Origin of the sequence: Burkholderia sp. BCC1638, assembly GCF_902833195.1 — a bacterium.
Lineage (GTDB): Bacteria > Pseudomonadota > Gammaproteobacteria > Burkholderiales > Burkholderiaceae > Burkholderia > Burkholderia diffusa.
This window is the reverse complement of record NZ_CADFEC010000002.1, coordinates 1-56,655: the sequence shown is the minus strand read 5'-3', so window position 1 is coordinate 56,655 and position 56,655 is coordinate 1. Positions and strand designations below refer to the sequence as shown.

At 66.5% G+C, this 56,655-nt stretch carries 52 protein-coding genes and 1 tRNA gene (1 of these 53 only partly in view); 23 read left to right on the top strand and 30 right to left on the bottom strand.

The window, feature by feature from the left end; translation table 11 throughout:
• The 6 genes from HWX22_RS02070 to nagE all read left to right on the top strand — a co-directional run.
• Positions 1-445: the 3' end of an error-prone DNA polymerase gene (locus HWX22_RS02070; protein WP_175914971.1), read on the top strand. The gene continues 2,771 nt to the left of window position 1, outside the view; only the last 445 of its 3,216 coding nucleotides appear in the window; its start codon lies beyond the left edge, outside the window; it ends in the stop codon at positions 443-445.
• A 320-nt stretch (positions 446-765) separates the two neighbouring features.
• The gene (locus HWX22_RS02065) at positions 766-1,500 is read left to right on the top strand and encodes a GntR family transcriptional regulator (protein ID WP_175914970.1); all 735 of its coding nucleotides are present in this window, start codon (positions 766-768) and stop codon (positions 1,498-1,500) included.
• Positions 1,501-1,607: 107 nt separating this feature from the next.
• Complete coding sequence (nagA, locus tag HWX22_RS02060; RefSeq protein ID WP_175914969.1) at positions 1,608-2,711, top strand: N-acetylglucosamine-6-phosphate deacetylase; 1,104 nt, start codon at positions 1,608-1,610, stop codon at positions 2,709-2,711.
• On the top strand, positions 2,704-3,711 hold the full coding sequence (locus HWX22_RS02055) for an SIS domain-containing protein (protein ID WP_059526163.1): 1,008 nt from the start codon (positions 2,704-2,706) through the stop codon (positions 3,709-3,711). Before nagA ends, HWX22_RS02055 begins: the two co-directional genes overlap by 8 nt.
• A gap of 15 nt (positions 3,712-3,726) precedes the next feature.
• Positions 3,727-6,309 carry a phosphoenolpyruvate--protein phosphotransferase gene (gene ptsP / locus HWX22_RS02050; protein WP_175914968.1) on the top strand — a complete coding sequence of 861 codons (2,583 nt, stop codon included), beginning with the start codon at positions 3,727-3,729 and terminating at the stop codon, positions 6,307-6,309.
• Between the two features lie 86 nt (positions 6,310-6,395).
• Positions 6,396-8,159, top strand: coding sequence for an N-acetylglucosamine-specific PTS transporter subunit IIBC (gene nagE, locus HWX22_RS02045; protein ID WP_175914967.1), 1,764 nt, complete (start codon positions 6,396-6,398; stop codon positions 8,157-8,159).
• A 203-nt stretch (positions 8,160-8,362) separates the two neighbouring features.
• On the opposite strand, the gene HWX22_RS02040 is transcribed toward nagE, so the two are convergent.
• The 6 genes from HWX22_RS02040 to rpoH form a co-directional block, all read right to left on the bottom strand.
• On the bottom strand, positions 8,363-10,846 hold the full coding sequence (locus tag HWX22_RS02040) for a family 20 glycosylhydrolase (protein ID WP_175914966.1): 2,484 nt from the start codon (positions 10,844-10,846) through the stop codon (positions 8,363-8,365).
• Between the two features lie 561 nt (positions 10,847-11,407).
• Positions 11,408-11,530 carry a cytochrome bd-I oxidase subunit CydX gene (gene cydX / locus HWX22_RS02035; protein WP_059526148.1) on the bottom strand — a complete coding sequence of 41 codons (123 nt, stop codon included), beginning with the start codon at positions 11,528-11,530 and terminating at the stop codon, positions 11,408-11,410.
• 54 nt (positions 11,531-11,584) lie between these two features.
• Positions 11,585-12,721 (bottom strand): cytochrome d ubiquinol oxidase subunit II, encoded by a 1,137-nt coding sequence (gene cydB / locus HWX22_RS02030; RefSeq protein WP_175909327.1) that lies wholly within the window; start codon positions 12,719-12,721, stop codon positions 11,585-11,587.
• A gap of 31 nt (positions 12,722-12,752) precedes the next feature.
• Complete coding sequence (locus tag HWX22_RS02025) at positions 12,753-14,333, bottom strand: cytochrome ubiquinol oxidase subunit I (protein ID WP_059819811.1); 1,581 nt, start codon at positions 14,331-14,333, stop codon at positions 12,753-12,755.
• Positions 14,323-14,601: a cytochrome oxidase putative small subunit CydP gene (gene cydP / locus HWX22_RS02020; protein WP_059526138.1), complete on the bottom strand. Its 279-nt coding sequence runs from the start codon at positions 14,599-14,601 to the stop codon at positions 14,323-14,325. The genes HWX22_RS02025 and cydP overlap by 11 nt, the downstream gene beginning before the upstream one ends.
• Positions 14,602-14,929: 328 nt before the next feature.
• Entirely contained in the window at positions 14,930-15,865 is a 936-nt protein-coding gene (gene rpoH / locus HWX22_RS02015) for an RNA polymerase sigma factor RpoH (RefSeq protein ID WP_059691452.1), read from the bottom strand.
• Positions 15,866-16,226: 361 nt separating this feature from the next.
• Here rpoH and HWX22_RS02010 point away from each other — a divergent pair, with 361 nt between their 5' ends.
• On the top strand, positions 16,227-16,796 hold the full coding sequence (locus HWX22_RS02010; RefSeq protein ID WP_175914965.1) for an acyloxyacyl hydrolase: 570 nt from the start codon (positions 16,227-16,229) through the stop codon (positions 16,794-16,796).
• Between the two features lie 45 nt (positions 16,797-16,841).
• Positions 16,842-17,225, top strand: coding sequence for a nuclear transport factor 2 family protein (locus tag HWX22_RS02005; protein WP_059526129.1), 384 nt, complete (start codon positions 16,842-16,844; stop codon positions 17,223-17,225).
• A 143-nt stretch (positions 17,226-17,368) separates the two neighbouring features.
• Here the strand turns inward: HWX22_RS02005 and leuA are convergent, their stop codons facing one another.
• The gene (gene leuA, locus HWX22_RS02000) at positions 17,369-19,015 is read right to left on the bottom strand and encodes a 2-isopropylmalate synthase (protein WP_175914964.1); all 1,647 of its coding nucleotides are present in this window, start codon (positions 19,013-19,015) and stop codon (positions 17,369-17,371) included.
• Between the two features lie 394 nt (positions 19,016-19,409).
• Positions 19,410-20,384 (bottom strand): DNA-binding protein YbiB, encoded by a 975-nt coding sequence (gene ybiB, locus HWX22_RS01995; RefSeq protein ID WP_175914963.1) that lies wholly within the window; start codon positions 20,382-20,384, stop codon positions 19,410-19,412.
• 181 nt (positions 20,385-20,565) lie between these two features.
• Between ybiB and maiA the strand changes: the two genes are divergently transcribed.
• The gene (gene maiA / locus HWX22_RS01990; protein WP_175914962.1) at positions 20,566-21,210 is read left to right on the top strand and encodes a maleylacetoacetate isomerase; all 645 of its coding nucleotides are present in this window, start codon (positions 20,566-20,568) and stop codon (positions 21,208-21,210) included.
• 92 nt (positions 21,211-21,302) lie between these two features.
• Here maiA and ftsY read toward each other — a convergent pair whose 3' ends face one another.
• A complete protein-coding gene (gene ftsY / locus HWX22_RS01985; RefSeq protein WP_059526120.1) occupies positions 21,303-22,463 on the bottom strand; it encodes a signal recognition particle-docking protein FtsY in 1,161 nt (386 codons plus the stop codon).
• 202 nt (positions 22,464-22,665) lie between these two features.
• On the opposite strand from ftsY, the gene rsmD reads away from it, so the two are divergent.
• From rsmD to HWX22_RS01970, 3 genes are all read left to right on the top strand, one after another.
• Complete coding sequence (gene rsmD / locus HWX22_RS01980) at positions 22,666-23,280, top strand: 16S rRNA (guanine(966)-N(2))-methyltransferase RsmD (protein WP_175914961.1); 615 nt, start codon at positions 22,666-22,668, stop codon at positions 23,278-23,280.
• Between the two features lie 111 nt (positions 23,281-23,391).
• The gene (gene coaD / locus HWX22_RS01975) at positions 23,392-23,889 is read left to right on the top strand and encodes a pantetheine-phosphate adenylyltransferase (protein ID WP_006398238.1); all 498 of its coding nucleotides are present in this window, start codon (positions 23,392-23,394) and stop codon (positions 23,887-23,889) included.
• Between the two features lie 59 nt (positions 23,890-23,948).
• On the top strand, positions 23,949-24,215 hold the full coding sequence (locus HWX22_RS01970) for a YfhL family 4Fe-4S dicluster ferredoxin (protein ID WP_175914960.1): 267 nt from the start codon (positions 23,949-23,951) through the stop codon (positions 24,213-24,215).
• A gap of 64 nt (positions 24,216-24,279) precedes the next feature.
• On the opposite strand, the gene hisC is transcribed toward HWX22_RS01970, so the two are convergent.
• From hisC to HWX22_RS01930, 8 genes are all read right to left on the bottom strand, one after another.
• Positions 24,280-25,347 carry a histidinol-phosphate transaminase gene (gene hisC / locus HWX22_RS01965; RefSeq protein ID WP_175914959.1) on the bottom strand — a complete coding sequence of 356 codons (1,068 nt, stop codon included), beginning with the start codon at positions 25,345-25,347 and terminating at the stop codon, positions 24,280-24,282.
• A 129-nt stretch (positions 25,348-25,476) separates the two neighbouring features.
• On the bottom strand, positions 25,477-26,076 hold the full coding sequence (gene pth / locus HWX22_RS01960) for an aminoacyl-tRNA hydrolase (protein ID WP_059526108.1): 600 nt from the start codon (positions 26,074-26,076) through the stop codon (positions 25,477-25,479).
• 120 nt (positions 26,077-26,196) lie between these two features.
• The gene (locus HWX22_RS01955; protein WP_059819993.1) at positions 26,197-26,805 is read right to left on the bottom strand and encodes a 50S ribosomal protein L25/general stress protein Ctc; all 609 of its coding nucleotides are present in this window, start codon (positions 26,803-26,805) and stop codon (positions 26,197-26,199) included.
• A 162-nt stretch (positions 26,806-26,967) separates the two neighbouring features.
• Entirely contained in the window at positions 26,968-27,930 is a 963-nt protein-coding gene (locus tag HWX22_RS01950; protein WP_059526106.1) for a ribose-phosphate pyrophosphokinase, read from the bottom strand.
• A 44-nt stretch (positions 27,931-27,974) separates the two neighbouring features.
• A tRNA-Gln gene (locus HWX22_RS01945) sits at positions 27,975-28,051 on the bottom strand.
• A 53-nt stretch (positions 28,052-28,104) separates the two neighbouring features.
• Complete coding sequence (ispE, locus tag HWX22_RS01940) at positions 28,105-28,986, bottom strand: 4-(cytidine 5'-diphospho)-2-C-methyl-D-erythritol kinase (RefSeq protein ID WP_175909349.1); 882 nt, start codon at positions 28,984-28,986, stop codon at positions 28,105-28,107.
• Between the two features lie 27 nt (positions 28,987-29,013).
• Positions 29,014-29,634, bottom strand: coding sequence for a lipoprotein insertase outer membrane protein LolB (gene lolB / locus HWX22_RS01935; RefSeq protein ID WP_175915045.1), 621 nt, complete (start codon positions 29,632-29,634; stop codon positions 29,014-29,016).
• Complete coding sequence (locus tag HWX22_RS01930; RefSeq protein WP_059691460.1) at positions 29,634-31,457, bottom strand: tetratricopeptide repeat protein; 1,824 nt, start codon at positions 31,455-31,457, stop codon at positions 29,634-29,636. Before HWX22_RS01930 ends, lolB begins: the two co-directional genes overlap by 1 nt.
• A gap of 86 nt (positions 31,458-31,543) precedes the next feature.
• Between HWX22_RS01930 and mutM the strand changes: the two genes are divergently transcribed.
• Both mutM and mutY read left to right on the top strand, forming a co-directional pair.
• Positions 31,544-32,371, top strand: a complete 828-nt coding sequence (mutM, locus tag HWX22_RS01925) for a bifunctional DNA-formamidopyrimidine glycosylase/DNA-(apurinic or apyrimidinic site) lyase (protein WP_059526099.1) — start codon at positions 31,544-31,546, stop codon at positions 32,369-32,371.
• A gap of 37 nt (positions 32,372-32,408) precedes the next feature.
• Complete coding sequence (mutY, locus tag HWX22_RS01920; RefSeq protein WP_175909352.1) at positions 32,409-33,515, top strand: A/G-specific adenine glycosylase; 1,107 nt, start codon at positions 32,409-32,411, stop codon at positions 33,513-33,515.
• Between the two features lie 120 nt (positions 33,516-33,635).
• Here mutY and HWX22_RS01915 read toward each other — a convergent pair whose 3' ends face one another.
• The 11 genes from HWX22_RS01915 to kdsD form a co-directional block, all read right to left on the bottom strand.
• A complete protein-coding gene (locus HWX22_RS01915; RefSeq protein ID WP_059526095.1) occupies positions 33,636-34,271 on the bottom strand; it encodes an LON peptidase substrate-binding domain-containing protein in 636 nt (211 codons plus the stop codon).
• A gap of 26 nt (positions 34,272-34,297) precedes the next feature.
• Positions 34,298-35,206, bottom strand: coding sequence for an RNase adapter RapZ (gene rapZ / locus HWX22_RS01910; RefSeq protein ID WP_059526093.1), 909 nt, complete (start codon positions 35,204-35,206; stop codon positions 34,298-34,300).
• 77 nt (positions 35,207-35,283) lie between these two features.
• The gene (gene hprK, locus HWX22_RS01905; RefSeq protein WP_011353227.1) at positions 35,284-36,252 is read right to left on the bottom strand and encodes an HPr(Ser) kinase/phosphatase; all 969 of its coding nucleotides are present in this window, start codon (positions 36,250-36,252) and stop codon (positions 35,284-35,286) included.
• Positions 36,253-36,371: 119 nt separating this feature from the next.
• Entirely contained in the window at positions 36,372-36,911 is a 540-nt protein-coding gene (locus tag HWX22_RS01900) for a PTS sugar transporter subunit IIA (protein WP_059526091.1), read from the bottom strand.
• 169 nt (positions 36,912-37,080) lie between these two features.
• Positions 37,081-37,440, bottom strand: a complete 360-nt coding sequence (raiA, locus tag HWX22_RS01895; RefSeq protein ID WP_006477786.1) for a ribosome-associated translation inhibitor RaiA — start codon at positions 37,438-37,440, stop codon at positions 37,081-37,083.
• Positions 37,441-37,599: 159 nt separating this feature from the next.
• Entirely contained in the window at positions 37,600-39,105 is a 1,506-nt protein-coding gene (locus HWX22_RS01890) for an RNA polymerase factor sigma-54 (protein ID WP_059819799.1), read from the bottom strand.
• A 167-nt stretch (positions 39,106-39,272) separates the two neighbouring features.
• Positions 39,273-40,049, bottom strand: a complete 777-nt coding sequence (gene lptB, locus HWX22_RS01885; RefSeq protein WP_021162599.1) for an LPS export ABC transporter ATP-binding protein — start codon at positions 40,047-40,049, stop codon at positions 39,273-39,275.
• The gene (gene lptA / locus HWX22_RS01880; protein WP_059464489.1) at positions 40,046-40,711 is read right to left on the bottom strand and encodes a lipopolysaccharide transport periplasmic protein LptA; all 666 of its coding nucleotides are present in this window, start codon (positions 40,709-40,711) and stop codon (positions 40,046-40,048) included. Before lptA ends, lptB begins: the two co-directional genes overlap by 4 nt.
• 20 nt (positions 40,712-40,731) lie before the next feature.
• Positions 40,732-41,346, bottom strand: coding sequence for an LPS export ABC transporter periplasmic protein LptC (gene lptC / locus HWX22_RS01875; protein WP_059451451.1), 615 nt, complete (start codon positions 41,344-41,346; stop codon positions 40,732-40,734).
• A 3-nt stretch (positions 41,347-41,349) separates the two neighbouring features.
• Entirely contained in the window at positions 41,350-41,886 is a 537-nt protein-coding gene (locus HWX22_RS01870) for an HAD family hydrolase (protein WP_059526086.1), read from the bottom strand.
• Entirely contained in the window at positions 41,886-42,869 is a 984-nt protein-coding gene (gene kdsD / locus HWX22_RS01865; protein WP_059526084.1) for an arabinose 5-phosphate isomerase KdsD, read from the bottom strand. The genes HWX22_RS01870 and kdsD overlap by 1 nt, the downstream gene beginning before the upstream one ends.
• Positions 42,870-42,994: 125 nt before the next feature.
• Here kdsD and HWX22_RS01860 point away from each other — a divergent pair, with 125 nt between their 5' ends.
• The 5 genes from HWX22_RS01860 (at position 42,995) to purU (ending at position 48,130) form a co-directional block, all read left to right on the top strand.
• Complete coding sequence (locus HWX22_RS01860) at positions 42,995-45,001, top strand: monovalent cation:proton antiporter family protein (RefSeq protein WP_059819992.1); 2,007 nt, start codon at positions 42,995-42,997, stop codon at positions 44,999-45,001.
• A gap of 78 nt (positions 45,002-45,079) precedes the next feature.
• The gene (locus tag HWX22_RS01855; protein ID WP_014896022.1) at positions 45,080-45,646 is read left to right on the top strand and encodes an adenine phosphoribosyltransferase; all 567 of its coding nucleotides are present in this window, start codon (positions 45,080-45,082) and stop codon (positions 45,644-45,646) included.
• A gap of 34 nt (positions 45,647-45,680) precedes the next feature.
• Complete coding sequence (locus HWX22_RS01850; protein WP_059819797.1) at positions 45,681-46,295, top strand: LysE family translocator; 615 nt, start codon at positions 45,681-45,683, stop codon at positions 46,293-46,295.
• Positions 46,296-46,299: 4 nt separating this feature from the next.
• On the top strand, positions 46,300-47,157 hold the full coding sequence (locus HWX22_RS01845) for a DUF4743 domain-containing protein (protein WP_175909354.1): 858 nt from the start codon (positions 46,300-46,302) through the stop codon (positions 47,155-47,157).
• An 88-nt stretch (positions 47,158-47,245) separates the two neighbouring features.
• On the top strand, positions 47,246-48,130 hold the full coding sequence (gene purU / locus HWX22_RS01840) for a formyltetrahydrofolate deformylase (protein ID WP_059526077.1): 885 nt from the start codon (positions 47,246-47,248) through the stop codon (positions 48,128-48,130).
• A gap of 123 nt (positions 48,131-48,253) precedes the next feature.
• Here purU and HWX22_RS01835 read toward each other — a convergent pair whose 3' ends face one another.
• On the bottom strand, positions 48,254-49,336 hold the full coding sequence (locus HWX22_RS01835) for an AI-2E family transporter (RefSeq protein ID WP_175914958.1): 1,083 nt from the start codon (positions 49,334-49,336) through the stop codon (positions 48,254-48,256).
• 255 nt (positions 49,337-49,591) lie between these two features.
• The gene (uvrA, locus tag HWX22_RS01830) at positions 49,592-52,477 is read right to left on the bottom strand and encodes an excinuclease ABC subunit UvrA (protein WP_059526073.1); all 2,886 of its coding nucleotides are present in this window, start codon (positions 52,475-52,477) and stop codon (positions 49,592-49,594) included.
• Positions 52,478-52,753: 276 nt separating this feature from the next.
• Here uvrA and HWX22_RS01825 point away from each other — a divergent pair, with 276 nt between their 5' ends.
• The 4 genes from HWX22_RS01825 (at position 52,754) to HWX22_RS01810 (ending at position 56,553) form a co-directional block, all read left to right on the top strand.
• The gene (locus HWX22_RS01825) at positions 52,754-53,941 is read left to right on the top strand and encodes an MFS transporter (RefSeq protein ID WP_059451442.1); all 1,188 of its coding nucleotides are present in this window, start codon (positions 52,754-52,756) and stop codon (positions 53,939-53,941) included.
• Positions 53,942-54,044: 103 nt separating this feature from the next.
• Entirely contained in the window at positions 54,045-54,605 is a 561-nt protein-coding gene (locus HWX22_RS01820) for a single-stranded DNA-binding protein (protein WP_059819793.1), read from the top strand.
• 261 nt (positions 54,606-54,866) lie between these two features.
• Positions 54,867-55,967, top strand: coding sequence for a tyrosine-type recombinase/integrase (locus tag HWX22_RS01815; RefSeq protein WP_175914957.1), 1,101 nt, complete (start codon positions 54,867-54,869; stop codon positions 55,965-55,967).
• Positions 55,960-56,553: a hypothetical protein gene (locus HWX22_RS01810; protein WP_175914956.1), complete on the top strand. Its 594-nt coding sequence runs from the start codon at positions 55,960-55,962 to the stop codon at positions 56,551-56,553. The genes HWX22_RS01815 and HWX22_RS01810 overlap by 8 nt, the downstream gene beginning before the upstream one ends.
• Positions 56,554-56,655: the final 102 nt, after the last annotated feature.

Genomic DNA, 56,655 nt, shown 5'->3' with positions numbered 1-56,655 from the left:
GGAGCAGCCGGTGCTCGGCGCGCCGTCGGAAGCCGACGACATCCTCGCCGACTATCACACCACCGGCCTCACGCTGAACCGCCACCCGGTCGCGCTGCTGCGGCCCGCGTTGCGCGCGCAGCGGCTGTCGTCCGCGGCCGAGTTGCGCGACCGTCCCGACGGCCGGCTCGCGCGTGCGTGCGGGCTCGTGATCGCGCGGCAGATGCCGGGCACCGCGAAGGGCGTGATGTTCATGACGCTCGAGGACGAGACGGGCTGCGTGAACGTGATCGTGCGGCCCGAGCTGCTCGCGCGGCAGCGCCGCGAAACGCTCGATTCGCGACTGCTCGCGGCGTCGGGCGTGTGGCAGGTCGTCAGCGACGTGAGGCACCTCGTCGCGCAGCATTTCGAGGATCTGACGCCGCTGCTCGGCGGCCTGCGCACGTCGAGCCGCGAGTTCCACTGACGCTGTGCGCCGGCATGCCGCCCGCGCGCCGCCGCCGGATGCATACCAGTCGGTCGAACTGGTTCTATTCCGGTATCGTTTTCGGCTTCCCAAGCCTGGCAAATCCGGCCCGGGAACTGTCCCCTTGCATACCAATCCGGGTAAATCCTTATCTCGCATCGCATTGTAAACAAAGGCTTTCCGGCAACTAAAACGCTTGCCGGGCAAGGCTCCCGGCGATTTTCGCGTCGCTAATACCAGTTCGTTGACTGGTATTATGGTGGTTATATAATGCGTTCACTTTCGACGGTCAGAGATCGTCGTCCGACACCCGGAGGCACATGGAAACCGGCTGGTCCGAACTGGCGCCCGATCCCCTCGACGACACGCCGCTGTATCTGCAGCTCGCCCGCAACCTGGCGAGCGCGATTCACGCCGGCGCGTGGCGGGCCGGCGAGGCGCTGCCGTCGGAGCGGCTGCTGTCGGGGTCGGTCGGTGTGTCGCGGATCACGGCCCGTCGTGCGCTCGCGCTGCTGGTCGAGCAGGGGCTGATCAAGCGGGCGCGCGGGGCGGGCAGCTTCATCACGCCGCGCGTTGCCGATCCGCTGTCGCGTCTCGTCGGCTTCACCGCGAAGATGCGGCAGCGCGGTTTCGTGCCCGATTCGGTGTGGCTGTCGCGCACGCTGCGCACCGCGAGGCGCGACGAGATCACGCGTCTCGGCCTCGCGCCCGGCGCGACGGTCGCGCGGCTCGAGCGGCTGCGCCGCGCGGACGGCATCGTGATGGCCGTCGAGCATTCGACGTTGCCGGCCGCGGTGGTGCCCGATCCGCAGGCGCTCGGCGCGTCGCTGTACGAATACCTCGACGCACGCGGGATGACCGTCGTGCGCGCGCTGCAGCACTTTCGCGCGGCGAACGCGACGCACGAGATCGCGAAGTGGATGTCGGTGAAGCCGGGCTCGGCCCTGCTCGTGATCACGCGCATCGGCTACGGTGTCGACCAGCGCGCGATCGAAGTGTCCGAAACGTATTGCCGCGACGACTATTACGACTTCGTCGCCGAACTGAAACGCTGACGCGCGAGACTGCCCGTGCGCCACGCGCGGCGGAGCGCAACGAAGCACAACGGATTTGCAAATCGCGACGCGGATGTCCGCGTCACCAGATCATCAAGAGAAACGTCATGCTGACTGGAAACATCCTCACCCCCGACGGCTGGATTCTCGGCTCGCTCGACAGCGAGAACGGCCGCATCACCACGCTCGACGGCACGCCCGCCGATCCCGCGAAGAACGACGCGCCGTACATCCTGCCCGGCTTCATCGACCTGCACGTGCACGGCGGCGGCGGCGCCGACGTGATGGAAGGCGGCGACGCGATCGAGACGATCGCGCGCACGCATGCGCAGTTCGGCACAACGAGCCTGCTCGCGACGACGATGACCGCGCCGCGCGACGAACTGATGCAGGTCGTCGCGAATCTCGGCACCGTCGCGCGCACCCGCACGCCCGGCGGCGCGCGCGTGCTCGGCGTGCATCTCGAAGGGCCGTACATCAACCCCGGCAAGCTCGGCGCGCAGCCGGACGCGGCCGTGTCGGCCGTGCTCGACGAAGTGCTGAAGTACCTGTCGATCGCGCCGATCCGGGTCGTCACGCTCGCGCCGGAAATCGCCGGTCACATCGAGATCATCGGCGAGATGGCCGCGCGCGGCGTGCGCGTGCAGCTCGGCCACTCGCTCGCGACCTACGACGACGCCGTCGCCGCGCTCAAGCACGGCGCATGCGGCTTCACGCACCTGTTCAACGCGATGTCGCCGCTGCATCACCGCAACCCGGGCCTCGTCGGCGCCGCACTCGCGCATGCCGAATACGCGGAAATCATCCCCGACCTGCTGCACGTGCATCCGGGCGCGATTCGTGCGGCCCTGCGCGCGATCCCGCGCCTGTACGTCGTGACCGACAGCACGTCCGCCACCGGCATGCCCGACGGCGAATACCGGCTCGGCAGCCAGCACGTGACCAAGTGCCTCGGCGGCGTGCGGCTCGCCGACGGCACGCTCGCCGGCAGCACGCTGACGATGGACCAGGCGCTGCGCAACCTCGTGTCGCTCGGCCTGCCGATCGCCGACGTGTCGAACCGGATGTCGCGCTATGCGGCCGACTACCTCGGCGTCGCCGATCGCGGCCGCCTCGAGCGCGGCGCATGGGCCGACCTCGTCGTGTTCGATCGCGACCTGAACCTCACCGCGACCTACGTCGAAGGAGAATCGATTGTCGAATATGCTTAAGGAAGCGCGCGAGTCCGCCCAGGTCGTCGCCGCGCAACTCGCCGACACCACGCGCGTCGAAGCGCTCGCCGGCCAACTCCTCGATCACCCGCCGGCCGTCGCGCTGACGGTCGCGCGCGGCAGCTCCGATCACGCCGCCAGCTATTTCGCGAGCCTGACGATGAGCCGCCTCGGCGTGCCCGTCGCGTCGCTGCCGATGTCGGTCGCGACGCTGCAGCAGGCGCCGCTGAAGGTGCAGGACCAGCTCGCGCTCGCATTCTCCCAGTCGGGCAAGAGCCCCGACCTCGTCAACACGATGGCCGCGCTGCGCGAAGCCGGCGCGCGCACCGTCGCCGCCGTCAACGTGCTGCCGTCGCCGCTCGCCGACGCGTGCGAGCATCAGCTGCCGCTGCTGGCCGGCCCCGAACTGTCGGTCGCCGCGACCAAGAGCTACATCGCGATGCTGTCGCTGTCCGCGCAGATCGTCGCGTACTGGCAGCGCGACGCCGCGCTGATCACGGCACTGCGCGGCCTGCCCGACGTGCTCGCGCAGGCGGGCCGGCTCGACTGGTCGCCGGCCGTCGCCGCGCTCGCGGGCATCGAGCGGATGATCGTGATCGGCCGCGGCCTCGGTCTTGCGATCGCGCAGGAAGCCGCGCTGAAACTGAAGGAAACCTCCGGCATCCAGGCCGAGGCGTTCTCGAGCGCCGAAGTCCGTCACGGCCCGATGGAGCTGATCGACCGCGACTATCCGCTGCTCGTGTTCGCGCCGCCGGGCCCGGAGCAGGCCGGGCTGCTGCAGCTCGCGCAGGACATGCGCGCGCGCGGCGCGGCCGTGCTGCTCGCGGCGCCCGCCGGCACGCCCGGCGCGACCTTGCCGCTCGCGCAGTCCGCCCATTCGGCGCTCGACCCGATCGCCGCCATTCTTTCGTTCTACGTGATGGCGGCGGATCTCGCCGTCGCGCGCGGCCGCAATCCCGACACGCCGCGCCACCTGAACAAAGTCACCGAAACGCACTGATAGCCGAGACAGCCGATGAGACGCGCCGAGGAGTCCCAGTTGAAGAGTTCCACCCATGATCAGATCGTCCTGCTTGCCCCGCTGACCGGGCCGATCGTCGCGCTGGCCGACGTGCCCGATCCGGTGTTCTCCGGCGGGATGTTCGGCGACGGCATCGGCATCGATCCGCTCGCGGGCCGGCTCGTCGCGCCGTGCGCCGGCATCGTGTCGCATCTCGCGCGCACCGGCCATGCGGTGACGATCACGACGCCGCAGGGCGCGGAAGTGCTGCTGCACATCGGCATCGACACCGTCGAGCTGAACGGGCAGGGCTTCACCGCGCGCGTCGAAGCCGGCGCGCGTGTGGCGGCGGGCGATCTGCTGATCGAGTTCGACCAGGACGCGGTCGCGCGCAGCGCGCATTCGCTGGTCTCGGTGATCGCGATCGCGAACTCCGACGCGTTCGACGTGGTCGAGCGCGCGAGCGGTTTCGCGACGGCCGGCGAGACGCCGCTGCTGACATTGCGCGGCAAGGGCGAAGCCGCCGCGCAGGCGGCGCAGGCCGGCGCGGCGGCGATGAACGAAGTGCGCCGCGCGGTCGTGCTGACGCAGCCCGGCGGCCTGCATGCGCGCCCGGCCGCGCGGGCGCGCGAAGCCGCGCGCGGGCTCGACGCACACGTCGACGTGCTTTTCGACGGCCGCAAGGCGCCGATCGCAAGCGTGGTCGGCCTGCTCGGCCTCGGCGCCGGCGAAGGCGCGACGATCGAACTGGTCGGCCGCGGTGCGCACGCGCGGGAAGCCGTCGAAGCGGTCGAGCGTGAGTTGCTGCGCGAAGCGCACGGCGAGGTCGAGGAACGGCCGGCGCGGCTCAAGTCGCCCGCACCGCAGCCGATCGTGCGCAACACCGGCGCAACACTCGATCCGAACACGCTCGCGGGCGTGTGCGCGGCGCCCGGCATCGCGGTCGGCACGCTGGTGCGTCTCGACGATGCGGACATCGTGCCGCCCGAACAGGCGACCGGCACGCCCGCGTCGGAAAGCCGCCGGCTCGATCAGGCGCTGACGGCGGTCGACGCCGAACTCGACGAAACGGTGCGCAACGCATCGGCGCGCGGCGCGGTCGGCGAGGCGGGAATCTTCGCGGTGCATCGCGTGCTGCTCGAGGACCCGACGCTGGTCGACGCGGCGCGCGACCAGATCAGCCTCGGCAAGAGCGCGGGCTTCGCGTGGCGCGCAACGATCCGCGCGCAGATCGACACGCTGTCGAAGCTCGACGACGCGCTGCTCGCCGAGCGCGCGGCGGACCTCCGCGACATCGAGAAGCGCGTGCTGCGCGCGCTCGGCCACACGAGCGGCGCGACGCGCACGCTGCCCGACGAGGCCGTGCTCGCCGCCGAGGAATTCACGCCGTCGGACCTGTCGTCGCTCGATCGCCAGCGCGTGACCGCGCTCGTGATGGCGCGCGGCGGCGCGACGTCGCATGCGGCGATCATCGCGCGCCAGCTCGGCATTCCGGCGCTCGTCGCGGTCGGCGACGCGCTGTACGCGATTCCGGACGGCACGCAGGTCGTCGTCGATGCGAGCGCGGGCCGTCTCGAACACGCACCGACCGCGCTCGACGTCGAACGCGCACGCCACGAACGCCAGCGCCTGGACGGCGTGCGCGAAGCGAACAGGCAACAGGCCGGCGCTGCCGCCGCGACCATCGACGGCCGCGCCATCGAGGTCGCCGCGAACATCGCGACGCTCGACGACGCGAACACCGCGGTCGACAACGGCGCGGACGCGGTCGGTCTGTTGCGCACCGAGCTGATGTTCATCCATCGCCAGGCCGCGCCGAGCGTCGTCGAGCACCAGCAGAGCTACCAGTCGATCGTCGACGCGCTGCAGGGCCGCACCGCGATCATCCGCACGCTCGACGTCGGCGCCGACAAGGAAGTCGACTACCTGACGCTGCCGCCCGAACCGAACCCGGCGCTCGGCCTGCGCGGCATTCGCCTCGCGCAGGTGCGCCCCGATCTGCTCGACGATCAGCTGCAGGGCCTGCTCGCGGTGAAGCCGTTCGGCGCGGTGCGGATCCTGCTGCCGATGGTGACGGATGCGGGCGAGCTCGTGCGGCTGCGCAAGCGTATCGACGAATTCGCGCGTGCGCAGGGCCGTACCGAGCCGATCGAGGTCGGCGTGATGATCGAGGTGCCGTCGGCGGCACTGCTCGCCGACCAGCTCGCGCAGCACGCGGATTTCCTGTCGATCGGCACCAACGACCTGACGCAGTACACGCTCGCGATGGACCGCTGCCAGGCCGATCTGGCCGCGCAGTCCGACGGCCTGCATCCGGCCGTGCTGCGCCTGATCGACATCGCGGTGCGCGGCGCGGCGAAGCACGGCAAGTGGGTCGGCGTGTGCGGCGCGCTCGGCGGCGATCCGCTCGCGGTGCCGATCCTCGTCGGCCTCGGCGTGACCGAACTGTCGGTCGACCCGGTGTCGGTGCCGGGCATCAAGGCGCGCGTGCGCCGTCTCGATTACCAGCTGTGTCGCCAGCGTGCGCAGGATCTGCTCGCACTCGACTCGGCACAGGCGGTAAGGGCAGCAAGCCGCGAGGTCTGGCCGCTCGACTGAACGTCGACGGCGGGCGCGCGAGCGTTTCACCACGCAAGCAATTAGGTCAACGACGATTAATGACGAGACATGGATTGGAGGACTGAATGGACGGGAATCCGTTTCTGAAGATACAGGGCCTGGGTCGAGCGCTGATGCTGCCGATCGCGGTGTTGCCGGTCGCCGGCATCCTGCTGCGGCTCGGACAGCCGGACGTGTTCAACATCAAGATGATCGCCGACGCCGGCGGCGCGATCTTCGACAACCTGCCGCTGCTGTTCGCGATCGGCGTGGCGGTCGGTTTCGCGAAGGACAACAACGGCGTGGCGGCGCTCGCGGGCGCGATCGGTTACCTGATCGAAACCGCGATCATGAAGGATATCGATCCCAAGCTGAACATGGGCGTGCTGTCCGGGATCATCGCGGGCGTGGTCGCGGGCTTGCTGTACAACCGCTACAAGGACATCAAGCTGCCGGACTACCTCGCGTTCTTCGGCGGCAAGCGGTTCGTGCCGATCATCACGGGGCTGGTGTGCGTGGTGCTCGGCATCGCGTTCGGGTACGTGTGGCAGCCGATCCAGCATGCGATCGACGCGGCAGGCCAGTGGCTGACGACGGCGGGCGCGATCGGTGCGTTCGTGTTCGGCTTCCTGAACCGCCTGTTGCTCGTCACGGGCCTGCACCACATCATCAACTCGCTCGCGTGGTTCGTGTTCGGCAACTTCACGCCGCCGGCCGGCGGCGAGCTCGTGCACGGCGACCTGCACCGCTTCTTCGCGGGCGATCCGACCGCGGGCACCTTCATGGCCGGCTTCTTCCCGATCATGATGTTCGGCCTGCCGGCCGCGTGTCTCGCGATGCTGCATGAAGCGCCGAAGGAGCGCCGCGCGATGGTCGGCGGCCTGCTGTTCTCGATGGCGCTTACGTCGTTCCTGACCGGGGTGACCGAGCCGATCGAGTTCAGCTTCATGTTCCTTGCACCGGTGCTGTACGTGATCCACGCGGTGCTCACGGGGCTGTCGCTCGCGGTCTGCCAGATCCTCGGCGTGAAGCTCGGCTTCACGTTCTCGGCCGGCGCGATCGACTACGTGCTGAACTACGGGCTGTCGACGAAGGGCTGGATCGCGGTGCCGCTCGGTATCGCATACGGCGTCGCGTATTACGGACTGTTCCGCTTCTTCATCCGCAAGTTCAACATGGCGACGCCGGGCCGCGAGCCGGCCTCGGCCGATGCGGCGGCCGAGTCGTACGCATCGGGCGGCTTCGTCGCGCCGGCAGCCGGCGCCGCCGCGGCAGCACCGCGTGCGCAGCGCTACATCGCCGCGCTCGGCGGTGCAGGCAACCTGACGGTCGTCGACGCATGCACGACGCGCCTGCGCCTGACCGTCGTCGATCCGGAGAAGGTGTCGGAGCCGGAACTGAAGTCGATCGGCGCGCGCGGCGTGCTCAAGCGCGGCGGCAACAGCGTGCAGGTGATCATTGGGCCTGAGGCCGACATCATTGCCGACGAGATGCGCTCGGCGATCGGCAGCGGTGCGACCGGCGCCGCTGAGACGGCCACGGCCGCTGCGGCTCAGCCGGTGACGGGCGCGGCCGCCGGTCCGCTCGATCCCGATCCGCTGCGCTGGCTCGCGGTGTTCGGCGGGGCGACCAACGTCGCTTCGCTCGACGCGATCGCGACCACGCGCCTGCGCGTCGTCGTGCGTGACGCGTCCGCGGTCGATCGCGATCGACTCGGCGCGCTCGACGTGGCATGGGTGTCGCCGGACACGTTCCACATCGTCTGCGGCAACGCGGCGGCACGCTACGCGGAACAGCTCGGCGCGCGCTTGACGTCGACGGGCGGCGGCGCGGCACCGCAACCGGCCTGATCCGGCACGATGCGATGAGGTGGGCCCGATCCGCGTGGCGGGTTCGGGCCGCCGGTCGGTAAAACGAAAACGGCTTGCGATACGTCGCAAGCCGTTTTGCTTTGGCGGGGCGTGGGCGCGATGCAATCGTCCGCATCGCGCACCGCTTGCGCGGATCAATCGCGCAACCGTTCAACCGCTCAGTTGTTCAACCGCTCAATCGTTCACGGGTTCGTCAGCGTGAAGGTCGGCTTCCGGTAGCCGATGCCGGCCCGGTCGAGCTTCGGCAATTCGCGCTGCGTGAGCAGCGTCGCGAAGCCAGCCCAGTCGCGCTGTAGCGCGGCCAGGTCGACGTGATGCGTGTCGCCGCGCTTGAAGCGCACGCCGGCCGCATACGGCAGCTCCCAGTCGGCCCGGTGCCACGCGCGTTCGGCGAGCGCGAGCAGCCGCGGATAGGCCATGTATTCGAGGAACGTGTCGTTGCGCATCACCTCGCCCCACGCCTGCCCCTGCATGCCTTCGATGCGCGGCGCGGGGCCGGTGCCCGTCACCTCGAACGCGTTGCCGTCACGATCGCCCATCACTTCGGCGTTCTGCGGCAGGTTCTCGGGCGCGAACGAGAACACCTTGTACTCGTCCGTCGCGTGCGAGCCCCAGTAATAGCCGCGCTCGCGCGGGTTGAGCGTATACGGGAAGTCGAAGTACAGGTAGTCGGGCAGCGCGAGCACCGTCAGGTAACCCTTGCCGCTCAGGTCGCGTGCGCTGTCCGACGCGCCCCAGAAGATCGTGTCCCACAGCGACACCATCACGTGGCGCGTGCTGAAGTCCTGCGGCCCGTTCGCATGCTTGATGCCGTCCTGCCACGCGGCCATCGTGTCGATCCCGTTCGCGTCGACCGCCGCGCTCACCTGTTTCGCGAATCGCGTCGGCAGCTCGTCGATCGACTTGATCTCGCCGCGCTGGAGCAGCGCCGTGCACGCGGGCGAACGCGCCCACGGCTTGTCCTGCGCGGCGACATCGATGCGCCCCTTGTTCGGATCGGTGCCGTTCAGCGGCTGGAAGCCCCCGCCGAGGAAGATGTTCTTCGCCTCGTCGCCGCCGTAGTGCCAGGTGTGCAGCGGCGCTTGCGCGTCCGCATGCATCGCCGCGATCTCGCGGATCACCTTCGACGCGAAATTGAGCGCGCCCGGCACGCACGGATTCAGGTCGCTGCGCCGATCGTAGAACTGCACCGTCGTCAGGTTCGTCGTGTCCTGCGGATCGAGCAACCGGTACGCGTTCGCTTCCTGCTCGCGGCCGGTCGCGTGCAGCCGCCGGTAGCGCGCCTCCATCGTTACGACGGCCGCGCGCGCATGCGCGGGCATGTCGATCTCGGGGATGATCCTGACGAAGCGGGCAGCCGCGTAGCGCACGAGCGCCACGTAGTCGTCGCGCGTCAGGTAGCCGCCGCCCGAGCGGTTGTCGGGGCCCGAGCCGAGTTGCGGCAGCAGGCAGCGCGTCTCGCTCGGGTCGTGACAGCGGCGCGAGCCGATGTCGGTCAGCTCCGGCAGGCCAGGAATCTCGATGCGCCAGCCTTCGTCGTCGGACAGATGCAGGTGCAGGCGGTTGAGCTTGTATGCGCTCATCTGGTCGATCAGGCGGCGCAGCGTTGCCGGGTGCTTGAAGTTGCGCGCGAGGTCGACGTGCATCCCGCGATGCGTGAAGCGCGGTGCATCCTCGACGAGCATCGCCGGGATCGGGCCGCCGCCGGCGGGCGCGAGCGAGTAGAGCGTCTGCACGCCGTAGTAGAGGCCCGCGCGATCGTAGCCTTCGATCAGCACGCCGCGCGGCCCGATCGCGAGCCGGTAGCCGCCCGGCACCGCAATGTCGGCCGGCAGCCGGCGCGGTGCGACGGCACCGTGGACCGGGACGCGCGCTCCGTCGAGCCCGAGTGTCGTCGCACGTTCGCGCAGCGCCGCGATTTGCCCATCCGGCAGGTCCGGCAGCGCGAACTCGACGCCGCGCAGGTCGAGCGTGCCGGGCAGCGGCTGTTCGCGTTTCACGCTCGGCAGTGCGCGGCTCGCGTCAGGCCGTGCCGCCACGGGCGGCGCGTTGCCGGTCGAATTGTTTTGCGCGTCGGCCGGCAGCGATTCGACATAGCGGAGCTCGTCGTCGGTGTCGTTGTAGCGGAGCACGGCGGGCGGTGCGCCGTCGACGACGACATACGGGCGCGGAATCACGTCGCTGTAGCGCAGCAGCCAGTATTCGGCGACGAACGGCAGTTCGATGCGTTCGCCGGGCGCGAGCCGCATCGAGCCCGGCTGCGGCGTCAGCTCGTACAGGTCGCCGGTGAGCCGCCGCAGCGCGAAGCCCGGACGATCGATCCGCAGCAGCCGCCGGATGCTGTGCAGGTACAGCTTCCAGCCGCCGTCGGCGATCGTCTGGTGGCCGCGGTTCTGCAGGATCAGGCGGCCGGTCGCGCAGGCCGCGCCGTCGGCGCCGAGATCGGCGCACGGCACGCCGGCCGCGGCCGCGTGGTTGTTGTCGACGGCGACGCGCAGCGCGAGGCCGTTCGACAGAAGCGTCGCGAGACTGGCCGCTTGCGCGGCCGGTTGTGCGATGCCGGTAGCCGCGACGGCGGCGGTCGGCGTCGGCTGCGCGCCGATGGCGACAGGCGGCAGCGCCGCGATCAACAGCGCGGCAACGAAGGATGGCAAGGTGTGCTTCATTCGAACTCCTGAGAAAAAAGTGGGCGTGGCGGCGTCGTTGGGGGGCGACGTCGCCGCGATCGGGTCTTTCAATGGAGCTGCGGGAGATACCCGCGCACGGGGCGATGCGGCCGCACCGCGCGCATTCGGCACGCGGGGGCGTGCGTTACGGAACGGGAGGCGGGCACCCGTGCCGATCGGATCCGCGGGGTGGCGGATGCGTGCTCATTGGCGGCGCACGGCAATCGCCGCGGCAACGATGCGACCGCGGCGGAGTGGGTTCGACCGGCCGCGCACGATCGCAACGGCGGCCGCTGCCGCATACGCATGGCAACTCGGCGCGCGGGCGCGCGCCAGACACGGGATTCGCATGTCTCCCCCACCAGATGGATTCGGCCTGTCGGCGGCCGTGTCCAAAGATCTTATGAAACCTTTGATTGGTATTCAAGTGGTATCAATCTGGCGCTAAATTGGCATCGAGGAATCGCGGGGCCGCCGATGGTACGGACGAAAAAAAACCTCGCGTGACGCGAGGTTCGTTCCGGGCGGGAGGGGCGGTGCGAGCCGCCTTCCCGCGTGCGATCAGCCGCGGCGTGCGCGCACCGGCGCTTCCTGCGGCTTCTGCCGCGCTTCGAGCCACATCGCGTTGACGATGCCGAACGACAGCGCGACGCCGATACCGAGAATCCAGCTGAAATACCACATGATCCGACTCCTTGCGAAACGGTGGGCGAGGGCGCGTGGGCGCCCCGGCCAGGTTCAATACATCGAGTGCTTGTTCTCTTCGAGCGACTGATGCGTGACCTTGCCGCGCATCACGCGGTACACCCAGCTCGTGTAGAGCAGGATGATCGGCAGGAACACGATCACCGCGAACAGCATCACCTGCAGCGTCATGTGGCTCGACGTCGAATCCCACACGGTCAGGCTGCTGCGCGGGTCGAGCGACGACGGCATGATGAACGGGAACATCGAGAAGCCTGCGGTCAGGATCACGCCGGTGATCATCAGGCCGGTGCAGAAGAACGCCGTCTTTTCCTGCTTCGAGCCGGCGAGCAGCAGCGCGAGCAGGCCGCCCGCGATCCCGACGACGGGTGCCGCGATCATCCACGGATACTCGCCGTAATTCGCGAGCCACAGGCCCGAGCCGGCGGCGACGTCCTTGAGCAGCGGGTTCGCGACCGTGTCGGTCGGCGCGGCGTGCGTGATGTGGAAGCCGCCGATGGTCGATGCGATCAGCACGCCGGCCAGCACGAACAGCACGACCGCGAGGAGCGCCGACACGCGCAGCGCGATCGACGCGCGGCGTGCGATCACGCCGTCGGTCTTCATCTTGATGAACGCGGCGCCGTGCGCGACGAGCATCGTGAGGCTGACGAGCCCACAGAGCAGCGCGAACGGGTTCAGCAACGCCCAGAAGCCGCCGTAGTAGGTCACGCGCAGGTCGCTGTCGAACTTGAACGGCACGCCCTGCAGCAGGTTGCCGAACGCGACGCCGAACACGAGCGCCGGCACGAAGCCGCCGACGAACAGGCCCCAGTCCCACCCGGCGCGCCAACGCGGGTCGGGCCGCTTGCTGCGATAGTCGAAGCCGACCGGCCGGAAGAACAGCGCGAACAGCACGAGCAGCATCGCGAAGTAGAAGCCGGAGAACGACGCGGCATAGACAAGTGGCCAGGCGGCGAACATCGCGCCGCCGGCCGTGATCAGCCACACCTGGTTGCCTTCCCACGTCGCGCCGACCGTGTTGACGATGATGCGGCGTTCCTCGTCGGTCTTGCCGAGGAACGGCAGCAGCGCGGTCGCGCCCATGTCGAAGCCGTCGGTGACGGCGAAGCCGATCAGCAGCACGCCGACGAGCAGCCACCAGATCAGCTTGAGAGTTGCATAGTCCATAGCGATTCCTTGTTCGGTTTCAGGTGCGCGCTCAGGCCGACGCGTGCTCGCCGGCGGCCGCCAGCTCGTGGTGATAGCGGCCGGTATGCAGCGAGGACGGGCCGAGACGCGCGTACTTGAACATCAGCTTGATCTCGATGACGAACAGTGCCGTGTAGAACGCGATGAAACCGGCGAGGCTCAGGTACAGGTCCGTCGACGTCAGGCTGGATGCCGACAGATGCGTCGGCAGGATGCCCGCGATCGTCCACGGCTGGCGGCCGAGCTCGGCGACGACCCAGCCGAATTCCGCGGCGAGCCACGGCAGCGGGATCGCCCACACTGCATAGCGCAGGAACCAGCGGCGGTTGTCCTGCAGCACCTGCCGGCGCGCGCAGAACCAGAACGCGGCGACGAAGGTCGCGAGGAACAGGAAGCCGAGGAACACCATGATCCGGAACGAGAAGAACACGGGCGCGACCGGCGGGATCGTCTTCTTCGCGGCGGCCTTGATCTGCTCCGGCGTCGCATCGACCACGTTCGGCGTGAATTGCTTGAGCATCAGCCCGTAGCCGAGATACTGCTTGTGCTGATCGAACAGCGCGCGGGTCGCGTCGCTCGTGTCGCCTTCCTTGATCTTCTGCAATGCGCCGTACGCGACCATCCCGCTCTGGATGTGTTCCTCGCTGTGCTTTGCGAGCTCGCGCAGGCCGATCACCGGTTCGTCGATCGAGCGCGTCGCGATCAGGCCGAGTGCGTACGGGATCTTGATCGCATAGTCGGTGCGCTCTTCCTTCTGGTTCGGAATGCCGATCAGCGTGAACGATGCCGGTGCCGGCTGGGTTTCCCATTCCGATTCGATCGCGGCGAGCTTCATCTTCTGCACTTCGCCGGTCGTGTAGCCCGATTCGTCGCCGAGCACGATCACGCAGAGCGTCGACGCGAGACCGAAGCCTGCCGCGACCGCGAACGAGCGCAGCGCGAAATCGGTGTCGCGCTTCTTCAGCAGGTACCACGACGAGATGCCGAGCACGAACATCGCGGCCGTCACGTAGCCGGCCGACACGGTGTGCACGAACTTCACCTGGGCGACCGGGTTGAACAGCACATCGAACAGGTTCGTCAGCTCCATGCGCATCGTCTGGTAGTTGAATTCGGCGCCGACCGGATTGTTCATCCAGCCGTTCGCGACGAGGATCCAGAGCGCGGACAGGTTCGAACCCAGCGCGACGAGGAACGTGACCATCAGGTGCTTGACCTTCGACAGGCGGTTCCAGCCGAAGAAGAACAGGCCGACGAACGTCGATTCGAGGAAGAACGCCATCAGGCCTTCGACCGCGAGCGGCACGCCGAAGATGTCGCCGACGTAGTGCGAGTAGTACGACCAGTTCGTGCCGAACTGGAATTCGAGCGTGATGCCGGTCGTCACGCCCATCGCGAAGTTGATCCCGAACAACTTGCCCCAGAACTGGGTCATGTCCTTGTAGACCTGTTTGCCGGTCATCACGTAGACGGCTTCCATGATGACGAGCAGCCAGGACAGGCCGAGCGTCAGCGGCACGAACAGGAAGTGGTAGAGCGCCGTGATGCCGAACTGCAGACGCGACAGATCGACGACTTCGCTACTTATCATGGTGGTCTCCCTCGGTAGATGCAGGCGCCGGCACCGAGAGCAGCTTCTCGGCGACGACGGCAGGCGGCAGCGACATGTGCTTGGCCTGCGGATGATTGAAGAATGCGTATTTGAGCGACATCAGGAGGATCAGCTTGACGATCACCACCAGCGTGATGTCGCGCATGAGGGTCGGCCCGCGCGCCCACGCGGCGATGCGTGCGCGCCAGCCGAGCGTGCCGGCGGCCTGCGGGGGAGGCGGCGCAGGCTCTTTATTGATCGAGATCAAGGCGATTATCCTGAATCGATTTACGTGGGTTTTGGGGCGACTCTACGTCGGATTTATGACGGCAGTTAAGCTGTTTTAATCCTTTTAAGCCGACATGCCAATTTTAAAATGCCGGCTTTCCGATGCCGAGTGTTGCGCTGCGGCAGACCGTCGCGAAGCACGTGTCGAAACTTGATGCAGATCAAGGTTATGCGGAAGGGGCCGGAATTTGCCCGATACCCGATCAATAAGGTCGATTAATACGGCGTGATCGAGGCTAAACCATAGACGAAAAAAAACCGCTGCCGGGTGGGCAGCGGTTTTGGGTAAAGCGCTCTAAATCGCGGAGTTACGCGTATTCGGCGAGTGCCGTGCGCATCTTCTTCATGGCGCTCGCTTCGATCTGGCGGATGCGTTCCGCCGATACGCCGAACTCGGCCGCGAGATCGTGCAGCGTCGAGCCGCCCGAGCCGTCGTCGTCGACGTTCAGCCAGCGCGCCTCGATGATCCGGCGGCTGCGCGCGTCGAGTGCCTCGAGCGCTTGCGCGATGCCGTCCGTCTGCAGCATGTCGCGCTGACGCGCGGCGAGCACGGCGGTCGGCTCGTTGTGCGAATCGGCCAGGTAGGCGATCGGTGCGTACGACTCCTCGCCGTCTTCCACTTGGCCCTCGAGCGCGATGTCGCCGCCCGACAGACGCGTCTCCATCTCGGTCACGTCTTCGCGCTTGACGTTGAGCTCTTGCGCGAGGCCGTCGATTTCCTCGGGCGTCATCGCCTGCATGCTCTTCTTGTGGCTGCGCAGGTTGAAGAACAGCTTGCGCTGCGCCTTCGTCGTCGCGACCTTCACCATCCGCCAGTTGCGCAGGATGTACTCATGGATCTCGGCCTTGATCCAGTGGATCGCATACGACACCAGGCGCACGTTTTGCGCCGGGTCGAAACGTTTCACAGCCTTCATCAGGCCGATGTTGCCTTCCTGGATCAGGTCGCCGTGCGGCAGGCCGTAGCCGAGGTAGTTGCGCGCGATCGACACGACCAGCCGCAGGTGCGACAGCACGAGGCGGCGTGCCGAGTCGAGGTTGTTGTCTTCGCGGAATTCGGTCGCGTACTGGCGTTCCTCTTCGGCGGTCAGGAGCGGGATCCGGTTGACGGCCTGGATGTACGCGTCGATGTTGCCGAGCTGGCCCGACAACATCGATTGAGTCGCGAGCGCCAGCGAGCCTGCCGATTCGGCCTTGGCCGGCGTCGGGCTCAGGGTGTTCGGAAGGGTCAGGGCGTGGCTCACTAAAAAACTCCTTTGGAATCAGGGACAAACCCCTGGTCTCGGATGAGATTCCGGGGCCCATCTTAGCACTCCCGTAATCCGAGTGCTAATTCCTTAGAGGGGGTGCGGGCATCCAAGTTCCCGATTCTCTATCGAACTTGTCGAATCGATAGTCTAATTTGCGACCGGACTGGCCGGTAGAAGTTCCGTAAGTTGTTGTTTCTGATAGTAATCAGTAGACGGTTTCGATTTTTGTAGTTTTGGAAGCAAACAATTTCGCTTCGTGATGCCGATCCGAAAAGTCCTTTACCATACCATTCAGTTCGCTCGGGCCCGGCCGCGGCGGCAAGGCCCCATTCAACCCACAAAGTTGGAGTGTCTGATGAACAATAAGAAGAATTGCCGGCCCCGCAGCCGGCTTGCGGTGCATGCGCTGCTGGCGGCATCGCTGCTGGGCGGATCGGGTGCCGCGTTCGCGGATCGATGGGGAATTCAGGCGGGCGGCGGGTTTTCCGATCGCCACGGGATCGACAAGGCCGATCTCGGCGTCGTGTGGGATCCGGGCTGGAACTGGTGGGAAATCGGCGGCTGGCACTTCGCGTTCGTGATGGAAGGCCACGCCGGCTACTGGCACACGGGCGGCAATGTTCATGGCAGCATCGGCGAATTCGGTGCGACGCCGATGTTCCGCTTCATCAAGAGCGCGGGGCAGGTGCGTCCGTTCGTCGAGGCCGGCGCCGGCATCCGCTTCCTGACGTCCCCGACGATCTCGAACAAACTGTCGCTGGCGACGTCGTTCCAGTTCGTGGACGTCGTCGGCGTCGGCGCGCAGTTCGGAGAACGGCAACAGTATCAGCTCGGCTACCGTTTTCAACATGTGTCTAACGCGGGTATCAAAGAGCCGAATCCTGGTATAAATTTCCACCAGTTCTACGTGCAGTACAACTTCTGATCCGCACGCCCGCGCACGGCGGGCGCGTTGCCGAGGAGTCAGGCGATGGCGAAGGTGGTCGATGCGATTCGCGCGCTCGAGCGCGATCGATTCCGGGCGATGGTCGACGGGGACGGCGAGGCGCTCGAGGCGCAATTGTCGGACAAGGTGTTCTTCGTGCACACCAACGGCAAACGCGAAACCAAGCAGCAGTTCATCGACGCCATCGTCGCCGGCCGCCGTCGCTATCGCCAGATCGAAATCCAGTCGCAGGACCTGCTGCCCGTCGGCGACGCAACCTGCGTCGTCACCGGGCGCGCACTGATCGAGATGGAAACGAACAATGGCGGGCTGGTGTTTCCGATCGCCTATACCGCCGTCCATACCCATGAGCAGGGGCAGTGGCGCCTGCTGGCGTGGCAGGCGACGCGGTGCGCGACCGAGACATGAGCGCGCGTGGCGCTCCTTTTCGTGTCCCGACCGAGGCGGCCTTCTGGGCCGCTTTTCATTGCCCGTGCGACGCGGATTGCGCGGCGCACGGGCGGTCACGCACCGCTCGCTGACGTTCGAACCCTGAAACGAAAATCTACCGGTCAGGCCGCCGCACGGCGGTCGGCGCACTGCCAGGCCGAGCGGTTGATCGCGCTGACGACCGCATCGAGCGCGGCGCTCGCCGCATCGGCGTGCACGCCGACGCCATGCCGCAGCGGCGCATCGCCGACCTGGCAGCCGACCGATACCGCAATTCGTCCGTCCGTCGTACGCGCGTGTTCGCACGAGGCGACGTCGATCGTCGCGCCGGCCGCCGTCGCGAAGGCCGCGGCCGTGCGTTGCACGACGTCTTCGGGTGTCGCGCCGGCTGGCGGCGTGCCCGCGATGTCGCGGTTCTGCCAGCGAGCGGCGTCGCCGTGGCGCGCGGCCGGGCCGTCGGTCTCGAAGAATTCGCGGGCGAACAGCGCGCAGATCGCGTCGCCGGTCACTTCCTCGCCGGACGCGTCGGCGAGCGTCTGCACCGCATGGCTGAACTCGATCTGCACGCGCCGCGTCGGCGTGAAGCCCATCCCGCGTTCGAGCAGGAACGTCGCGCCGCCTTTGCCGGACTGGCTGTTCACGCGAATGACCGCGTCATAGCTGCGACCGAGGTCGGCGGGGTCGATCGGCAGATACGGCACTTCCCACACCGCGTCGGGGCGCTGCTGCGCAAAGCCCTTGCGGATCGCATCCTGGTGCGAGCCCGAGAACGCGGTGAACACGAGGTCGCCCGCGTACGGATGACGCGGATGCACCGGGATCTGGTTGCAGCGCTCGACTACGCGGCGCACCGCGTCGATGTCGGAGAAATCGAGGCCCGGATCGATGCCCTGCGTATAGAGGTTCAGCGCGAGCGTGACGAGATCGACGTTGCCGGTGCGCTCGCCGTTGCCGAACAGGCAGCCTTCGATGCGGTCGGCGCCCGCGAGCAGCGCGAGTTCCGCGGCCGCGACCGCGGTGCCGCGATCGTTGTGCGGATGCACGGACAGCACGATGCTGTCGCGATACGCGAGGTTGCGGTCCATCCACTCGATCTGGTCGGCGAACACGTTCGAGCTCGCGGCTTCGACGGTCGCCGGCAGGTTGACGATCATCTTGTGATCGCGGGTCGGCCGCCACGCCTGCGCGACCGCGTCGCACACTTCGCGCGCGAACGTCAGCTCGGTCATGCTGAAGGTTTCCGGCGAATACTGGTAGGTCCAGTGCGTGTCGGGGCGGGCCGCCGCGTGTTCCTTGATGAGTCGCGTGCCCTCGACCGCGAGCGCCTTCACGTCGTCCTTCGACATCCCGAACACGATGCGCCGGAACGACGGGCAGATCGCGTTGTACAGGTGCACGATCGCGCGCGGCACGCCTTCGAGCGCATCGAAGGTGCGCGCGATCAGGTCTTCGCGCGACTGCACGAGCACTTCGATCGTCACATCGTCGGGAATGCGCTTGTCGTCGATCAGCTTGCGGACGAAATCGAAGTCGGTTTGCGACGCCGACGGAAAACCGACTTCGATCTCCTTGAAACCGATCGCGACCAGCATGTCGAAGAATTCCAGCTTCTGTTCGATGCTCATCGGCTCGATCAGCGACTGGTTGCCGTCGCGCAGGTCGGTGCTCATCCAGACCGGCGCACGCTCGATGGTGCGGGTCGGCCAGCGGCGGCCATTGATGCGGACGGGCTCGAACGGACGGTACTTGTCTTGCGGGTTGCGCTTCATCTTCTGGACCTCGGGTCTCAAGTCGCGAGCGAAGACGGGCGGCATGGGCGACGGGTGGCGCTGCCTCGCACCGTGGCGCCAGAAACGCGCTGCGGATGCGGATGATCTTCGCGAATCGGCCGACGGATGGACGGACGAATGCTGACGACTTCGGGTTGTAAAAACTGCGAGAAGGGTGCTGCGAGGAACTGCAGGGAGGGACCGTGCGGACAGCACACGGCGCTACGACAGCCTTAGGCTAGTCGTAGCGATAGCGACCGCGCTAGGCGGCCGGAGGTAATTCGGAGGGTGTTCGGAAAGGAACGCATGGCGACAACTCTATGCCAGGATGCGTGCGCGTGTCAAATGGTCGGTTGAATGGCCGGCGCGACCGCGTACCGGCCCCGGATGCCGGTCACGGTGCGAGCCGGGCGATTCGCACGATCGTCTCGACCTGCCGCGCAAGCGCGTCGGGTACCGGAATTTCACCGCGCAACACGGCGTCAGTCCACGCGGCCGTGGTGGCCGCGTCGCGCGATTCGGGCAGCGCGACGGGCGGCGCGTCGCTCGACGAGCGCTCGTGCTCGATCAGCGTGTCGCATACGCCGTCGTGCAGCCAGTCGACCTGCACCTGGCGCCGCGTGTCGGCCACCGCTTCGCCTTCGGTGCCGCGCGCGAGCAGCGCGCCGCCGAGTGCGGCGTCCGGGTGATCGCGGAACAGTTGCGCGAGGCTGTCGCGGTACGGCGGATGCGTGTAGTTGACGAGCCGCAAGCCGGCCGGCGCGAACGGCTGCAGGATCTTCACGAGCGTGTGCGTCGAGTTGCGCACGCCGAGCACGCCGCGCAGCGACAGCAGACGCGCGATGCGCGGCGCCAGCGCGGCGATGGGCGCGAACGCGACGCGGCGTTCCGCGAGCATGTCCTCGATCGCGTCGTGCGACGTCGACGGCGGGATCGACAGCGCCGAGAAGATCTCCGCGCTCGTCACGCGGCCCGGATCGCGCTCGACACCGTGCACGAGCACCGGCACGCCTTCTCGCGCGAGCAGCAGCGCGAGCAGCGGCACCAGGTTCGGCTGCTTGCGCGCGCCGTTGTAGCTCGGGATCGACACCGGGCGGAACGCGGCATCCTGCACGTGCACGGGTTCGAACGACGCCTGCGCGGCGGCGAGCATCGCGGCCAGTTCGTCGGCGCTTTCACCCTTCAGACGATAGGCGATCAGGATCGCGCCGAGTTCGACGTCCGACACGCGCGCGTCGAGCATCGCGCGATAAAGCTCGAACGTGTCTTCGGCGGACAGCGCGCGTGCGCCGTGCGGGCCGCGGCCGATTTCCTTGATGAAGCGGGCACAAGGGAACGGAGAGGCTGCGGAGTCGAGGGGAGCGGTCATCGGGGCGTGGGGCGGGCGGCCGGCATTGGGCCGCGCGGTGAGCGGTAAGGAATGCCCCGAGTATCGCACGGGCACGGCTGCGCGCGCCGACGCGGCGCGGCGCGCTAAACTCGGGTTCCCGGTGGTGCCGCGTGCGCTGCGGACGCCGTCGCCGGCCGAATACGATCCAGAGAGACATCCCATGAAGCTCTACAGCTATTTCCGCAGTTCCGCGTCGTACCGCGTGCGGATCGCCCTGAACCTGAAGCAGCTGCCGTACGACACGGTTCCCGTGCACATGCTGCGCGACGGCGGCGAGCAATTGAAGGACGCCTACCGCGCGGTGAATCCGGATGCGGTCGTGCCGACGCTGATCGACGGCGATGCCACGCTGCAGCAGTCGCTCGCGATCATCGAATATCTCGAGGAAACGCATCCCGAACCGGCGCTGTTGCCGAAGCAGCCGGTCGACCGCGCGTATGTGCGGGCGATCGCGCTGCAGGTCGCGTGCGAGATCCATCCGCTGAACAACCTGCGCGTGCTCAAGTACCTGAAGCACACGCTGAAGGTGTCGGAGGAAGCGAAGAACGACTGGTACCGGCACTGGATCGAGGCGGGTTTCGCGTCGCTCGAGACGCGCCTCGCGAACGATCCGCGCACCGGCAAGCTGTGCTTCGGCGACACGCCGACGCTCGCCGATATCTGCATCGTGCCGCAAGTGTTCAACGCGAACCGTTTCTCGATCGACACGACGTGTTTTCCGACGATCCAGCGGATCGCCGATCATGCATCGACGCTCGACGCGTTCAAGGCCGCCGAGCCCGGCGTGCAGCCCGACGCCGAATGACGTCGCGGGGCCGCCCGCGCCGGCCGACGGCTTCCGGATGCGCATGAAAAAGGGCGCCCGAAGGCGCCCCCTGCGGTGCGGGCCGGCGGCGTTCAGCCGAGCAGCGCGTCCGCGAATTCCACCGCGCTGAACGGCTGCAGATCCTCGACCTTCTCGCCGACGCCGATGAAGTAGACGGGCACCGGGCGCTGCCGTGCGATCGCGGCGAGAATGCCGCCCTTCGCGGTGCCGTCGAGCTTCGTGACGATCAGGCCCGTGAGGCCGAGCGCATCGTCGAATGCCTTCACCTGCGTGAGCGCGTTCTGGCCCGTGTTCGCGTCGATCACGAGCAGCACCTCGTGCGGCGCGCCATCGTGCGCCTTCGAGATCACGCGCTTCACCTTCTTCAGCTCTTCCATCAGGTGCAGCTGCGTCGGCAGGCGGCCGGCCGTGTCGGCCATCATCACGTCGATCCTGCGCGCGCGCGCGGCGCTGACCGCGTCGAAGATCACCGCGGCCGGGTCGCCGCTTTCCTGCTGGACGACCGTCACGTTGTTGCGCTCGCCCCAGACCGCCAGTTGTTCGCGCGCGGCCGCGCGGAACGTGTCGCCCGCAGCCAGCAGCACCGACTGGTCGAAGCTCTGCAGGTGCTTCGCGAGCTTGCCGATGCTGGTGGTCTTGCCTGCGCCGTTCACGCCCGTGATCATCATCACGAGCGGCTGCGCGCGGCCGAGCATCAGCGATTTCTCGAGCGGCTTCAGCAGTTCGACGAGCAGGTCGTGCAGCGCGCCCTTCACCTGCTGCGGATCGGTCAACCGCCCCGCGCGCACCTTCTCGCGCAGCGCGCCGAGCAGGTACTCGGTCGCATCGACGCCGGCGTCGGCCATCAGCAGCGCGGCTTCGAGCTCCTCGTACAGGTCCTCGTCGATCTTCGTGTTGACGAACACGCCGGTAATGCTCGAGCCCGTCTTCGCGAGGCCCGACTTCAGGCGTGCGAGCCACGATTTCTTCGCGGAGGCGTCCTGCGTCGGCGGCGGCACGATCTCGACCGCTTCGACGACTTCGTCGCTGCCGTCGTTGGTCGGCGTGACCGTCATCACGACGGCCGGCGCGGCCGGCTGCGGTTGCGCGGGCGCTGGCGGCGCTTCGATCGCCTGGCGCGCGTCGGCGGCGGGCGAGTCGGACGGTTCGTCCGGTTGCGGCGCATCGATCGATTGCGATTCCGCGGAGTCGGGCTCCTGCGTTTTCTTGAATCGTTTGAAGAAGCTGAACATGGTCTGACGTCGGGAAGAGGGCGGGGCGCCGCCAGGGCGGAGCGCCGGAGGGGCCGTCATGCGTGCGCACGGCGGCCGAAACCGTGCATTTTATCAGTGCGGCGGCGCACTCGCGTCAGCCGGTGCCGTCGCTGTGGTAACGTGCGCCTGTTTGGCGGTGCGCCCTCCCGCGCACCCGGTCCCTCCGTCGTCGATATTCCGTATGTCCCGTTCCTCTTCCGGCCGCCCGACGGCCCCCCCTGGTCGCGGCAAGCCGCACACGATCCGCATCATCGGCGGTGACTGGAAGCGCACGCCGCTCGCCGTGCTCGATCTCGACGGCCTGCGGCCGACGCCCGATCGCGTGCGCGAGACGCTGTTCAACTGGCTCGGCCAGGATCTCGAAAGCCGGCGCTGCCTCGACCTGTTCGCGGGCACCGGCGCGCTCGGATTCGAGGCCGCGTCGCGCGGCGCGACGAGCGTCGTGATGGTCGAGCGCCACCCACGCGCGGCGCAGCAGCTGCGCGCGATCAAGGACAAGCTCGGTGCACGCTCGGTCGAGGTCGCGGAAGCCGACGCGCTGCGGCTCGCGGCCGGGCTGACCCCGGGCGCGTTCGACGTCGTGTTCCTCGATCCGCCGTTCGGTGAGGCGGCCGTGCTCGAGCGCGCGATCGCGCTGGCGGCGCCGCTCGTCGCGCGGGATGGCGCGCTGTACGTCGAGACGGGGGCTGAGCTCGACCTGAACGCGCACGAAGCGCTGGCCGGTTGGCAGGTGGTGAAGCACGGCAAGGCGGGTGCGGTTCACTATCATTTGCTGCGGCGCGAAAATGATGAATAATGCGCGTTCCATACGAGGCGGCGCGCCGCAAAGGCGACGCATGCCCATCTCGGCAGCGGCGTGCGCGTCGCACGGCTGCCACCCCGTTTGCGTGATGACAGGAGGAGCGACATGGTAGTCGCCGTGTATCCCGGTACGTTCGATCCGCTGACGCGCGGGCACGAAGACCTCGTGCGGCGTGCGTCGAGCATTTTTGATACGCTGGTGGTCGGTGTTGCCGACAGCCGCGCGAAGAAGCCGTTTTTCTCGCTGGAAGAACGTCTGAAGATTGCGAACGAGGTGCTCGGCCATTATCCGAACGTGAAGGTGATGGGGTTCAAGGGCCTGTTGAAGGACTTCGTCCGCACCAACAATGCGCGCGTGATCGTGCGCGGCCTGCGTGCCGTGTCCGATTTCGAATATGAGTTCCAGATGGCGGGGATGAACCGCTATCTGCTGCCCGACGTCGAGACGATGTTCATGACGCCGTCCGATCAGTATCAGTTCATCTCGGGGACGATCGTGCGCGAAATCGCGCAGTTGGGCGGCGATGTCAGCAAGTTCGTGTTTCCGTCCGTGGAGAAGTGGCTGACCGAGAAAGTCGCCGCGATGGGAGGCCCGGCCGCGTGACGCGGCGCCGGCCGGTTTCGTTGCGAAGCCGGCCGCCGGCCTGAAGAAGTGAGATCAGTATGTCTTTGATGATTACCGACGAGTGCATCAATTGCGACGTGTGCGAGCCAGAGTGCCCGAACGGCGCGATTTCGATGGGCCCGGATATCTACGTGATCGACCCCAACAAGTGCACCGAATGCGTCGGCCATTTCGACGAACCGCAGTGCCAGCAGGTGTGTCCGGTCGAATGCATTCCGCGCGATCCGCAGCATGAAGAATCGCATGCGCAGTTGATGGCGAAATATCACGCGTTGACCGCCGCGAAGAGCGACGACGCGCAGTGACGCGCGCGCGTCGCGAATTGCTTGGCCGGCGCCGCCTGGCGCCGGTTCCACTTCCCCCTTCGCTTCAGCCGATCAGGTCGCGCAATGCCGCGACGAGCGTGTCGCATTCGGCGTCGGTGCCAACGGTGATGCGCAAATGCTGGTCGATGCGTGGCGCCCGGAAGTGCCGTACGAAAATTTCCTGATCCTTCAGCTTTGCCGCGATCGTGCCCGCATCGTGCGCGGGATGGCGCGCGAACACGAAATTCGCGGCCGACGGCACGACGTCGAAACCGAGTGCCTCCAGCGCATGCGTGAGCCGCACGCGGCTGTCGATCACGCGTCGACAGGTCGCACCGAAGTAGTCGGTGTCTTCGTATGCCGCCTGCGCGGCGACCTGCGCTAGCCGGTCGAGCGGATAGGAATTGAAGCTGTCCTTCACACGATTCAGTGCGTCGATCAACGCGACATCGCCGAACGCGAAGCCGACGCGCATGCCGGCGAGCGAGCGCGCCTTCGACGTCGTGTGCACGACGAGCAGGTTCGGATGGCGGTCGATCAGCGTGATCGCGGATTGTGCGCCGAAATCGACGTACGCCTCGTCGATCAGCACGACCGACGATGGGTTCGCGGCCGCGATCCGTTCGATGTCCGCGAGCGGCAGCGCGCGCCCGGTCGGCGCGTTCGGGTTCGGAAACAGCACGCCGCCCGCATCGTCGAGATAGTCTTCGACACGGATCGAGAAGTCGTCCGCGAGCGGCACGACCGTGGTCTCTACACCGTACAGGCGCGCGTAGGTGGGGTAGAAGCTGTACGAGATGTCGGGAAAGCGCAGCGGCCGGTCATGCTTGAGCAGTGCCTGGAACGCATGCGCGAGCACTTCGTCGGAGCCGTTGCCGGCGAAGACCTGCTCGGGCTTGATGCGATGATGGGCCGCGACCGTCTCGCGCAGTGCGCGCGCGAGCGGGTCGGGATAGCGGCGCAGCGTGTCGCCGGTGTCGCCGAGTTCGCGTGCGATCGCCGCGACGACGCGCGGCGAAGGCGGATAGGGATTCTCGTTGGTGTTCAGCTTGACGGGGTGTGCGAGCGCGGGCTGTTCGCCCGGCACGTAAGGCACGAGTTGCTGAACGACGTCGCTCCAGTAACGGCTCACCGCTTGGCTCCTTACGGGCAAAAACGACCAGATTACCGCATGTGGACGCTGCGGTGCGCGATTGCGCACGACGGAGATACCGCTCGGCGCCGCCGGACGGCACGTTGCACCATGCCAGTGCGGTGGAAGTCAGTTGCGATGCAGTTGCATCGTCGCGCGGTCGAGTTCGCCCTTGACGACCATCGGCATCACGGCGAGCGCGCGCTCGATCGATGCGTCGATCACGTCCTGCTCCTCGCGGCGCGGCGGCTTCAGCACGAAGTTCGCGACGTCGGGTTTTGCGCCGGCGCGTGCGCCTTCCGGGATCAGGTCGCGCGGATGGCCGATGCCGATGCGCAGGCGCCAGTACTGCTGCGACGACAGATGCGCGGTGATGTCCTTCAGGCCGTTGTGGCCGCCGCTGCCGCCGCCGAGCTTCAGCTTCACCGTGCCGGGCGGCAGATCGAGTTCGTCGTGTGCGACGAGGATCTGGTCGGGCAGGATCTTGAAGAAACTCGCGAGCGCGACGACCGACTGGCCGGAGCGGTTCATGTAGGTTTGCGGCTGGAGCAGGTGGACTTCCTCGCCGTGGAGGCGCGCTTTCGCGTAGAAGCCATGGAAGCGGCGCTCGTCGCGCAGCGTCGCGCCGGCTTCGCGGGCGAGCTGGTCGATCAGCCAGAAGCCGGCGTTGTGGCGCGTCGCAGTATATTCCGCCCCGGGATTGCCGAGGCCGACGATCAGTTTGATCATGACGTTTCGTAGGCGGCAGCGCCCGCCTGGGCGCAGAAAAAGAAAAACCCGCCGGGCAAGCCGCGGCGGGTTGCGTCGACCGTTTCTTGAAACGGATCGAACGGGCGCGTAGGCGGCCGCTTAGGCAGCCGGCGTTTCGCCTTCGCCTGCTGCGTCCGACACGGCGCCAGCCGGGACCGTCGCCGATGCGACAACCGGGTTTTCCGCGTCGACGTGCGCGACCAGCGCCACGCCCTTCGGCAGTGCGATGTCCTTCGCGTGCAGCGACTGACCTGCTTCGATCTTCGACAGATCGACTTCGAGGAATTCCGGCAGAGCCGACGGCAGGCACTCGACTTCGATTTCCGTCGCGACGTGCGAGACGATTGCGCTCGACAGCTTCACTGCCGGGCTGACTTCAGCGTTCAGGAAGTGCAGCGGCACCTTCGTGTGCAGCTTCTTCTTCGCGTCGACGCGCTGGAAGTCCACGTGCAGCACGAGTTGCTTGAACGGGTGGTATTGCACGTCGCGCAGCAGAACCTGTTGCGACTGGCCAGCCACTTCGAGGTCGAGGATCGACGAGTGGAAGGCTTCCTTCTTCAGCGCGTGCCACAGCGCGTTGTGATCGAGTTCGATCTTTTGCGGGGCTGCTTCGCCACCGTAGACGATACCCGTGGTCTTACCGGCGTTGCGCAGGCGGCGGCTCGCACCCGTACCTTGCTCTTGGCGCTCGAAAGCGACGACTTTCATGTGATTCTCCATTAGCTGCCCGCGACCAGGCAGTAAAACGGGGCCGGCGAAATGGCGGCCCCCGATGAAACGGACAGGGTTTCGTCTATCCCGTCCGATTGTGCAAAAAGCGAAGCGTTGCCGCTTCGCTTTCCGCGCATGCTTTGTCGTGTCGTTCCGCGATCAGGATTCCGCGAACAGCGACATCACCGAATCGCCGCGGCGAATCCGCGAGAACGTTTCGGCCAGCAGGCTCGCGCTCGTCAGCGAGCGGATCTTCGAGCAGCCGAGCGATTCGGCCGACAGCGGGATCGTATCGGTGACGACCAGCTCGTCGAGTGCCGATGCGGCGATACGCTCGGCGGCGCCACCCGACAGAACCGGGTGCGTCGCGTACGCGAACACCTGCTTCGCACCGCGATCCTTCAGCACTTGCGCTGCCTTGCAGAGCGTGCCGGCCGTATCGACCATGTCGTCCATGATCACGCAGGTGCGGCCTTCGACTTCACCGATGATGTTCATCACTTCGGCGACGTTCGCCTTCGGACGACGCTTGTCGATGATTGCGAGATCGCAGTTGAGCTGCTTCGCGAGTGCCCGGGCACGGACCACGCCGCCGACGTCCGGCGACACGACGAGCAGATCCGAGTAGTTCTGCTTGCGCAGGTCGCCCAGCAGGATCGGCGTTGCGTAGATGTTGTCGACCGGGATGTCGAAGAAGCCTTGAATCTGGTCGGCGTGCAGATCCATCGTGATGATCCGCTCGACGCCGGCGATTTCCAGCATGTTCGCGATGACCTTCGCCGAGATCGCGACGCGCGCCGAGCGCGGGCGACGGTCCTGGCGGGCATAGCCGAAGTAGGGGATGGCGGCAGTGATCCGGCCGGCGGACGCACGCTTGAGCGCGTCGACCATGATCATCAGTTCCATCAGGTTGTCGTTCGTCGGCGCGCACGTGGATTGCAGGACGAAGACGTCCTTGCCGCGCACGTTTTCCTGGATCTCGACCTGGATCTCGCCGTCGGAGAAACGGCTGACCATTGCTTTGCCGAGGGGGATTCCAAGGATATTGACGACTTCCTGGGCGAGCGCGGGATTCGCGTTGCCAGTAAAGACCATCAAGCCATCATGGCTGTGGCTGCTCATCGTGCACCTGCTTCAGGCTTAGGCGGGAAATGCGGGAAAATTTTTGGCAGGGGAGGAAGGACTCGAACCCTCGCATGCCGGAATCAAAATCCGGTGCCTTGACCAACTTGGCGACTCCCCTACACTCAACTGATAACTTTACCGGACTTGTAGGCCATCCGATAAAGCAAAACTTCATGACGCGAAAGCGAAGAGCGGATGCTCGTTCAGGCTCTCGGCAACTGCACCGTTCCAACCGGTGGGCAGCTTGGCTTTCGCCGCTTCTGCCTCGTGCCTGCTATGAAACACTGCAAACACGCTTGCTCCGGAGCCGGTCATCCTCGCGGGGGTCACATCATACAACCATTTGACCACCTGCGCAACTTCCGCGTACTTACTTGTCACAACTTGCTGCATGTCGTTCCGGCCGAAACTGTCTGGCCATCCCGCATCGCTGTTTTGCTGTGCAAGAAAGTCCGTAATTGTGACGCGCTTCGTATCTCTTGTCAACAACTCGTCTGAAAAAATTTCAGCGGTGGGGACATGAACGCGTGGCGTCACAACCAAGAACCAGCGAGTCGGCAATTCTACCTCAGCTAATTCTTCTCCGATACCCTCTGCGAACGCATTTTTTCCAAAAACAAAAAACGGGACGTCCGCGCCGAGTTTCACCGCGAGCGACTGCAGTTCCGTGCGCGGCAGATCGAGTTGCCACAGGCGGTTCAGCGCGAGCAGCGTCGTCGCCGCGTCGGAGCTGCCGCCGCCAAGGCCCGCGCCCATCGGCAGGCGCTTGTCGATCTCGATGTCGACGCCGGCAGCGGTGCCCGTGTGCGTTTTCAGCAGGTTGGCTGCGCGCACGACGAGATCGCTCTCCTCGGGCACGCCCGGCACGTCGGTGACGCGTGCGACGCGACCGTCGTCGCGCAGCGTGAAGTGCAGCGTATCGCCCCAGTTCAGCAGCTGGAACACGCTCTGCAGATCGTGATAGCCGTTCGGTCGACGGCCGGTGATGTGCAGGAACAGGTTGAGTTTCGCGGGCGCAAGGCAGTTGCGCAGCGAGCGGGTCGAATCGGTCATGCGTATGTCGGGGCTAGGTTCACGTGCTTACTGGTCGAGCACGAGCTTGATGTCGAGCGGCGGCGTCGCGCGCACGAGGTTGACGCGTTTGACGCCCGTGGCCGGTGCGTCCGCGTAGGCGAGATAGTCAATCGTCCAGCCGTCCTGGCGAATCTGCTTGACGTGCGTCGTGTCCGCCGGGTCGCGCACCGTCTGCGCGGGCGTTGCGGGCGCGGGCGTCGGCAGCAGCCAATAGCGCAGACCGGCCAGCGGCAGCGAGAAGCCGAGCGCGTTCTGCATCAGTTCGCCGACGTCGGTCGCGTATTGCGGTTGGCGGTTCGGCAGTTCGAGCGATGCGGCCTGCGGCGTCGATTTCACGACCGCGAGCGTCTGGCCGAGCGGGCTGCGCAGTTCCAGCGACACGTCGTCGCCGTGTTCCTGCCAGTCGAAGTTGCCGTAGACGTTCTGCGGTCGGCCGAGGCGGTCGCTGTACTGCACCGCGAAGCGGCCGTGATACGTGTGTGCCGCGGCCGTCTGCAGCACGGCGCCCGACGGCGCATTCGCCGACGGCGGAGTGCTCGCGCAGCCGACGAGCGCGAGCGCGGCGCCGGCCGCGGCCAGCGTGCGCAGCGCGCGGGAAGACGAGGAAAACATCGGGAGCATCCGCATCAAAGGCCGTTGATCTGCAGGCGCTTGAGCGTCTGCACGAGCGTGTCGTTGTCGGGTTCGAGCTTCTGCGCGGCACGCCACGCGACGCGCGCGTCTTCCTGCGCGCCGCTCTTCCACAGCACTTCGCCGAGGTGCGCGCCGATCTCGGCGTTGGGTTGCAACTCGTACGCGCGCCGCAGCACCTTCGTCGCGCCGGCCGTGTCGCCCATCCGATACTTCACCCAGCCGAGGCTGTCCATGATGTACGCGTCGTTCGGCGCGAGCGACAGCGCCTTGTCGATAAGCTTGCTCGCCTCGGGCAGGCGCTGGTTACGATCGGCCAGCGAATAGCCGAGCGCGTTGTACGCCTGCGGGTTGTCGGGCTGCGTGCGGATCAGCTCGCGCAGTTGCTTTTCCATCGCCGCGTAGTGGCCGGTCTTCTCGGCCGCCATGGCGTAGTCGTAGCGCAGGTCGGGATCGTCCGGGAAATCCTGGACGGCCTGCGCGAGTCGCGCCTCGGCTTCCGGATAGCGCTTCGCGGTGAACAGGATCGACGCATCGGTACGTGCGACCACGGCCGCATCGCGCGGATCGCTGATCGGCAGGTCGTCGAGCACCTTGCGCGCCTCGTCGGTCTTGCCCTGTTTCTGCAGCAGCTGCGCGCGCGTGATCTGCGCGGGCAGGTAGTGCTGGCTCGTCTGGTCGACCTTGTCGAGCCATTGCGACGCCTGCGCGTCGTTGCCCTGCTCGATCGAGATTTGCGCGAGGTAGATGTAGCCCTGACCGACGTCGAGGTTCGGCTGCTTGTCGCCGAGCTGCACGTACTGCTTGAGGTACGCGGTCGCGTCGTCGAGTTTCTTCTGCTGGATCTTGATCAGCGCGAGCGCCATCAGCGGCGTCGGGTCCTTCGAGTCGAGCTTGCGCATCGTCTCGAACTGCTTCTGCGCGTCGTCGAGACGGTCGTCGGCGAGATAGAGCTGCGACAGCGCGAGTCGCGCATCGCGCGACTTCGGATTCTGCTGAACATATTTCTCGAACGACGCGATGCCGGCCTTGCGCTCGGCCGGCCCCATCTGCGACAGCATCAGCGCTGCCGGCAGATAGTCGGGGCGGATCTGCAGCGCCTGCTTCAGCGACTGCGCCGCGCCTTCCTTGTCGTCGACCGCGAGTTGCTGCCGCGCGATCGCGAGCTGCGCCTCGGGGCGGTTCATGTCGTTCTTCAGCATGTCCTTCAACACCGCGAGGCCGCCGACGCGGTCGGAGCCGCGCACCAGCAGTGCCTGCAGCGCGAGGATCGCGGGGCCGCGCGTTTCGCCGGTCGCGCGGGCCAGTTCGCGTGCGAGCATCGGCTGTGCGTCGGCCGGCTTGCCTGCGAGCACGAGCAGCGCGGCGTCGACTTGCGATGCGCGGTTCGAGCCGGGGGCGTACTGGCGCCACAGATCGGCCGCGGACAGCGCGTCGGCCGGGCTTTGCGCGCCGAGCGCGATTTCGGTCGCACGCTGCGCCATGCGCGGGTCGCGCGTGTCGCGGGCGAGCGCGAGGTAGGTCTGGTAGGCCGGCGCAGGCTGGTTGCGCTGGAGCGCGACCTCGGCGGCCAGTACCTGGTAGACGATCTGGCTTGTCAGCGGGACGCCCGGGAGATCCTTTTTCTCGTCCGGCAACACGTGCTCGAACGCGCCCTGCGGCTCCGCGTCGTCCGATGCCGGATTCTGCGCGTGAGCCGGGAAGGCGGTGAGGGTCCACGCGGCGAACAGCGCGGCGCCGAGCGCACGGCGGACCGGGAAGGCGCGCGCGCCGCGCACGGCGGCGGGGCGCTTCAGAAGCAGCTTCGAGGGCAAGGTCATGGAAATCCGTTCGATGTTTCAACCGATTGTAACGCGCTCGCTACAATACACGCACGATCGTGAATCCAGTCTCAGACCCGCAAAACATGCCAGAGTTGCCAGAAGTCGAAGTCACGCGCCGGGGCATCGAGCCCTTTGTCGCGGGCCGCCGCGTCGAGCGTGTCGACGTCCGTACCGCGATGCTGCGCTGGCCCGTGCCGGCGGGGCTCGCCGAGCAATTGCGCGCGCGCGAGGTGCTCGCCGTCGAGCGTCGCGGCAAGTATCTGCTGTTCGAGGTCGACGCGGGCTGGTTCATCGTTCATCTCGGGATGACGGGCACATTGCGCGTGCTGCCCGCGGCCGGCGTGCCGGTCGCTGCAAAACACGATCACATCGACTGGATCTTCGACGAATTCGTGCTGCGGTTCCGCGATCCGCGCCGTTTCGGCGCGGTGCTATGGCACCCGCGCGAAGCGGGCGACGTGCATGCGCATCCGCTGCTCGCGAGCCTCGGCGTCGAGCCGTTCTCGCCGGCGTTCACCGGCGCGCTGCTGCACGCGCGCACGCGCGGCCGCACGGTGTCGGTCAAGCAGGCGCTGCTCGCGGGCGACATGGTCGTCGGCGTCGGCAACATCTATGCGTCGGAGAGCCTGTTTCGCGCGGGCATCCGGCCGACGACCGCCGCCGGCAAGGTGTCGCTGCCGCGCTACGAGCGGCTGGCCGACGCGGTGCGCGCGACCCTCGCCGACGCGATCGAGCGCGGCGGCAGCACGCTGCGCGATTTCGTCGGCAGCAACGGCGAAAGCGGCTATTTCCAGCTCGACTGCTTCGTCTACGATCGTGCAGGGCTGCCTTGCCGCGCATGCGGCACGCCGATCCGCCAGATCGTGCAGGGGCAGCGCTCGACCTATTTCTGCCCGACCTGTCAGCGTTGAGTCGCGCGTTGCAACCACTTTCCAAAGATTCGAACACTTGAAGCCGCCCCGCATTGCACCCGCTCCGTTCCCCGTCACGCCGCTGCATCGCACGTTCGCCACGCGCCTGATTGCCTGGCAGCGCGTGCACGGCCGCCACGACCTGCCGTGGCAGAACACCCGCGATCCCTACTGGATCTGGCTGTCGGAAATCATGCTGCAGCAGACGCAGGTCTCGACCGTCGTCCCGTATTACGCGCGCTTTCTCGAGCGCTTTCCCGACGTCGCCGCGCTCGCGGCCGCGCCGTCCGACGACGTGATGGCGCTATGGGCCGGGCTCGGCTACTACTCGCGCGCGCGCAACCTGCATCGCTGCGCGCAGGTCGTCGTCGCCGAGCATGGCGGCGTATTCCCGTCGACGCCGGAAGCGCTCGCCGAACTGCCGGGCATCGGCCGTTCGACGGCCGCGGCGATTGCTTCGTTCGCGTACGGCGCGCGCGCGACGATCCTCGACGGCAACGTGAAGCGCGTGCTGGCGCGGGTGTTCGGCGTCGAAGGCTTTCCGGGCGAAAAGCGCGTCGAGAACGACATGTGGGCGCTTGCGGAATCGCTGCTGCCGGATGCCGCGAACGCGGCCGACGTGAGTGCCTATACGCAAGGGCTGATGGATCTCGGCGCGACGCTGTGTGTGCGCGGCAAGCCGGATTGCGCGCGCTGCCCGTTCGCGGGCGACTGCGTCGCGCAATCGACGGGGCGGCAGCGCGAACTGCCGGCCGCGCGGCCGAAGAAGGCCGTGCCGACGCGCAAGACCTGGATGCTCGTGCTGCGCGATGGCGACGCCGTGCTGCTCGAGCGGCGTCCGCCGGCCGGCATCTGGGGCGGCCTGTGGTGCCTGCCGCAGGCAGACGGCGATGCGGCACTCGCGGAACTCGCACGCGGCTTCGGCGGTGGCGGCCCGGTGCCGCTCGCGCCGTTCACGCACACGTTCACGCATTTCCGGCTCGAGATCGAGCCGCGGCTGAGCGATGTGGCCAACGGCGAGCAGCCGTTCACGCACGCGCAGGATGCCGAGACGGCGTGGGTGCCGTTGGCGGGGCTCGATGCGTACGGCGTGCCGGCGCCCGTGCGCAAGCTGCTCGATGCGTTGAGCGGGCCGCTGCTGTAAAGAAAGGGGAAGGGTGCGGCGCGGACCGCGCTCACCGATGCGCCGGGCCGCAGCGGGTGTTTTGCCCGCCAGGATGATCCGCTCGGCGATGCCGCCGCGGCGCGCTTGGCCGACCGCGGCTTACAGCCATCCGTGCCGGTCGAGCACATGGTGCACGGCATCGATCCGCGCGCCGACGTCCGGAAATTCCATCAATTTCTGCCGCGCACGCAGGTCGAGCGGCAGCAGTTCAGCGAGGCGGTTCGATACCCAGCTCGGGTCGTCGAGGCGGAACGGTTCGCCGAACGGCATCTTGTCCGGTTCGGATTTCTTCAGTGCTTCGATGATGCGCTCCAGCACTTCGGCACACGAGCCGAATTGCGCCAGCGCTTGTTCGCCTTCGAGCGGAATGTCGTCGGGCAACGGCTCCGCGATCCCGACCAGCAGCCCGTTGCCTTCGACGCGATACGACAGCAGCTCGAATCGCTGCGTGCCGATCGCCTGCAGGTACAGCATCCCGAACTCGCCGGTATCGCACTCGGTGATGCGCGCCATGCAGCCGATCGTCTCGGGCACCGACACGGCGCCGTCCTGCGCGACTTCGGGCCCGCTCTTCAGCAGGCACACGCCGAACGGTGCGTCGTCGCGCAGGCATGCGCGGGACATGTCGAGATAGCGCGCCTCGAACACCTTGAGCGGCAGCCAGCCGCCGGGGAACAGCACCGTGTGCAGCGGAAACAGCGGCAGGTCGATCAGGGTGGTCGATAGCGTGGACATGGCGCACCGGCAAGAGGGCGGTGTCGCTAAGGTCGTTCGACCTCGGCGACGAGCCGCGACGACGCGTCGACATCCACGGGCGCGTCACGATGCCGCACGATCACGTTCGCATCGTGCGCGAGGCGCGCGGCGAGCGTTTCCGCGATGAACACCGAGCGATGCTGACCGCCCGTGCAGCCGATGGCGACGGTCAGGTAGCTGCGGTTGTCTTCGCGAAAGTGCGGAAGCCATTTCGTCAGGAACGCATGGATGTCGTCGATCATCTGGTGGACGATCGGCAGTGCGTCGAGGAAGGCGATGACCGGCTGGTCCAGCCCGGTGAGCGGGCGCAGCTCATGGTCATAGTACGGGTTCGGCAGCGCGCGCACGTCGAACATCAGGTCGGCATCGAGCGGCACGCCGCGCTTGAAGCCGAACGACTCAAACATCACCATCAGGTCGTTGTTCTTCTGTTCGATGAAGCGCTTGACCCACGTGCGCAGCACGTTCGCGCGCAGCGTGCTGGTATCGATCTGGTGACCGAATTCGGCGAGCGGTGCGACCAGCTCGCGTTCGCGCTCGATCGCCTCCTCGAGCGAGGACAGCAGCCCGACGTTCGCGTCGTGCGACGGCGAGCCGGACAGCGGGTGGCGCCGGCGCGTTTCGGAGAAGCGCTGGATCAGTGCCTGCGTGCTCGCGTTGAGGAACAGCACGCGGACATCGTGCTCGAGCGACAGCGCGCGGATCAGGCCGGGCATTTCGTCCAGCGACGCGCTCGAACGCGCGTCGATCGCGACCGCGAGCCGGTGCTGGCCGCCGTCGGCCAGGTAGCGGGCGAGTTCGGGCAGCACGTGCGGCGGCAGGTTGTCGACGCAGTAGTAGCCTGCGTCTTCGAGCGCGTTCAGCGCGACGGACTTGCCTGAGCCGGAGATGCCGGTGATGAGGACGATGCGCATGGGAAGCAGAGAATCCTGACGTTTCATCATAGCACCGGCTCGACGCGTCGGCGCTGCGAGGCCGGCGCGTGGGAGCGTTACACGAGCTTGCCGGGGAACTGACTATCGGGATCTTGCATCGCGAGTCGTTGCCGATCCATGAAATCGCGCAACGTGTCGATTCCGCGCAACTGCAGGATCGTGTTCCGCACGGCCGCCTCGACGAGCACCGCGAGGTTGCGGCCGGCCGCCACCTGGATCGTGACCTTGCTGATCGGCAGGCCGAGCACGTCGACCGTCTGGCTTTCGAGCGGCAGGCGCTGGAATTCGCCGTCCGGGCGACGCACGAGCTGGACGATCAGTTTCAGCTTCATTTTCCGGCGCACCGCTGTTTCACCGAAGATCGTCTTGATGTCGAGCAGGCCGAGGCCACGCACTTCGAGCAGGTTCTGCAGCAGAGGCGGGCAGCGGCCTTCGACGAAATCGGGGCCAAGTCTGACGAAATCGACCGCGTCGTCGGCGACGAGGCCGTGGCCGCGGCTGATCAGCTCGAGGCCGAGCTCGCTCTTGCCGAGGCCCGAATCGCCGGTCAGCAGCACGCCCATCCCGAGAATGTCGATGAACACGCCGTGCAGCGTCGCGCGCGGCGCGAGGATCCGCGACATGTAGAGCCGCAGGCTGTCGATCACCGCAGCGGCCGACATCGGCGTCGTGAACAGCGGCGTGGACGAGCGCGTGCAGCGCAGCACGAGTTCGGGCGGTGCCGCGGCGCCGCCGGCGACGACGAGGAACGGTGGCTCGAGGGCGATCAGCTCGGCCATGTGGCGCGAGCGGTCTTCGTCGGTTTGCCGCTGGTAGTAGTCGATTTCGGCTTCGCCGAGCACCTGGATCCGGTTCGGGTGGATCAGGTTCAGGTGGCCGACGAGGTCGGCGCTCGACGTTGCGTTGCCGACGGTGTCGGCCGAAAAACCGCGCTCCCAGCCTTCATGCCCCGTCAGCCAGCTCAGCTTCAGCGTGGCCGCGTTGTCGTCGAAGATGCTCTGGGCGTTGATGCTGGACGTATCCATGACTCTCGTCACTCCAATGGGCCGGTGTTCAGGCGCGCGGCGACGGACGTCGCCATGCCGGGCGGCCCTGGAAGGCGGCGCGTGCCGCCTCGTACCGGAAAAATTCCGCCCGGATCAACTCAAGGTTGCCACTGAGTGAGCAGGCGATGCAACTCGGCAATATCCGTTTCGTTGTGCAGACGCTCGCGCGCGTCGCGATCGGACAGCAGTTGCGCGATTTCCGACAGGATCTCGAGGTGCTGCTGGGTGGCTTGCTCGGGGACGAGCAGGAAAATCAGGAGACCGACGGGCTGGCCGTCGGGGGCTTCGAACGGGATCGCGTCGGCGAGCCGGACGAACGCGGCGAGCGGGTGCTTGAGACCCTTGATGCGCCCGTGCGGAATCGCGACGCCTTCGCCGAGCCCGGTCGAGCCGAGGCGCTCGCGCGCGAACAGGTTGTCCGTGACGGTGCTGCGGGCGATGCCGTTCTGATTCTCGAACATCAGCCCGGCTTGTTCGAAGACGCGTTTCTTGCTGGTGACGGAGAGGTCGATGACGACGTTCTCTATGGGCAGGATTTTGGCTAGGCGATTCATGTTGGCAGGCGATTGGGCGGCCTGGGGTCTCCTTGCGGCGGCAGACTGATTTTCCATGTTCGGCGATATCAAGGCGTTCGGCATCGGAAACCTGCAAGGCAGCTACCGCACCCAACGCCCCCCGGCGATAACCGGAACATTATAGAGCACAGCCGCGCGCGTGGCGCGGCATGGACGGACCGGTCGCACCACTGCCGCTCGGACACAAAAAAAACGCCCGGCGAACCGGGCGGCGTGTGTATTGCGGTGAACGTTATTGCGGCGGCAGTTCGATCTGATCGATCGACGGCTGCAGCTTGATCGGGTCGTGCGCATGGGTCTGCAGACGCTCCATGTGCTTGACGACCTGGCGATCCAGCTTGTCGATCAGCAGATCGATCGCAGCATACAGGTTGCCGTTCGCGCTTTCGACGAAGATGTCCTTGCCCTTCAGGTGCAGGTTGATTTCCGCGCGCTGCTGCTTGTCCTTTTCCTTGTGATTGTCGACCGAGAGGATCACAGTGCCATCGATCACCTGATCGCTATGCCGTAGCACCCGGTCCAGCTTGGTGATCACGTATTCGCGAATTGCAGGCGTGACTTCGAGATGATGTCCACTGATCTTCAGGTTCATAGTGCTTCTCCAAGCGAGTGACCACCCGGCCGCATCGAGGCGGCGCTCCGGTCGACTTGCCCCTGCCGCAGGTAGCGGCAAATTCGCGGACGAGTCGCCCGGCCTGTTCCCCGTGTGCGCGGTGGCCGGAACACGCCTGCCGCCGGGCAGGCAGCAGGCTTAAAGAGACTTGCGCAGATTCACTGCCGGGATTTTGAGGGCTTCGCGATACTTGGCAACCGTGCGGCGCGCGACCACGAATCCCTGTTCTGCCAGCAGCTCGGCAATGCGGCTGTCCGAAAGTGGCGATTTTGGGTCTTCAGCTCCTATCAGTTGCTTGATCAGGGCTCGGATGGCGGTCGACGATGCGGCGCCTCCGGTGTCGGTCGAAACGTGTGATCCGAAGAAGTACTTAAATTCAAGCGTCCCGAACGGGGTCAGCATGTACTTGCCTGTTGTCACACGGCTGACAGTCGACTCGTGTAGGCCCAGCGTATCAGCTATTTCCCGCAAAACCAAGGGGCGCATGGCAATTTCACCGTGCGCAAAGAAATTCTTCTGACGTTCGACAATAGCCTGCGCGACACGCAGGATCGTGTCGAATCGCTGCTGAATGTTCTTGATCAGCCAGCGTGCTTCCTGGAGCTGCTGTTTCAACGATCCGGCCGACGGATCGCCGCGGCTGTTGCGCAGGATGTTCGCGTACAGGTTGTTGATCCGCAGGCGCGGCATCACTTCCGGATTGAGTTCCGCGAGCCAGCCCTGGCCGGCCTTCTTCACGATGATGTCGGGCACGACGTAGTCCGCCTCGGCCTTGCCGTACGCGGCGCCGGGGAACGGCTCCAGCGAACGGATCAGCGCGTGCGCGTCGCGCAGCGCATCGTCGCTCGCCTTCAGGTGCTTGCGCAGCCGTGTGAAGTCGCGCGCGGCGAGCAGTTCGAGATGCTGCGACACGATCTCCAGTGCGAGCGTGCGCGTGGGGGACGGATCGAGGCGCAACAACTGCAGCTTCAGGCATTCCGACGCCGAGCGGGCCCCGACCCCGGCCGGGTCGAAACTGTGCAGCAGCGCGAGCGCCGCATTCAGCTCGTCGCAGTCGATTTCCAGTTCCGGCGGCAGGTCGGCGAGCACTTCGTCGAGCGAGGCGGTCAGGTAGCCGTCGTCGTCGAGCGATTCGATCAGGAACATCACGAGCGCGCGATCGCGCGGGCTGGCCTGCGTGACGCGCAATTGCGCGGACAGGTGGTCGCGCAGCGACGTCGCCGCTTCCTGCACCTGCAGCGGCGGGAGGTCGTCGTCGTCCGATGCGCCGCTGGAGCGGCCGAACTCGTCGAGATTCCACTGCGGGCCGTCACCGGTGTCACCCGATGCGTAGCTGTCGTATTCGTCGGCAGCGGCCGGCTCGTCGCGCTCGGCGCGATCGCTCGACTGGCTGCTGCCGTTCGCGGCGCCCGGCTCGGTGTTCTGGCCGGGAGGCGTCTGCGCGATCAACGATCCGTCCGCCGCGACGCGCAGCGGGCTCGCGATCCATTCGTCATCGTTCTCGAGCAGCGGATTCTGCGCGACGGCCATCGCGACTTCCTGCTGCAGTTCGAGCGTCGACAGCTGCAGGAGCCGGATCGACTGCTGCAGTTGCGGCGTCAGTGCCAGGTGTTGCGACAGGCGGAGTTGAAGGCTGGCTTTCATGGCAGAGAGGGAGTCATACCGGCAGTTTGCCACGACCCAGGCGCCTTGAGCCATCCGCGATTACGCGCGGCGCGGCGTACGGCCGCAGGGGCCGCCGTGCGGGGCGCGCGGGCGCGGCCCCACGCGGCGATGCCGGGCGCCGGAGCGGCGGCCAGCCACGGGGGAAGTTACATGCGGAAGTGTTCGCCGAGGTACACGCGGCGCACGCTTTCGTTTTCGATGATTTCGCTCGGCGCGCCGGCGGCGAGCACCGAACCGTCGCTGATGATGTATGCGTGGTCGCAGATGCCGAGCGTTTCGCGGACGTTGTGATCGGTAATCAACACGCCGATATTACGCTGCTTCAGGAACTTGACGATCTTCTGGATCTCGAGCACCGCGATCGGGTCGACGCCTGCGAACGGTTCGTCGAGCAGGATGAAGTTCGGGTTGGTCGCCAGCGCGCGCGCGATCTCGACGCGACGGCGTTCGCCGCCCGACAGCGACAGCGCCGGGTTCTCGCGCAGATGGCCGATCTGCAGCTCGTCGAGCAGCGCCTCGGTGCGCGACGCGATCGCGTCCTTCGACAGCCGCTTGCCGTCTTCGCCGTGCTGCAGTTCGAGCACCGCGCGGATGTTTTCCTCGACGGTCAGCTTGCGGAACACCGACGCTTCCTGCGGCAGGTACGACAGGCCGAGCGACGCACGCTTGTGGATCGGCAGCAGGCTGATCGAGCTGCCGTTCAGCGAGATCTCGCCCGCGTCGAGCGGCACGAGGCCGACGATCATGTAGAACGACGTCGTCTTGCCGGCGCCGTTCGGGCCGAGCAGGCCGACGACTTCGCCGCTCTTCACGTCGAGCGACACGTCCTTGACGACCGTGCGCGAGCCGTAGCGTTTCTTCAGGTTGCGGACGACGAGCGAGCTCGTCGTGCCGGCCGGCTGGCGGTTCGGAAGCGCGTTCATTGGCCCGGCGCTCCCTGGATCGTGGTCGACGGCGACAGCTTCGCCGGCGCGCCGTTCAGCTGCCCGGGGCCGCCGTTCTTCGGCGACAGCATCGCGCGCACGCGGCCGTTCGGGTTGCCCGGCGCGGCGACGTCCTTGCCGCCCTTCGCGGTGTAGAAGTCGCGCTGGCCGTCGTACGTGATCACGCTGCCGTGCACGGTATCGGCGATCGTCGACGTGCCTTGCAGGCGGCGAACGGTCGCGGCGGTCGTCAGCGTCGTCAGGTCCTGCTTGCCGTCGTAGTCGATGCGCTCGGCGTCGCCGTCGATGTATTCGTCGAGACCTTCGCGCTTCTGGCGGAACGTCGCGTGCTTCTTGCCGCTGCCGAACGACGTCGCGTACTGATAGCCTTCGGGATCCTGGCGCACTTCGACGCGGTCGCCCTTGATGATGATCGTGCCTTTCGTGATCACGACGTTGCCGGTCGCGACCGTCACCTGCTTCAGGTCGTCATAGGTCAGGTTGTCGGCCTCGACGTTGATCGGCTTGTTCTGGTCGGCCTTCTCGGCATGGGCGAGCGGCGCCAGCCCGACGAGCGGGAGCGCCACGAGCGTCGCGGCGAGCGCGGCGCGGACGGCGCGCGCAGCGCCGCCGGAATTCTGTCGAGGGAACGGTTCGTTCATGCAGTCACGTGAGGGATGCGTCACCTGGATTGCCCTTTCGAGCCGCCGGACGTGTCCGCAGCGGCGATCGTGCCGCGCACGTTGCCGTAAAGCTCGATGACCCGGGTGACGTTGTTGTACTTCATGCCGTCGGTCGCGTTGACGAGCGACAGGCCGCGCTGAAGTTTAACCGGCTTTTCGGTCTGGATCACATCGTCATTGACGAAGATCCGGAAATGCTGGGAATCGGCCTGCATCTGCGGATCGCCGCCGCCGGCCACGCGCAGGATGCGCGCGTCGTCGTACAAGTCGACGATCGACACGTCGCCGTTGACGGTGCCGCGCTTCGCGGTGGTCGTCACGACCGGCTTGCCGGGCTGGAATGCGCGCATGGCCGGATCGGTCAGGTCGCTGTTTTCAGTGTCTTCGTAATGGATCAGCTTCGCGGCCGTCAGGCGGTATTGCGTCGTGCCGGTCTGGTCGAGCTCGGTGACCGAGAAGTTGTCCGCGAAATAGTCGGGCGTGTGGCGCTTCGGCTGCACGGTGCCTTCGCCGGGCGGCGGCAGCGTCGCCTGCAGCAGCCACCACGTGATGCCCGCGAGTGCGGCGACCGCGACGAGCGGCAGCAGCTGGGTCCAGCGGAAATGCGTGTTCATCCGTCAGGCTCCGCAGGCAGCCGCGAGCAGCGCGTCGTAGCGGCGCTGCGCGCGCAGGATCGCGTCGCAGACTTCGCGCACCGCGCCGTTGCCGCCGCGGGCCTCGGCCACCCAGTGCGCGCGGGCGATCACCTCGGGGTGCGCGTTGGCCGGTGCCGTCGCGAAGCCGCAGCGCAGCATCACCGGCAGGTCGGGCCAGTCGTCGCCCATGTAGCCGGCGGCGTCGGCGGTGATGCCGAGCGACGCGATCAGGTCGTCGAACACGGCGAGCTTGTTCTCGACGCCCTGGAACAGATGAGCGATCTTCATTTCCTTCGCGCGGGCCGCGACGATTTCCGAGCGGCGGCCGGTGATGATCGCGGTCGCGATACCGGCCTCGCCGAGCAGCTTCACGCCGTGGCCGTCGAGCGAATTGAACGACTTCATCGCGTCGCCTGCCGCGGTAAACAGCAGGCCGCCGTCGGTCAGCACACCGTCGACGTCGAAAATCATCAGCTTCACGCGGCTCGCGCGTTCGGCCGCAGTCAGCGCTGCGCTCATCAGATCACCTTCTTCGAAAACAGGTCGTGCATGTTCAGCGCGCCGATCAGCGCGCCGTCGGCATCGACCACCAGCATCTGGTTGATCCGGTGGCGCTCCATCAGTTCCACGGCTTCGACCGCGAGATGGTCGGGGCCGATCGTCCGCGGTTTGCGCGTCATCACGTCGACGATCGGCAGCGTGCGGAAATCGCCGTCGCGCGCCAGCACGCGGCGCAGGTCGCCGTCGGTGAAGATGCCGGCCACGCGGCCGTCGGCGTCGACCACGGCGGTCATGCCGAGCCGCTTCGCGGTGATCTGGAACAGTGCGTCCGACAACGTCGCGTCGAGCCCGACGCGCGGAATGTCGTCGCCCGAGCGCATCACGTCGCGCACGTGAGTGAGCAGGCGCCGGCCGAGCGCGCCGCCCGGATGCGAGCGCGCGAAATCCTCGGAGCCGAAGCCGCGCGCATCGAGCACCGCGACGGCGAGCGCATCGCCGAGCGCGAGCGCGGCGGTCGTGCTCGCGGTGGGGGCGAGGTTCAGCGGGCAGGCTTCCTTCGAGACCGCGGCGTTCAGGTTCACGTCGGCGAGCGTGCCGAGGCTCGATTCCGCACGGCCCGTGATCGCGATCAGCTTCGCGCCGATCCGCTTCACGAGCGGCAGGATCGCGACGAGTTCTTCCGACTCGCCGGAATAGGAGATGCCGATGAAGACGTCGTCCGACGTGACCATGCCGAGGTCGCCGTGGCTGGCCTCGGCCGGGTGGACGAAGAAGGCCGGCGTGCCGGTGCTCGCCAGCGTGGCCGCGATCTTGCGGGCGATATGCCCCGATTTGCCGATGCCGGATACGACGACGCGGCCGCGGCAGCCGAGCAGCAGCGCGACGGCCTGGACGAAGTCGCCGTCGAGCTGGTCGCGCAGCGCGCGCACGGCGTCCGCCTCGATGTCGAGCACGTCGCGGGCGAGCGCGAGCGCCCGATCATCATTGATTTTCGCTATCATGCGCGGAGTATAGCAAAGGCGTTTGTTCGCCGCGCCGCGCCTTCGGACTCGTCCGATGCCGCTTGCCCACCGCCACCACCCGCGCCCGCATTGCCGTGGCCCCGACGAACGAGGACGCTTCGCCCGTGATTTCCCCGCTCGAAATGACCCTGCTGCTGCTGCTGGCCTCGGTGGTGGGCGTCGTCGTATTTCGCTCGTTGAACCTGCCGCCGATGCTCGGCTATCTGACCGTCGGCATCCTGGTCGGGCCGCACGCGTTCGGCGTCGCCGCGGATCTGGAGCGGGCCGAGCATCTCGCGGAATTCGGCGTGGTGTTCCTGATGTTCTCGATCGGCCTCGAATTCTCGCTCGCGAAGCTGCGGGCGATGCAGCGGCTCGTGTTCGGGCTGGGCCTCCTGCAGGTGGTCGCGACGCTCGTGCTCGCGCTGGCGCTCGGCATGCTGTTCGAGCGCTGGGTGCACATCACGTGGCAGGGCTGCATCGCGCTCGGCGGCGCGCTCGCGATGTCGTCGACGGCGATTGTGTCGAAGATGCTCGCCGAGCGGCTCGAGATCGAGACCGCGCACGGCCGCAACATCTTCGGCGTGCTGCTGTTCCAGGATCTGGCCGTGGTGCCGCTGCTGATCGTGATCGCCGCGTTCGGCGCCGAGTCGTCGAAGGATCTCGCGCTCACGCTCGGTTTCGCGGCGGTCAAGATCGTGATCGCGCTGGCGCTGCTGCTGATCGTCGGGCAGCGTTTCATGACGCGCTGGCTCAACGTCGTCGCGCGGCGCCGCTCGCAGGAGCTGTTCGTGCTGAACCTGCTGCTCGTCACGCTCGGTGCCGCGTTCATCACCGACCGCTTCGGCCTGTCGCTCGCGCTCGGCGCGTTCATCGCGGGCATGCTGATCTCCGAGACGCCGTTCCGCCATCAGGTGGAGGAAGACATCAAGCCGTTTCGCGACGTGCTGCTCGGCCTGTTCTTCGTGACGACCGGGATGCTGCTCGATCCGCGCGTGATCTGGGAGCATCCGTTGCTCGTGTTCGGCTTCTTCGTCGGGCAGATATTGTTCAAGGGGACGATGATCGCGGGCCTCGCGCGGCTGTTCGGCGCGACGCCGGGCGTCGCGATGCGCACCGGCATCGGCCTCGCGCAGGCTGGCGAATTCGGCTTCGTGCTGCTGAACCTGATCCTCGACCGGCATCTCGTCGATTCGACGCTGCTGCAGGCGATCCTCGCGTCGATGCTGCTGTCGATGCTCGCCGCGCCGTTCCTGATCCAGAACGCCGACCGGATCGTGATGCGGCTGTCGTCGACGGAATGGATGCAGCAGTCGCTGCAGATGACGCGGATCGCGACGCAAAGCCTCAAGCAGCGCGGCCACGTGATCATCTGCGGCTACGGCCGCGCGGGGCAGAACCTCGCGCGCATGCTCGAGCAGGAAGGCATTTCGTACGTCGCGCTGGACCTCGACCCCGATCGCGTGAGCGCGGCCGCGACGGCCGGCGAATCGGTCGTGTTCGGCGACGCGGCGCGCCGGGAGTCGCTGCTCGCGGCCGGTATCCATCGCGCGGCGGCCGTCGCGATCACGTATGCGAACACGCCGTCCGCGCTGCGCGTGCTGCATCACGTGCACGAACTGGAGCCGACGCTGCCGGCGATCGTGCGCACGGTCGACGACGCCGATCTCGAGAAGCTGCTCGCGGCCGGCGCGACCGAGGTGATTCCGGAGATCGTCGAGGGCAGCCTGATGCTCGCGTCGCACACGCTGGTGCTGGTCGGTGTGCCGATGCGCAAGGTCGTGCGGCGCGTCGAGGAGATGCGCGACGAGCGCTACAGCCTGTTGCGCGGCTATTTCCGCGGCGCGGACGATGCGGACGACGACGATCACGAGCAGGTGCGGCTACAATCGGTGCCGGTCGATGCGCGCGCGGACGCGGTCGGGCGCTCGCTGGAGGAGCTCGGGCTGTATGCGCTCGGGCTGGAAGTTACTGCGATCCGCCGGCACGGCATCCGCGGCGTCGAGCCCGACCCGCAGACCAAGCTGCGCGCGAGCGACATCGTCGTGCTGCGCGGGCTGCCCGAAGCGCTCGCGCTTGCGGAGGAGCGGCTGTCGCGCCATCGGCGCGAGCCGCCGGCCGCGGTCGCCTGAGTCGCGATTCGATAACCTGACCCGTATTTGTTCGAAACGGTGCCCGATCTTCGCGCACCGTTTTTTTCGGAGAGTTTCATGCCGCATTCGTCGTCGGGCGCACCGCTCGATCCGGTCGCCTTCATCCACAGCCAGATCCGCACCGTGCCCGACTGGCCGCAGCCGGGCGTGATGTTCCGCGACATCACGACGCTGCTGCAGAGCCCGAAGGCGCTGCGCATCCTCGTCGATCTGTTCGTCGAACGCTATGTCGATGCGAAGCTCGACTACGTCGCGGGGCTCGACGCGCGCGGCTTCATCATCGCGCCGATCGTCGCGTACGAATTGAGCGTCGGCTTCGTGCCGATCCGCAAGGTCGGCAAACTGCCGTACAAGACGTGCTCGGAGTCGTACGACCTCGAATACGGCAGCGCGACCGTCGAGATCCACGAAGACGCGTGCCGCCCCGGCGACCGCGTGATCATCATGGACGACCTGATCGCCACTGGCGGCACGATGATGGCGGGGCGCAACCTGCTGCAGCGGCTCGGCGCGGTCGTCGTCGAAGGCGCTGCGATCATCGATCTGCCCGATCTCGGCGGCTCGACGCTGCTGCGCAACGCGGGACTGCCCGTCTATACCGTCACCGAATTCGCCGGCCACTGAACCACTGGACGCCGGCCCACGCCGCGAGGTCACGATGCCCAACTTCATGCTGTTTCTCGCCACGTCGATCGCGATCACGTTCGCGCCGGGTCCCGACAACCTGCAGGTGCTCGCGCGCGGCATCTCGCAGGGCCGCGCCGCCGGCTTCGTCGCCGCGCTCGGCTTCACGGCCGGGATCCTGTTCCATACGACGCTCGCGGCGCTCGGCGTCGCGGCCGTGCTGCGCTCGTCGCCGGTCGCGTTCCAGATACTGAAGCTCGCGGGCGCCGCATACCTCGTGTGGATCGGCATCAAGGCGCTGCGCAGCCAAGGGCTCGCGAACGCGCACGAGCGTCCGCCGCAGCCGCTTGGTGCGATCTTCCGGCAGAGCGTGATCGGCAACCTGATGAATCCGAAGGTCACGCTGTTCTTCGTCGTGTTCCTGCCGCAGTTCGTCGATCCGCACGGCGCGCAGGCCGTGACGCTGCAGATGTTCGAGCTCGGCGCGCTGTTCATGCTGCAGACGGCCGTGGTGTTCTCGCTGTTCGGTGTCGGCGCGGGCGCGATCGGCACATGGCTGAAGCGCCGCCCGAAGGCCGGCGTGTGGCTCGACCGGATCGCGGGCGCGACTTTCATCGCGATCGGTATCCGCGTCGCGCTGAAGGACTGAGCCGATGACGTTTCCGTGCATCGCGGCCGCGCGCCGCTTCGATCCGGCCGCGCACCTGCGTTTCGAGATCGCCGGCGAGCAGGTCGGCTGGGTGCGTCGCCAGGACGTCGCGAAGCTCGCCCGCTGGCCCGACGTGTTCGAGCTGACCGACGCGCGCGTCATGCTGTCGGCGCGTTACGACACGGTCGACGCGCGCAGCATGGCGCTCGCGAGCGCGATCGGCGCGCTCGCGGCCGAGGGCGCGATTCCGGGCTGGCGCGACGAGATCTACGCGATCCGCAACCGCTTCGACGATCCGCCGCTCGCGTATATCGAACGCGCCGCGTCGCGCTTCTTCGGCACGCAGACCTATGCGGTGCACCTGAACGGCATCGTAGAATATGCGGTTGCGCCGGGCGAGCCGGCCGTGCCGCGGATGTGGCTCGGCCGCCGCAGCGCGACCAAGGCCACCGATCCCGGCATGCTCGACAATGTCGTCGCGGGCGGCATTGGCTGGGGCCTGGGCGTTCACGAGACGCTCACGAAGGAATGCTGGGAAGAGGCCGGCATGCCGGCCGAACTGGCGGCGCGCGCGATCGCGGGCCGGGCGGTGCAGGTGCTGTGCTCGCTGCCGGAAGGCACGCAGTCCGAACTGATCTTCGTGTACGACCTGCCGCTGCCGCGCGACTTCGCGCCGCACAACCAGGATGGCGAAGTGGCCGAGCACCTGCTGGCCGGTGTGTCCGAGGTGATCGGCTGGCTGCGCGAAGGCCGCGCGACGATGGATGCGAGCCTCGCGATGCTCGACACGCTGCTGCGCCATCGCTGGCTCCCGGCGGCCGACGCGGCGGGCATCGACGCGCTGTTCGCGCCGGCCGCGTAACGCGCAGCACGCCGGCCCGAGCGCGGGCACGAGCGCGGCCGAACGAACGGCCTATTTGACGAATACCGAAACGAAGGGAGTAGCGGTCATGTCGACCGATCACAGCTTTATCTTGAAACTGTCGTGCCCCGACCGGCACGGCATCGTCCACGCGGTCTCGGGCTTCCTGTTCGAGCGCGCCAACAACATCCTCGATTCGGCGCAGTTCGGCGACAGCCGCACCGGCGAGTTCTTCATGCGCGTGCACTTCGTGCAGGACGGTGGCGGCGCGGATGCCGCGTCGGCGCTCGACACGCTTCGCAACGAATTCGCGCCGCTCGCCGAGCAGTTCGCGATGCGCTGGGAGATGCACGACGCGGCCGTGAAGCCGCGCGTCGTGATCATGGTGTCGAAGATCGGCCACTGCCTGAACGACCTGCTGTTCCGCTATCGCACCGGCCAGCTGCCGATCGAGATCCCGGCGATCGTGTCGAACCACAAGGAGTTCTACCAGCTCGCCGCGAGCTACAACATCCCGTTCCATCACTTCCCGCTCGTCGGCGGTTCGTCCGATGCGGCGAAGGCCGCGCAGGAAGCGCGCGTGCTCGAAGTGATCGACGAACACCAGGCCGATCTCGTCGTGCTCGCGCGCTACATGCAGATCCTGTCGCCGAACATGTGCCAGCAGCTCGCCGGCCGCGCGATCAACATCCACCATTCGTTCCTGCCGAGCTTCAAGGGCGCGAAGCCGTACTACCAGGCGTTCGACCGCGGCGTGAAGCTGATCGGCGCGACCGCGCACTACGTGACGACCGATCTCGACGAAGGCCCGATCATCGAGCAGGAAGTCGAGCGCGTCGATCACAGCATGACGCCCGACCAGCTCACCGCGATCGGCCGCGACGTCGAGTGCGTGACGCTCGCGCGCGCCGTGAAGTGGCACGTCGAGCACCGGATCGTGCTGAACGGGACGAAGACGGTCGTGTTCCGCTGATCGGCGGCTCGGGGCGGCCATCGGCCGTCCGGCCCGCTGGCTCGCATGCAAAAACGCCGCGCCCTTGACGGGGCGCGGCGTTTTTTTTCGTGTGAGGCGCGCGACGCGCCGGGGCGGGGGGCGTCAGATCAGCCGCAGCATGTACAGCTCGCGCTTCAGGTACGCATAGAAGATCGGCGCGGCGATCACGCCCGGCAGCCCGAATGCGGCTTCCATGATCAGCATCGCGAGCAGCAGCTCCCACGCGCGCGACTCGATCTGGCCGCCGATGATCTTCGCGTTCAGGAAGTATTCGAACTTGTGGATCACGACGAGGAACGCGAGCGACGCGATCGCGGTGCCCATGCTGACCGACAGCGACACCGCGACGATCAGCGTGTTCGAGATCAGGTTGCCGATCACCGGCAGCAGGCCGACGATGAACGTGACGAGCACGAGCGTCTTCGACAGCGGCAACCGCTGGTGGAAGATCGGCAGCGCGACGAGCAGGTAGATGCCGGTGAAGGCCGCGTTGATCGCCGAGATCTTGATCTGCGCGAACACGATCCGGCGGAACGATTCGGCGAAGCGCGACACGCGCGTGACGAGTGCGGTCGACAGCGGCCGGCGCGCCTTGCCGTGCTCGACGCCGATCGCGATCATCGCGCCGATGATCATCCCGAACAGCACGTGGCCGAAGCCGCGCGCGACGCTCTTGCCGCCTTGCTGGAGTTGATCCATGTGCGAGTGCATCAGCAGCGCCGCCTTGGTCTTCATCTGTTCGACGTCGACCGGCAGCAGGCTCGCGATCCAGGACGGCGTGCGGGCGCGGGTCTGCTCGACGATCTGCATCAGCTGGTCGAGCAGGCTCTGCAGGTTCGGCACCGTGTGCTCGAAGTGCTCGATGATGCCGATCGTCAGGCCCGTGAGCCCGCCGACGATGGCGATCGACAGCAGCACGACGGCGACCCAGCGCGCCCGCATGCTCGTGGTGTGGCGTTCGACCACCGGGGCGATCGTGTGGATCAGCTGATAGACCAGCATGCCGGCCAGCAGCCCGCCCAGCAGCTTCAGTTCGATGACGAGCACCATCGCGACGAGGGCGAACAGGTAGCTGCCGATCTCGATTGCCGACAGCTTCGGCAGGCTGAAGTCGCTCGTCAGCCGCACGCTGCGCAGGTGCGGCTCGCGGTTCTGCGCGTCGCGCGACTCTTGTTGCTTCTCCATCGTGGATTCCTGTCGTTCGTGTGTCGCGCCGCGCGGTGGGCGGCAGGACGGCGGTCGCCCGGTGCCGCACCGGATTGGTGCGGATGGCGAACCTTACGACCGTAAAGTATAGCTGCCATTATGGTCCGCCACGGGGCAGTTTGGCTCGTGGTGTAAACGCAGAAGGGAAAACCGCAGAAGGGAAAACGATGAGGCCGGCGCCGCCGCGGGCGCCGGACGCGCGCGGCCGGCAGCCGCGCGCGGGAACGGAAAGTGTCAGCCGGCCGCCGCCTTGCGGGTCGGACGCTTGAGCAGCGGCGCGAGGTACTTGCCGGTGAAGCTCGCCTTCGTCTTCGCGACCTGCTCGGGCGTGCCCTGCGCGATGATCTGGCCGCCGCCGGCGCCGCCCTCGGGGCCGAGGTCGATCACCCAGTCGGCGGTCTTGATCACATCGAGGTTGTGCTCGATGATCACGACCGTGTTGCCCTGGTCGCGCAGCCGGTGGATCACTTCGAGCAGCAGCGCGATGTCGTGGAAGTGCAGGCCGGTGGTCGGCTCGTCGAGGATGTACAGCGTGCGGCCCGTGTCGCGCTTCGACAGTTCCAGCGACAGCTTCACGCGCTGCGCCTCGCCGCCCGACAGCGTCGTGGCCGACTGGCCGAGGCGGATGTAGCCGAGGCCGACGTCGAGCAGCGTCTTCAGCTTGCGGGCGATGACCGGCACCGCGCTGAAGAATTCGTACGCGTGCTCGACCGTCATGTCGAGCACTTCGCTGATGTTCTTGCCCTTGTACTGCACTTCGAGCGTTTCGCGGTTGTAGCGCTTGCCGTGGCACACGTCGCACGGGACGTAGACGTCCGGCAGGAAGTGCATCTCGACCTTCAGCACGCCGTCGCCCTGGCACGACTCGCAGCGGCCGCCCTTCACGTTGAACGAGAAGCGGCCCGGATCGTAGCCGCGCTCCTTCGCGGTCGGCACACCCGAGAACAGCTCGCGGATCGGCGTGAACAGGCCCGTGTAGGTGGCCGGGTTCGAACGCGGCGTGCGGCCGATCGGCGACTGGTCGACGTTGATCACCTTGTCGAAGTGCTCGAGGCCCTCGATCGCCTCGTGCGGCGCCGGCTCGGCCGACGAGCCGTACAGGTGACGCGCGACCGCGTGGTACAGCGTGTCGTTGATCAGCGTCGACTTGCCGGAACCCGACACGCCGGTGATGCAGGTCAACAGGCCGACCGGCAGCTCGAGATCGACGTGCTTCAGGTTGTTGCCGTGCGCGTCGACGATGCGCAGCATCCGCTCCGGATCGGGCGCGATCCGCTCGTCCGGATACTCGATCGTGCGCTTGCCGACCAGATACTGGCCCGTCAGCGACTGCGGGTTCGACTGCACCTGCTTCGGCGTGCCTTCGGCGACCACCACACCGCCGTGCTCGCCCGCGCCGGGGCCCATGTCGACGACGTAGTCGGCCGTGCGGATCATGTCCTCGTCGTGCTCGACGACGATCACCGAGTTGCCGAGGTCGCGCAGGTGCTTGAGCGTCGCGATCAGGCGGTCGTTGTCGCGCTGGTGCAGGCCGATCGACGGCTCGTCGAGCACGTACATCACGCCGGTCAGGCCCGAGCCGATCTGCGACGCGAGCCGGATCCGCTGCGCCTCGCCGCCGGACAGCGTTTCGGCGCTGCGCTCGAGCGACAGGTAATCGAGGCCGACGTTGTTCAGGAAGGTCAGGCGCGCGACGATTTCCTTGATCACCTTGTCGGCGATCTCGCGCTTCGCGCCGTCGAGCGACAGGCCGTCGAAATAGCCGAGCGCGTCGCGCAGCGGCCAGCCGCTGATTTCATAGATGCCGCGCGCGTAGTCGCCGGTGCCGACCCGCACGTGGCGCGCCTCGCGGCGCAGCCGCGTGCCGTCGCACGACGGGCACGGCTGATTGTTCTGGTATTTCGCGAGCTCTTCGCGCACCGCGACCGAATCGGTTTCGCGGTAGCGGCGCTCGAGGTTCGGGATGATCCCTTCGAACACGTGCTCGCGGATCGTCGTGCGGCCACGCTCGTTGATGTACGAGAACGGGATCGTCTGCTTGCCCGAGCCGAACAGCAGCACCTTGCGGATCTTCTCCGGCAGGTCCTCGAACGCGGCGTCGATGTCGAATTCGTAGAACGCCGCCAGGCTCTGCAGCATCTGGAAATAGAACTGGTTGCGGCGGTCCCAGCCCTTCACGGCGCCCGCCGCGAGCGACAGCGACGGGTGCGCGACGACCCGCTTCGGATCGAAGAACGTGATCTGGCCGAGGCCGTCGCATTCCGGGCACGCGCCCATCGGGTTGTTGAACGAGAACAGGCGCGGCTCGAGCTCCTGCAGCGAGTACGAGCAGATCGGGCACGCGAACTTCGAGCTGAACAGGTGTTCGCGGTCGGTGTCCATTTCCAGCGCGATCGCGCGGCCGTCGGCGAGGCGCAGCGCGGTCTCGAACGATTCGGCGAGGCGCTGCTTCATATCCGGGCGCACCTTCAGCCGGTCGACCACGACGTCGATCGTGTGCTTGTCGTTCTTCTTGAGCTTCGGCAGCGACTCGACCTCGAAGATCTTCGCGACGCCCTCGTTCGCGGTGCCGCCGCCCGAGCGCACGCGAAAGCGGACGAAGCCCTGCGCCTGCATGTCCTCGAACAGCTCGGCGTGCTCGCCCTTGCGGTTCGCGACGACGGGCGCGAGGATCATCAGCTTGGTTTCCTCGGGCAGCGCGAGCGCCGCGTCGACCATCTGCGACACGCTCTGCGCCTCGAGCGGGATGTCGTGGTCGGGGCAATACGGCGTGCCGACACGTGCGAACAAAAGTCGCAGGTAGTCGTGGATTTCGGTGACCGTGCCGACGGTCGAACGCGGGTTGTGGGACGTCGCCTTCTGCTCGATCGAGATCGCGGGCGACAGGCCCTCGATCAGGTCGACGTCGGGTTTCTCCATCAGTTGCAGGAACTGGCGGGCGTACGCGGACAGGCTTTCGACGTAGCGGCGCTGGCCTTCGGCATAAAGGGTGTCGAACGCGAGCGACGACTTGCCCGACCCGGACAACCCGGTAATCACGATCAGCTTGTGGCGCGGCAGGTCGAGATTGACGTTTTTCAGGTTGTGGGTGCGTGCCCCACGGATACGGATCTGTTCCATGAACCTGGCGAAAATGGAGGGAACCAAACCTGCTACTATAACGGCTTTTCGAGGCCGTCGTTGGGGGCCCCCAGCCTTTGCAGCAGCTGGCAGCAAGGCGGTGTCCACGCCGGGGAAGCGGTCGCGCCGCACGGCTCGAGGCGGCCCGCGGGCAGCCTGCGTGACGTCCCGGAAAGCAGTCCCGGAAAGCGCCTGCCAGGCCCGCCGGGCCGGTGGCCCTGATCTTCCGCCGCCCGCCGCCGGGCGGACATTCCGATCATTCGAAATTCATTCCCGATGTCCAATCCGTCCGCCACGTCTTCCCGCATGAGTGCGCCCGAACTGCGCGCGACCACGTCGCTCGCGGCGATCTTCGCGCTGCGCATGCTCGGCCTGTTCATGATCATGCCGGTTTTCTCGGTCTACGCGAAAACCATCCCGGGCGGCGACAACGTGCTGCTCGTCGGCATCGCGCTCGGGGCCTACGGCGTCACGCAGTCGCTGCTGTACATCTTCTACGGGTGGGCGTCGGACAAGTTCGGCCGCAAGCCCGTGATCGCCACCGGCCTGCTGATCTTCGCGCTCGGCAGCTTCGTCGCCGCGTTCGCGCACGACATCACGTGGATCATCGTCGGCCGCGTGATCCAGGGCATGGGCGCCGTGTCGTCCGCGGTGCTCGCGTTCATCGCCGACCTGACCTCCGAACAGAACCGCACGAAGGCGATGGCGATGGTCGGCGGCTCGATCGGCGTGTCGTTCGCGGTCGCGATCGTCGGCGCGCCGATCGTGTTCCACTGGGTCGGGATGAGCGGGCTGTTCGCGATCGTCGGCGTGTTGTCGATTCTCGCGATCGGCGTCGTGATGTGGATCGTGCCCGATGCGGCGAAGCCCGTGCACGTGCCGGCGCCGTTCGGCGAGGTACTCCACAACGGCGAGCTGCTGCGCCTGAACTTCGGCGTGCTCGTGCTGCACGCGACGCAGACGGCGCTGTTCCTCGTCGTGCCGCGCCTGCTGGTCGACGGCGGGCTGCCGGTCGCCGCGCACTGGAAGGTCTACCTGCCGGTGATGGGGCTCGCGTTCGTGATGATGGTCCCGGCGATCATCGTCGCGGAAAAACGGGGCAAGATGAAGCCGGTGCTGCTCGGCGGCATTCTGGCTATCCTGATCGGCCAATTGTTGCTCGGCAGCGCACCGCATACCATCCTGATTGTGGCGGCGATCCTGTTCGTGTACTTCCTCGGCTTCAACATCCTGGAAGCGTCGCAGCCGTCGCTCGTGTCGAAGCTCGCGCCCGGTTCGCGCAAGGGCGCGGCCACGGGCGTCTACAACACCACGCAATCGATCGGGCTCGCGCTCGGCGGCATCGTGGGCGGCTGGCTGCTGAAGCACGGCGGCGCGAACACCGTCTTCTATGCATGCTCGGGGCTCGTGGCGGCGTGGCTTATAATCGCGGCCAGCATGAAAGCGCCGCCGCGCAAGGCCTGAACCCTCTTTTCGGGCAGGCACCGGCGGCGCTCGCCGGCTTGCCCGGCGGGCCGCTCCGACGACATTCGCGGGCGGCCCGGCATCGAATTTACTGGAGAAACACATGGCATCCGTCAACAAGGTCATCCTCGTCGGCAATCTCGGCGCCGATCCTGAAGTCCGTTACCTGCCGAGCGGCGACGCGGTTGCGAACATCCGTCTCGCGACGACCGATCGCTACAAGGACAAGGCAAGCGGCGATTTCAAGGAAATGACCGAGTGGCACCGCGTCGCGTTTTTCGGCCGTCTCGCCGAAATCGTCAGCGAATACCTGAAGAAGGGTTCGTCGGTCTATATCGAGGGCCGTATCCGCACGCGCAAGTGGCAGGGCCAGGACGGCCAGGATCGCTATTCGACCGAAATCGTCGCCGACCAGATGCAGATGCTCGGCGGCCGCGGCGGTTCGGGCGGCGGCGGTGGTGGCGGTGACGAAGGCGGTTACGGCGGCGGCTACGGTGGTGGTGGCGGCGGTCGCGGCGGCGAACAGATGGAACGCGGCGGTGGCGGCGGCCGTGCCGGTGGTGCGCCGCGCGGCGGTGCAGGCGGTGCCGGTGGTGGTCAGAGCCGTCCGAGCGCGCCGGCAGGCGGCGGTTTCGACGAGATGGACGACGATATTCCGTTCTAGGAGGAACGTTAGCTCCTAGTGTAAGGATAGACCCGGATTTCTGAGCTAAATCAATGATTTAGCCTAGATCTTCGGGTCTTTTTTCGTTTACACATTTTTCGATCTAGGCGGAACGTGCCTAATCGGTAAAAAATGGGCTCCATTCGTCGAATGGAGCCTGGCGTGACGCGATACGCGATTCGGGAAGTTCGTCTTGAGAACGGCGAACGCTTACCTCTCTTGGTGTATGGAGACCCACTGGGTTTGCCAGTTCCGGAGATCGTGGAATATTCCATCGCGAAGCTACGTGCGCGTGGGCTTCGACGAAGGAGCATTCACCATCGAGCCGAAGCGCTCGGGCTAACGCTCCAGTTTCTCGGTGATCGCAGCATCGATCTCATATCGAGGGCGAACGGCCAGATCTTTTTGTCTCTAAACGAGTTAGTTGCGCTGGCGGACTGGTGTCGAACGCCCAAGGGGGCACGAGAAGCCAAATTGGTGGTTGGACCCGAGTACGCCGCCGTACGGTATGCCACTGCGATCGACTATATGCTCTGGGTTTTTGAGCCAGTCCTCGCTCGTATCTCTGAGGCAACCGCCCGGCATGCAGCGAGCGTTGCACTGCGGAGATTTCTTACTCGTTCTCGTTCAGTCGCTCCGCGTGCGCACGGTAGCCGTTCTCCTATTGACGGAGAGCGCCATGGTCTTCGAGAAGACCAGCGAAAGTTATTCCTCAAAGTTATTCATCCAGACGACCCTGGAAATCCGTTCAGTGCGAAGGCTAGAGCGAGAAATCACGCTCTGCTGTTACTCGCGTTCAAGCTAGGTGCTCGTTCAGGGGAGGTGCGTGGCTTAAAAAAGACAGATCTCAATCTCGATAGTGTGCCCGCCGAGTTAATTGTCATGCCGCGTTACCACGATGCTGACGATAAAAGGAAAGATCCGGCTGCAGCCAAGACCTTGGGACGGTTGCTATATATCGACGAGGAGCTTGCGATTGCGTTAGAGCGCTGGTTGGGCGACAGGAGCAATAGAGTCCGCTGGCCGCGAGCCCACCGTAATCCCTACGTCTTCGTAAACCGATATGGCGATGCAATAGAAGGGCGCGGCTATCGAAAAATTGTTGAAACATTGAGAGACCGTTACCCCGAATTAGAGGTCCTCTGCCATCACGTCCTAAGGCACGACTGGAACGACCGTTGGGTAGCAATGATGGAGCAAGACGAAGTCGACTTCGAGAAAGCTCAACACGAGCAAAAATATGCGATGGGATGGTCGCATCAGTCGAATATGCCGCAGAGATATGGACGCCAGGCGATTGCTTCTGCCGCAAACAAACGGATACTAGATCTTCAGCGCAGAGTCGGAGGCAGCGATGAATAAGCGAGCTGTGATTTCCGAAGGAAGCAATGGACGCGAGTCTATGCAAGAGACCGCTGCTACAGTGATCGTTGCATACGGGAACGTTCGAGTCGATGTCAGTGGAAGCATTTGGCGACTGAGCCCGGATCATGCTCTGAACTGGAGCTTGTACCCCGATGTTGGGCCGAGCGTAAGCGTATCGCTACGGATGTTCATCATCCAACTCATAAAAACTCTCGCGCCGGATACGGTGACGGGTTACTTCCGAGGTATGCAAAACTGTCTGAAAGCGGCAATGTCTCTGGGTGCTGACGTGTCGGATATGACCGGCTTCGATATTGCTCTTGTCGGGAAAATGCGTGGTTATATCAATGATCACGTGGGCGAGGCTAGCGTCAGTTGGGCTCTTCATGCATATCGAAAATGGTATCAATGGTGCTCAGATGCGGGACTTGAGGGATTCGATGCACGGATTGCGGATGCACTCGATGAAATAGTTGTGGGCGGTAATCGGAAGGGGGATGCGGTGCTGTCTCATGACCCAAAGCTTGGGCCACTGCACGCCACCGAATTCGATCGTCTTTTGTCCGCGCCGACGGAATTTTGAGCCACCGGGCCGATTGGATTTTGAGCCGGGGTGGAGACCGGTCTATAGCAGGACCGGTTGTGGATAAGTGTATGGGTTTCCGGGGTCGTTGTCCTCCTGCGT

Excerpts from the sequence above, each read along its gene's own strand:
- HWX22_RS02065 (WP_175914970.1), top strand. The coding sequence starts at position 766 with ATGGAAACCGGCTGGTCCGAACTGGCGCCCGATCCCCTCGACGACACG.
- nagA (WP_175914969.1), top strand. The coding sequence starts at position 1,608 with ATGCTGACTGGAAACATCCTCACCCCCGACGGCTGGATTCTCGGCTCG.
- HWX22_RS02055 (WP_059526163.1), top strand. The coding sequence starts at position 2,704 with ATGCTTAAGGAAGCGCGCGAGTCCGCCCAGGTCGTCGCCGCGCAACTC.
- ptsP (WP_175914968.1), top strand. The coding sequence starts at position 3,727 with ATGAGACGCGCCGAGGAGTCCCAGTTGAAGAGTTCCACCCATGATCAG.
- nagE (WP_175914967.1), top strand. The coding sequence starts at position 6,396 with ATGGACGGGAATCCGTTTCTGAAGATACAGGGCCTGGGTCGAGCGCTG.
- HWX22_RS02040 (WP_175914966.1), bottom strand. The coding sequence starts at position 10,846 with ATGAAGCACACCTTGCCATCCTTCGTTGCCGCGCTGTTGATCGCGGCG.
- cydX (WP_059526148.1), bottom strand. The coding sequence starts at position 11,530 with ATGTGGTATTTCAGCTGGATTCTCGGTATCGGCGTCGCGCTGTCGTTC.
- cydB (WP_175909327.1), bottom strand. The coding sequence starts at position 12,721 with ATGGACTATGCAACTCTCAAGCTGATCTGGTGGCTGCTCGTCGGCGTG.
- HWX22_RS02025 (WP_059819811.1), bottom strand. The coding sequence starts at position 14,333 with ATGATAAGTAGCGAAGTCGTCGATCTGTCGCGTCTGCAGTTCGGCATC.
- HWX22_RS02010 (WP_175914965.1), top strand. The coding sequence starts at position 16,227 with ATGAACAATAAGAAGAATTGCCGGCCCCGCAGCCGGCTTGCGGTGCAT.
- HWX22_RS02005 (WP_059526129.1), top strand. The coding sequence starts at position 16,842 with ATGGCGAAGGTGGTCGATGCGATTCGCGCGCTCGAGCGCGATCGATTC.
- leuA (WP_175914964.1), bottom strand. The coding sequence starts at position 19,015 with ATGAAGCGCAACCCGCAAGACAAGTACCGTCCGTTCGAGCCCGTCCGC.
- ybiB (WP_175914963.1), bottom strand. The coding sequence starts at position 20,384 with ATGACCGCTCCCCTCGACTCCGCAGCCTCTCCGTTCCCTTGTGCCCGC.
- maiA (WP_175914962.1), top strand. The coding sequence starts at position 20,566 with ATGAAGCTCTACAGCTATTTCCGCAGTTCCGCGTCGTACCGCGTGCGG.
- ftsY (WP_059526120.1), bottom strand. The coding sequence starts at position 22,463 with ATGTTCAGCTTCTTCAAACGATTCAAGAAAACGCAGGAGCCCGACTCC.
- rsmD (WP_175914961.1), top strand. The coding sequence starts at position 22,666 with ATGTCCCGTTCCTCTTCCGGCCGCCCGACGGCCCCCCCTGGTCGCGGC.
- coaD (WP_006398238.1), top strand. The coding sequence starts at position 23,392 with ATGGTAGTCGCCGTGTATCCCGGTACGTTCGATCCGCTGACGCGCGGG.
- HWX22_RS01970 (WP_175914960.1), top strand. The coding sequence starts at position 23,949 with ATGTCTTTGATGATTACCGACGAGTGCATCAATTGCGACGTGTGCGAG.
- pth (WP_059526108.1), bottom strand. The coding sequence starts at position 26,076 with ATGATCAAACTGATCGTCGGCCTCGGCAATCCCGGGGCGGAATATACT.
- HWX22_RS01955 (WP_059819993.1), bottom strand. The coding sequence starts at position 26,805 with ATGAAAGTCGTCGCTTTCGAGCGCCAAGAGCAAGGTACGGGTGCGAGC.
- HWX22_RS01950 (WP_059526106.1), bottom strand. The coding sequence starts at position 27,930 with ATGAGCAGCCACAGCCATGATGGCTTGATGGTCTTTACTGGCAACGCG.
- ispE (WP_175909349.1), bottom strand. The coding sequence starts at position 28,986 with ATGACCGATTCGACCCGCTCGCTGCGCAACTGCCTTGCGCCCGCGAAA.
- lolB (WP_175915045.1), bottom strand. The coding sequence starts at position 29,634 with ATGCGGATGCTCCCGATGTTTTCCTCGTCTTCCCGCGCGCTGCGCACG.
- HWX22_RS01930 (WP_059691460.1), bottom strand. The coding sequence starts at position 31,457 with ATGACCTTGCCCTCGAAGCTGCTTCTGAAGCGCCCCGCCGCCGTGCGC.
- mutM (WP_059526099.1), top strand. The coding sequence starts at position 31,544 with ATGCCAGAGTTGCCAGAAGTCGAAGTCACGCGCCGGGGCATCGAGCCC.
- HWX22_RS01915 (WP_059526095.1), bottom strand. The coding sequence starts at position 34,271 with ATGTCCACGCTATCGACCACCCTGATCGACCTGCCGCTGTTTCCGCTG.
- rapZ (WP_059526093.1), bottom strand. The coding sequence starts at position 35,206 with ATGCGCATCGTCCTCATCACCGGCATCTCCGGCTCAGGCAAGTCCGTC.
- hprK (WP_011353227.1), bottom strand. The coding sequence starts at position 36,252 with ATGGATACGTCCAGCATCAACGCCCAGAGCATCTTCGACGACAACGCG.
- HWX22_RS01900 (WP_059526091.1), bottom strand. The coding sequence starts at position 36,911 with ATGCCGAACGCCTTGATATCGCCGAACATGGAAAATCAGTCTGCCGCC.
- raiA (WP_006477786.1), bottom strand. The coding sequence starts at position 37,440 with ATGAACCTGAAGATCAGTGGACATCATCTCGAAGTCACGCCTGCAATT.
- HWX22_RS01890 (WP_059819799.1), bottom strand. The coding sequence starts at position 39,105 with ATGAAAGCCAGCCTTCAACTCCGCCTGTCGCAACACCTGGCACTGACG.
- lptB (WP_021162599.1), bottom strand. The coding sequence starts at position 40,049 with ATGAACGCGCTTCCGAACCGCCAGCCGGCCGGCACGACGAGCTCGCTC.
- lptA (WP_059464489.1), bottom strand. The coding sequence starts at position 40,711 with ATGAACGAACCGTTCCCTCGACAGAATTCCGGCGGCGCTGCGCGCGCC.
- lptC (WP_059451451.1), bottom strand. The coding sequence starts at position 41,346 with ATGAACACGCATTTCCGCTGGACCCAGCTGCTGCCGCTCGTCGCGGTC.
- HWX22_RS01870 (WP_059526086.1), bottom strand. The coding sequence starts at position 41,886 with ATGAGCGCAGCGCTGACTGCGGCCGAACGCGCGAGCCGCGTGAAGCTG.
- kdsD (WP_059526084.1), bottom strand. The coding sequence starts at position 42,869 with ATGATAGCGAAAATCAATGATGATCGGGCGCTCGCGCTCGCCCGCGAC.
- HWX22_RS01855 (WP_014896022.1), top strand. The coding sequence starts at position 45,080 with ATGCCGCATTCGTCGTCGGGCGCACCGCTCGATCCGGTCGCCTTCATC.
- HWX22_RS01850 (WP_059819797.1), top strand. The coding sequence starts at position 45,681 with ATGCCCAACTTCATGCTGTTTCTCGCCACGTCGATCGCGATCACGTTC.
- HWX22_RS01845 (WP_175909354.1), top strand. The coding sequence starts at position 46,300 with ATGACGTTTCCGTGCATCGCGGCCGCGCGCCGCTTCGATCCGGCCGCG.
- purU (WP_059526077.1), top strand. The coding sequence starts at position 47,246 with ATGTCGACCGATCACAGCTTTATCTTGAAACTGTCGTGCCCCGACCGG.
- HWX22_RS01835 (WP_175914958.1), bottom strand. The coding sequence starts at position 49,336 with ATGGAGAAGCAACAAGAGTCGCGCGACGCGCAGAACCGCGAGCCGCAC.
- uvrA (WP_059526073.1), bottom strand. The coding sequence starts at position 52,477 with ATGGAACAGATCCGTATCCGTGGGGCACGCACCCACAACCTGAAAAAC.
- HWX22_RS01825 (WP_059451442.1), top strand. The coding sequence starts at position 52,754 with ATGTCCAATCCGTCCGCCACGTCTTCCCGCATGAGTGCGCCCGAACTG.
- HWX22_RS01820 (WP_059819793.1), top strand. The coding sequence starts at position 54,045 with ATGGCATCCGTCAACAAGGTCATCCTCGTCGGCAATCTCGGCGCCGAT.
- HWX22_RS01810 (WP_175914956.1), top strand. The coding sequence starts at position 55,960 with ATGAATAAGCGAGCTGTGATTTCCGAAGGAAGCAATGGACGCGAGTCT.